We start from the raw sequence: 57,671 nt of genomic DNA, 5'->3' as shown, positions 1-57,671 counted from the left end.
GTATCTGGCTTATCGAGCGCTGCAATTGGAGCGAATGTGCGGGCTGCCTTCCACTGTTTTTTTGCAAAGAGGGAATGAACAGGAACGCACGTGGAAATCAGATATTTTGCCTGCTCAAGAGATTGCATTATGGTTCGAACACGATCTATTCGACATCACCATGCTGCTCCGCTTAGTAGATCGCCTGACACAAGAGAATGCGCATGCCAAGCTATATTGGATCGACATCACCTCCATTGCTGAACATGATCGCTATCTCGGATTTGGGGTGCTTACGGGAGAGCAGTTGGCCCCTTATCGAGATGCCGCCATACGGTTATCCGCTGAGCGCATCGAATGGATGCGTTCTGCTTGGATTGCGTATACAAGTCCAAACCCACTGAAAATTGCACAATGGGTTCAGGAATCAAGCAGTATCCCTGCTCCATTTTGCGCTATTACGGAAGCGCTTCAATTCCACCTCTCCCGTTACCCCTCAACACAGGATGGAATCGGGATTGTCGAGCGATCCACGCTAGGCGCTGTTCAAGATGGGGCTGTTACATTTCAGAAGTGCTTCGAGATTATTCGCAATCAACTGCCGCAATACGGACTTGGGGATATGCAGTTCTGGGGATACCTGCGCCGAATGACCCGCGGAGAAGCTCCGTTGCTTGAGCTATCTCCCTCTTCATCCTCCTTGCCGGAACCTCTCAAGTCTCCATTAGCCGATGCTGGTCACCTCCTCTTAACCAAAAGCGGCCAGCAGGTACTGGATGGCACTCTCAACTGGGCTCAGTCTGGTGGATATGGACGCTGGCTTGGCGGCGCATTTATTACCCGATCGACAGCTGGAATAAGAGCATAGAGTGAAGAAACCGAAGAAACTCAAATATATGCTAACTGCTGACTTTATCCCATAAATACAGCAAGCGCCATTCATTGCAGACGATCCCAAACCTGTCTGCAATGAATGGCGCTTTTCTTGTTTATTCTTCATTTATCCAATCGATACTTTAGAAAGATTACTTCGATCGAACCTCGAAGATGGCGAACTTCAAATAATGGCCTTCATCCACTCCCGCAATTTGCGGGTGATCCTTGCCGGCAGGACGCCATTCGACAAGGCGCAACACTTTGCCTGCATCCTGGGCTGCATCCAATATCGACTGCATGAACATGTCCGGACGCATATGATAGGAGCAGCTTGCTGTCACAAGATAGCCGCCTTCATTTACTAGCTTCATACCATGCAGATTGATGTCCTTATAGCCGCGATACGCGCCTTCGACAGCGCCTCGCGTCTTCGCGAAGGCCGGAGGATCCAACACGACGACATCCCACGTACGACCGCCTCCAGCAGTCATCGGCTTCGAAGTATCTACCTTCTTCGCACCGGATTCTCCGCTCGCCCGCTGCGTGCGCTCCTCCAAGCCGTGAACATGCTCGCGCAAGTAGGCAAAGGCATCCGCAACGACAAATTCGACACGATCTGTAAAACCGTTCAGTTCGACATTGCGCTTCGCACTCTCGATCGCATGCTCGGAAATATCGAGACAAGTGACCTTCTTGGCCCCATATTTACAAGCATTCAACGTGAAACTTCCTGTGTGAGAGAAGCATTCCAACACCGTTGCTCCATCCCACCACGGGAACGTAACCGGCTTGCCATTCGCATTAAGAGGCAGGTTCTGCACGGTTCCATCCTCTGCCTCTACTTCACCCATGCGGATGCCGCTGCGAGCTCCCCAGCCTGTCATAAGCGGCGCAATGGAAGCGCGGTTCTCACGCTGGTCGAAGAAGTAGCCTGTCTTCTGTCCTTCTATGATATCAACCTCAATGATAAGCCCATTCTCCTCCACTTGGACATGGCGCGGACAATCTCCGTACAGCACACCTGTCTTCAGTTCAAGTCCCTCACGCTCGCGAATTGGCACATCGCTGCGCTCGTAGATGCCTTGGGGCTGCATGACATCGACTAGGGCTGCCACCAACGCTTCCCGATGGACATCCATCCCCAGCGTTACAATCTGCACGACGAGAACATCGCCAAAGCGATCCACGATAAGTCCTGGCAGAAAGTCTGCTTCGCCGTATACGAGGCGATAAGCCTTGGCTCCAGGCAAGAAGCGCTGACGATGGGCAACACAACGTTCGATTCGCTCTTTGAAGAAGGCTTCATCCATTGCTTCAATTGGCTCATAGGATACGATACGCACCGTAATTTGCGAGGCAGGATTATAATAGCCTGTTGCAATGTATTTCCCCTGAGCGTTCTGGACATCGACAAGCATCCCCGGCTGAGGATTTCCTTCGACTGTTTCAATCTCTGATTGATATACCCAAGGATGGGAGCGTTCAATTCTCTTTTTCCGCGAACGGATTAATTTCACATAAGGCCTATTCAATTACAGTTCTCCTCTCAGCTCCAATGGCATGTCATGGTTGTCCACTCGCAAGCATAGAATGGAATAGCTTATTGCGGCGAATTATGGATGACAAAGGAGCCCTTCATGTTTAAAGAAATTTGGTTCCCGCTCCTTAGCGGATTGGCACTGTTTCTATTCGGAATGAAAACGATGGAGCTTGCCCTGCATGCTTGGGCTGGCCCCTACCTGCAGCGGTTTCTACACCGTTCTACCCGCACCCCTATACATGGAATGCTGTTCAGCACAGGCATGACAGCCGTACTGCAGAGCAGCACGGCCATAACGGTCATTACGATAGGTCTGGTCAATGCCGGTATTATGAACTTCTCCCGAACGCTCGGCATCATTCTAGGCACCAATATCGGCACTTGTCTGACAACCGAGTTGATTAGTCTAAATATAAGCCAATTCGCCAAGCCCCTCCTCTTCCTGTCCTTAGCCGGATGGTTCATTGGGGCATTGGCCGACGAATATCAGCCTAAGCTGCTGCATCGCATCGCCTCTTGGTGGCCGCCGCTCCAATTCGGCTCCCTTGCCGCGGCAGGCTTCGCCTTCATTATGCTCGGCATTGAATGGATGAAGCAGATTAGTGAGCCGCTGCAGCAGCGCGGACTATTCACTTGGTTCTTGGAACGATCAAGCGACAGTCTGCTCTGGGCGCTGGCAGCGGGCGTCGTCATAACAGCACTCGTGCACAGCAGTGCAGCTATTATTGCAATGGCCATGGGATTATCAGCTACCGGGGCATTACCCGTTGAAGTTGGCATAGCGATCGCAATTGGATCTAATGTTGGCACCTGCTTCACAGCCGTAATTGCTTCACTTGGCGGGACAAGAAGCGGACAGTTCGTCGCCTGGACCCATGTCGTGCTGAACATTGGCGGCGCTGTCCTATTCTATCCTTTTATCAGCCAGATCGGACAGCTTAGCGCCGTATTTGGCTCCGACGCCGCCGGTCAAATTGCACACGCCCAGACCATTTTTAATATTGCAAGTTCCCTCCTGGCCCTGCCTTTGTGTTACCTGCCGGTTTGGAACCGGATCCGTTAACAATTGCAATACCGAAACTCGTTCCGATGCGCGTTGCTCCCGCTTGAATCATTGCGAGCGCTGCGGCGGTATCCCGAATGCCGCCGGAAGCCTTAACGCCCATATGCACAGGTACATGTGCCCGTAACAGACGAATATCTTCCAGCGTTGCCCCGCCCTTGCCGAAGCCGGTCGACGTTTTGACAAAGTGGGCACCAGCCGCTTCCGATGCTTTGCATGCCGCAATCTTGTGCTCTGTATGGAGAATGCCTGTCTCCAAGGTGACCTTGACGATCGCGCGCCCCTCAACCATCCGGACAACCTGGGCGATATCCTGTTCAACAGCCTTCAGATCTCCGCTTAACAGGCTTCCAATCTGCAGCACCATATCGATCTCAGCAGCCCCGTCCTCTACCGCCCGAGCCGCTTCAAATGCCTTGGCTTGACTGGCACTAGCTCCCAATGGAAACCCGCATACCGCCGTCACATTCACGCCGGTTCCATTCAGTAGATCGCGACAAGCGGATACCCAAGCTCCGTTCACGCACACACTGTAGAAGTGATATCGGCTCGCCTCCGCACACAGCTTCTCAATATCGCGCGCTGTCGCTTCCGGCTTAAGCAGGGTGTGATCGATATATGGTGCCAATTGAAGCTGATCCGTCATGCAAACTCTCTCCTTCCTGCAATGTGCAGAGAATTAAAGATTTACGGATATGGACAATTCCTCAAATGCCTTTTGCAGGATGTGGTCGTTGTTATCATATCCGAACTCACGCTGCTTCTCCCACGCTTCTTGCGGACTGTACCACTCTACGCTGCGAATTTCCTCAATTTGCGCATGAAGCTTGCCTTCCTCTGCCTCAACGAGGAAATAATGCACCTCTTTATCAATTGTACCCGCTTGTGGTTGTACATATTGATAATAAATGGTATCGAGTTTGGTATCGATTCGTCCATGAATCCCCGTCTCTTCCCATATTTCACGCAACGCCGTCTGTTCAATCGTCTCTCCGGCCTCCATCTTGCCCTTGGCCAGCGAAATCTTGCCATACCGATCTTGGATCAGTTGGATCTCAATTCCTTCTCCTTTTTTGCGGTAAACGACTCCTCCTGCGGATACTTCCTTCATCGTGCGCACCTCCATTTATGTTCGTTACTCCTATGTATATATCCTAACCGAAAAGAAAGAGGATTTCATCCATTCAGCCATTGCTGAGCGGAGAATCCTCCTCGATTCTTTATTCAGTAGTTTCGGTTGTTTCGTTCTCTAGCTTATTGCATTTTTCTCTATTTCCAATAGCCTATCCTGGTTAGACAAGGCGATTAGGAAGCAACATTTGGCTCCTGGCCAATAACGCGTGTAAGAATACCTTGATTCTCATTCACGCCCGCTTCTGTAATTTTCACACGGCATAATTGGCCAATCAAGGACTCATCTCCTTCGAAGATTACTTGAAGGTAATTGTCCGAGTAGCCCATCAGCATGCCAGCACCTTCATCGCCCTTCGTGTTCCGTTCTGGAATCACATCGACAACTTCTCCAACGAACTTCTGTGCATATTCCAGCTGCATTTGTTCAGACAGATCAATCAGCTCATGAACGCGAGCATGCTTCACTTCTTCATCCACTTGATCCTCCATGCGCGCAGCCGGAGTACCTGTACGCTTCGAATACGGGAATACATGCATTTCAGAGAAGCCCACTTGCTTCATAAATTCATAGCCTTGACGGAAATGCTCATCCGTCTCACCTGGGAAGCCTACAATGACGTCTGTCGTAATCGCCACATTCGGCATTGCCTCGCGAATACGAGCAATCTTCTCCGCGAATTCCTGTGTCGTATATTTGCGGCGCATACGCTTCAATACTTCGTCATTGCCCGCTTGAAGCGGAATATGCAGATGACGACACATTTTCGAGGACTTGTTCAGTACTTCGATCATGCGATCATCAATTTGGCTGGCTTCAATGGAACTGATACGAATACGCTCAAGCCCCTCTACCTTGTCCAAATCCCACAGCAGATCGGTCAAGTCATAGTTCTCCATATCGTCGCCGTATCCACCGGTATGAATCCCTGTGAGTACGATCTCCTTGTAGCCTGCCGCTACGAGCTGGCGAGCCTGATTCAACACACTCTCCGCTTCACGGCTGCGGGATAGACCACGCGACCAAGGAATAATACAGAATGTACAGAAGTTGTTGCACCCTTCTTGAATCTTCAAGAACGCACGCGTCCGCTCTGCGAAATCAGGCACGTCCAACTCCTCGAACGCACGTGTCTTCATAATGTTGCGTACCGCATTAATAGGCTGACGCTGTTCATGCAGCTCACGAATGTAATCCATCAACTTCTCACGATCCTGTGTGCCGATAACGAGATCAACGCCTGGAATGTCAAGAATCTCCGCAGGCGATGTCTGCGCATAGCATCCTGTTACCGCAATAATTGCGTCAGGATTGCGGCGCACAGCGCGACGAATGATTTGACGGCTCTTCTTGTCGCCTGTATTGGTTACGGTACACGTATTAATCAGGTATACATCTGCCGTCTGCTCGAAGTCGACCTGCTCATAGCCTTCATTTTTGAACAATTGCCAGATCGCTTCTGTATCGTAAAAATTGACTTTGCAGCCCAATGTGTAAAATGCTACTGATGGCATCGTTCACATTCCCCCCATTTCTCCGAATTGATACATGATGCAGGCACATGCAGCCATTCCTGCCGTTTCTGCTCGCAATATGCGGCGGCCTAAGCTGACACATCGTGCTCCAGCTTCCACAGCGGAATGAATTTCCTGCGCAGCAAATCCACCCTCAGGCCCGATGACAACCATCATTCGAGCTTGCTTCGCCATACTTCCCTGCATGTCGCCCTGTGTAGGTGCGAACGCTTCTAATACGTCGCGCAGCATCGTCCCTCGCTCATCCTCATAGCAGATAAGAACAAGGTCATAGGATGCGAACTGGGCCGTCAAGGCCTTCCAGTTCATTGATGTTGCGATCGTCGGGATAACATTCCGATGAGACTGCTCAGCTGCTTCCTTCGCAATCTTGCCCCAACGCTCCAAGCGCTTCGCTTCCTTCTTGCTGTCGTATTGAACAACTGTCCGTTCTGAGATGAACGGCATGAAATGCACGGCACCAATCTCCGTGCATTTCTGAATGATAAGTTCCATTTTATCGCCTTTCGGCAAGCTTTGCGCAATGGTTACTTGTACGGCCGGTTCTCGGTCGAAGTCCCGCATCTCGACAATTCGAGCTTCTACCCCATCCGCACCACACTGCTCAATCACGACGACCGCCTCACGCTTCTCCCCATCGCTAACCAATATCTCAGCTCCAGGCTTGAGGCGCATTACGTTCATAATATGGTGGGCATCATTGCCCGTAATTTGTATGCTTTGATCTCCGAACTGCGCGGAGGGCACAAAATATTTCTGCATCGTAATCAACATTCCTCATCATACACGTTTTAAGCGGCATTCGCCAGCATTGTCAACATTTTTCACTCGTATTCTGGATACTCCTTAGACAGCGTGGACAGCTTGCTGTGCGGGCATTCTTAACTGCCTACGATGAACATAGCTGCTCGGGACATCTCCCTCATGATCGGCTGGATCAAGCTGAACAAAGGCCCTAGTGTCTTATCCCGCAACACAGGGATGAACACGATAATCAAGAAGATAAAGATCGACCATTGTTCAATCTGCTGCAGCCGGGAACGTACATGAGCCGGCGCCAAATCTTCCACTATGCGATAGCCGTCAAGCGGCGGCAGTGGAATTAAGTTGAACAAGAACAGCAGGACATTGTTCGAGATCAAGAAGGACAAGAAATAAAATAATGCCAAGTGGATCCGATTCCCAGATCCCACATCGACAAACCCCAATTTAAATCCAAGATGAAGTACCAATGTACCAATGAACGCTAATAGCAAGTTGCTGAGCGGTCCGACTGCGGATACAACAATCCCCATTGCACGCGGCTTTTTGAAGTTGTCCCGATTGACTGGAACAGGCCTTGCCCATCCGAAGCCAGCGATGACGAACAACAGCATACCAAGGAAATCAATATGCTTCGTCGGGTTCAAACTGACGCGGCCAAGCATCTTCGCTGTCGGATCACCAAATTTCCATGCGGAGTAAGCATGTGCAAATTCGTGAACAGTGAACGAAATCAACAGTGACAGTACGAGAAAGGGCAGCAACTCCAGCTTGACTACCAGCAGGCTATTTAGAAAATCCATAAATTGTCCCCTCTCCTCTATTCAAACGGCTTGCGCGCAACGAATGCAATCCAGTCTTCTTCCCGGTGCTTCGCTTCAACAATGAAGCCTTTCGCGAGCAAATCCTGCTCCACGACGTCTTCTTTATTTTTGTAAATGCCTGATGCGATGTAAACTCCACCTGGCTGCAATGCTTCGTAGACATCCGAGACGAACAGCAGAATGATCTCCGCCAAAATATTGGCTACTACGATCTGAACCGGAAGCTGCACGCCAAGCTCCTGCTCCTCATCGGTACCGCTCGTTTTGATAATACTAAGCAGGTCGCCTTCTCGCACTGTTATTTCATCGGCAAGACCGTTCAAGCTGGTATTTTCCTTCGCGCTTAATACCGCAACCGGATCCAGATCAATCGCAAGCACATGCTTGGCGCCAAGCTTGCAGGCTCCAATTGCCAATATGCCTGAGCCTGTCCCAACATCAATGACATCTTCTCCGCCTTGTACGACACTTTCCAAGGTACGCAAGCAGAGCGAGGTCGTCGGATGTGTTCCCGTACCGAATGCCATCCCTGGATCCAGCTCAATAATCTGCTCACCTTCTTGCGCCGTGTAGGACTCCCATGTCGGCTTAATGGTCAATCGCTCTGTAACACGCGCTGGCTTGAAATACTGCTTCCACGCATTTGCCCAGTCATCCTCATGAACCGTCTTCCACGAAATTAGAGCTTCACCCGGATCGATCTGATAGCTTCTGAGTTCCTCAATCCGCTCACGAATGATTGCTTCGACTTCCTTCAAATCCGTGCCATCTGCAAAATATCCTTGTACGACTGCTTGTCCCTCAGGGATATCGTTCAGCGGAGACTGATACAATTCCCCATACGTAGTATCGCGCTGCTTGTTAAGCGTCCCCGATTCTTCAATCGTCACGCCCCCAGCGCCAGCCTCATGCAAAAAGTTCGATATCATTTCAATTGCTTCTTCGGTTGTATGTATCGTTAATTCATGCCAATGCACGATCGTACATCCTCCTATACATCTTAAAATAGCTACACATTCTATTTATTGTACACAAAAACAAAACTCCATACAACGAGCGTTCACTAAGGAGCGCTATCGCTGTGGAGTTTTGCCTCTTTATGTTGATTCATTCAACGCATTATTCAGTTGTCGGCGCTCACTTGGAGGCTTCGCCTAAATGGTCGCGGATGAGCGCATAGGCCCGATCCAGCACGTCCTCTTCAACATCCGCGCTGACCATGTAATAGTCGTCGCCTGCCGTAATACGTATGTCTTGCCCTCTTAATGCCTCCAGCTTGCGCTCACATACATCTGCAGCCGAAGCATGCTCAAAAGTAGCTGTTATGCGTGTCACGACTGTTCCGCACGCTCATCGGCCTGATTCGCACGCTCCAATGCCTTCAAGTCATCGCGATCCGCCTCTTCATACGAAAATTCCACATCCTCAAACTTGCCGTCCGCTGGGACAACCTGTTGATTAACGTCCGCATCTGCCTGCTCGCTGTAAGCGCTTGAGGGGCGGTTATGCGTATCATGGAAATTGTTCATCGGTGCGCCTCCTTCGGGTTCGTCATCAATATATCTCCTCCATAACTTGAGTCAGTTCCCATCAGATTATACATATGGCCTAAATACAGTTGTACATAGTTCTCTAAGAAACAATAAAAAGGATCACAACATACGCATTGAAAATCTCAATACGTTCGTTGTGATCCTTCTCTATGCTCCGACCGAAATTATGAACATATACATGAATGATAAATGGTATAGACAAATCGGCCAATCGCAGTTGTATGAAATTATTGTTAATCTCCGCGGAAAGCACGCTTCATCCGATCAAAGAACGATTCTTCATTCCCGCCGTAGTTCGGATGTTCGCCACTCTTCTCCGCGAATTGGCGAAGCAGCTCCTTCTGCTCGTCAGACAACTTCGTCGGTGTCACGATAACAACCTTCACATGCTGATCGCCTTGACCGGAACCGCGCAGGCGAGGAACCCCTTTGTTACGCAGGCGGAAGAACGTGCCCGTCTGTGTACCAGCCGGTATTTTCAGCTTCACCTTCTCCGTCAGCGTCGGAATTTCAATTTCGTCGCCAAGCGCTGCTTGCGCGAACGTAAGCGGAATCTCGCAATAGATATCGTCCCCGTCACGCTCGAAGAACTCGTGGCGTTTCACACGGATTACGATATACAGATCCCCACTCGGCCCGCCGCGAAGTCCACTTTCCCCTTCTCCGCTCATGCGCAGCTGTGCGCCATCATCGACACCCGCAGGAATGCGGACATGAATTTTGCGCTGCTTCTTCACAGTACCTGCACCGTGACAAGTTCCACACTTCTCACGAATAATTTTGCCTCGGCCTTGACATGTCGAACATGCACGACGGTTGACCATGCGGCCAAACGGCGTATTCTGCACGACTTCTTGCTGTCCTGTTCCGTGGCAAGTCGTACATGCATCTGGCTTCGTTCCCGGCTTCGCTCCAGAACCATAGCATGTGTCGCATTGCTCGGTACGCGGGATGGTAATGTCCATCTCTTTGCCAAATACAGCTTCCTTGAATTCGATCGTCATCGTGTACTGCAAATCTCCGCCACGCTGAGGCGCGTTCGGATCCTTGCTGCGGCCACCGCCGCCGAAGAACATATCGAAGATATCGCCAAATCCGCCGAAGTCGCCTCCGCCACCACCCATACCTTGGTTCGGATCGACATGACCGTATTGGTCATACATTGCCCGTTTTTGATTGTCACTTAGCACATCGTACGCTTCTTTGACTTCCTTGAACTTGTCTTCTGCGTCCGCGGCCTTGTTGACATCCGGGTGATATTGGCGTGCGAGCTTGCGATACGCCTTCTTAATCTCGTCGTCGCCAGAACCTTTGGCAACGCCAAGCACTTCATAATAATCTCGTTTCGCCACTATTCCACCCCCATACGCTTTCGTAGCATACCTCTATAGAAGACTATACGAATTCACTGCAAAAGGAAAGTCAAAGCCGAGTGCTCCCGGCTTTGACCTCACCATCGAAAAGCTTATTTCTTGTCTTCGTCTACGACTTCATAATCAGCATCAACGACGTTGTCTTTCTTCGCTGCGCCTTGCTCTGGCTCTTGGCCTTGTGCTGCTTGCTGAGCTTGAGCAGCTTGCTCATACAGCTTCACAGACAACTGCTGTACGATTTGCGTCAACTCTTCTGTTGCTGCTTTGATCTCGTCAACGTTGTTGCTTTCGAGTGCTTTTTTCACTTTTTCTTTTGCTTCGTTTGCTTTATCTACTTCAGCCTGGTCGACCTTGTCGCCCAAGTCTTTAATTGTTTTCTCCGTTGTGTATACCAATTGGTCAGCGCTGTTCTTCACTTCGACCATTTCTTTGCGCTTGTTGTCTTCTTCCGCATGCATTTCTGCTTCCTTCATCATGCGGTCGATTTCCTCATCGTTCAAGCCGCTGGAGGAAGTAATTGTGATGTTTTGAGTCTTACCAGTACCTTTGTCTTGTGCAGATACTTTTACGATACCATTCGCATCGATATCGAAGCTAACTTCGATTTGTGGCACGCCGCGTGGAGCTGGTGGGATATCCGCCAGCATAAAGCGGCCAAGTGTCTTGTTGTCAGCAGCCATGGAGCGCTCACCTTGAAGCACATGGATTTCTACGCTCGTTTGGTTGTCTGCATAAGTCGAGAACACTTGCGACTTGCTTGTAGGAATCGTAGTGTTGCGCTCGATCATCTTCGTGAATACACCGCCTGCTGTTTCGATACCGAGGGACAATGGTGTTACGTCGAGCAATACAACGTCCTTCACGTCGCCAGTCAATACGCCAGCTTGAACGGCTGCACCAAGTGCAACCACTTCATCCGGGTTAACGCCTTTGTGAGGCTCTTTGCCTGTAAGCTTCTTGATTGCTTCTTGTACCGCTGGGATACGAGTAGAACCGCCGACAAGAACGATCTTGTCGATGTCAGCAGGAGTCATGCCTGCATCTTGCATCGCTTGGCGAGTTGGGCCAAGTGTACGCTCAACCAAGTTCTCAGACAATTCTTCGAACTTCGCACGAGTCAAGTTTACTTCCAAGTGCTGAGGCACTCCATCAACAACCGTGATGAATGGCAAGCTGATTGTTGTTGTCATTACGCCAGACAATTCTTTTTTCGCTTTTTCAGCAGCATCTTTCAAGCGTTGCACAGCTGCTTTGTCTTTAGCCAAGTCAATGCCATGCTCTTTCTTGAATTCTGCAGCCAAGTAATCGATGATAACTTGGTCGAAGTCGTCGCCGCCCAATTGGTTGTCGCCGCTTGTCGCTTTAACTTCGAAGAAGCCGTCGCCGAGCTCAAGGATCGATACGTCGAATGTACCGCCGCCCAAGTCGTATACGAGGATCGTTTGATCGTTTTCTTTGTCTGCGCCGTAAGCAAGTGCTGCCGCTGTAGGCTCGTTGACGATACGAAGAACTTCAAGACCTGCGATTTTACCAGCGTCCTTCGTTGCTTGACGTTGGGAATCGTTGAAGTATGCAGGAACTGTGATTACGGCTTGAGTAACCGGTTGACCCAAATAAGCTTCTGCATCGGATTTCAATTTTTGCAAAATGATTGCGGAAAGCTCTTGCGGTGTGAAGTCTTTGCCATCAATTGATGTTTTATGGTTTGTTCCCATATGACGCTTAATGGAGATCACGGTACGATCAGGATTTGTGATCGCTTGACGCTTCGCTGTTTCACCAACAACGCGCTCTCCATCCTTCTTGAAACCTAATACGGAAGGGGTTGTGCGCGCACCTTCTGGGTTCGGGATAACGACAGCTTCGCCGCCTTCCATAACCGCAACGCAAGAGTTTGTTGTACCTAAGTCAATACCAATTACTTTACTCATGAATATATCCTCCTCTAACTAACTTCGATTCTCATTTATCATGAATTTCTTAATGTGATGTGCTCATACATTGGCCGTGTAATCCGGCTTGTACGTTCACGTTATCCGCTAACTTTGACCATTGCCGGACGCAATACTTTGTCCTTCAGCAAGTAGCCCTTCTGCAGTTCTTCAACTACAGTGCCTTCTTCAAATTCATCTGTTTCGACTGTCATTACCGCTTGATGGAATTCTGGATTGAAAGGCTGGCCGACAGCTTCCATCGGCTTCACACCTTCCTGCTCCAGCACTTGGCCCAACTGGCGGAAGATCATGTCTACCCCTTTGATGAATGATTCAGCTTCGCTCGCCGCTTGCTCAGTTGCAAGTGCGCGCTCGAAGTTGTCGAGCACAGGAAGCAGCTCGGTAACGAGCTTCGCAGAAGCATACTTCGCGAGATCTTCCTTCTCCTTCAGTGTGCGGCGGCGGAAGTTATCGAAGTCTGCCTGCGCACGCAAGAAGCGCTGCTGGTATTCCTCTGCTTCTGCTTTTGCTTTGGCAGGCTCAGCATCCTCCACTGCACCTTCGCTCGAAGAAGTATTCCCTTCGCTGGACTCCGCTGTCGCGTTATCAGCAGCAGGAATGTCTTCTGTATGATTATGGGCAGCTTGTGCCGCCTCTTCATTCATCGTTTCAGTTGCGATGTTCTCTTCTTTTTCTGGGTTCAACCCCTTCACCTCCCCTTCGTAGTTCAATACTTTTATCTATAGTTGCATATACATTGTTACCTAGTTTTAGCTCAGGCGAGCGTTCTCCAATCAGGATTGTGCTCTCATCTTAATTACCGTATGGATGCGAAGCACCGCTGCGGCTACTTCTCCTGCAGCACGCAAAGCATGCAGCTTCACGGCTGCCGGGTCATAAATGCCCGCCTGTGCATAATCGAGCAATGCTCCTGAATCGCAGTCAATGCCGATTGCATCATTGTTCGAGGCAAGCTGCGCCGCGCGCGCCTCCTCCAGCTTCTCAAGCGGATTGAATCCGGCATTGAGCACGATCTGTGCCATTGGCTTGCGCAGTGCCTGTGCGACGGCAGCGATGCCGAATGCCTCCATGCCGCGCACACTCTCGCGGTAGCGCTCCAGCCGATAGGCGAGCGCTACCTCTGTCGTGCCTCCGCCAGGAAGCACGCCGCCTTGAATGGCGGCCTGCAGCGCGGAGGCGGCATCTTGGGCGATGCGTGCTCGCTCGCCCACCACCTCGCGCGTGCTTGCGCCGACGATGAGCGTCACCTGCGGGCGCTGCGGCGCCGAAGCTGGATCCGGGACGGAGCCGGCTTCGGCGTTCCGGGCTGTGTGGCCCGGCGGTGCCGGGGCATACAGCCGTACGCGCTCCAGGCGCTCATCGTAGCGAGCGCAGGCGGTGCGCCCGAGCAGCGGCTCCAGCTCGCTGCGCTGCTTCGCAAGCGCTGTGCGCTTCAGCGGCTTGGCACCGCTTAGCCGGCAGACGCGCATAATATCCTCGCGGCTAACGCGCTGCACGACCATCATATCGTGATCCAGACAATATTGTTCCGCATCGGGATGAATACCGCGCTCCAGTACGATAAATCCTACACCAAGCTCGTTAAGTTGTTCGAGCATATGCATGAAACGAGCCTGTTCCGCCATATACTGCTGGAAGCCAGCTTCCGTCGTCAGCAGCTGCTCATCAAGCGCCACTGGCTCCAAGCTGTCCTGCAATACGAGTACCCGGCAGTTCAATCGCTCTGGCAGCCAATCCCGCTGCAGCGGCTTCTGCTTGAGCATTACACCGTGGAACCATTCATTCTCTGCCTTCTCATGCGCGACAATACTGTCTGCATACCGATAATTCGTTTGTCCTAGCTGTTCCCAGCCTACCGCCTGTCCGGCTTCAAGCACGAGCTGCACAATATCCTTTTGCTCTCGTCCTGCTATATGTACAGCGCGATGGAGCCGATCATCACTCCATCCGCTAAGCGGCACCGCGCGATGGCGAAGTTCCTCGCATGCGGCCGCAACCCCATGCATAAGTCCTGTAACCACCTTAGCGGCTGGAACACCGCGTGTGACTTGGGCTACTCCCTCTTGTACCAATGCACCTGCAAGGACGGTAGCCGTAGTCGTGCCATCGCCAACTTCATGCTGCTGTGCACGCGCCACTTGAATGAGCAGCTTGGCAGCCGGGTGGGATACGTCCATCTTCTCTAGAATCGTAACCCCGTCATTCGTAATAATGACCTCGCCGTCCCCCCCAACGAGCATGACATCAAGACCCTTGGGACCTAGCGTTCCTTCTACTGCTGCGCACAAGGCACGAACAGCCCCTGCATTATTGAGAAGCGTCGCATAACGCTCATCGGTCTCCTGCACATGTCCGCTTGCTTGAGTCATGACGACGCCTCCTTTACCTTGATTCGTTATTTATTCCAGCGCTGCGGCAGCAACGCAAATTGACTCGTTAAATGATTCATCAAATTGATGACCTTCGCATACTCCATGCGAGTTGGCCCCAATACGCCTATCGTTCCCAGCGTCTGGCCATCTATCGTATATGTCGCCGTAATCAAGCTGCAATTGGCAATCGCCTCATGTGGATTTTCCTGCCCGATACGGACTTGGATACCGGTGGGCGCACTGCCTACGACCTTGATAAGCGTCGGTGTTTCCTCAAGCAGCTCCCAGATCGTCTTAATCTTATCAACGTCCTTGAACTCAGGCTGCGCCAACATATTAGTTGTTCCGCTCAAGAATACTTCACGATGGTTGTCATCCCCGATGAGCACACTCTCAACCAGTGTCATCAGTTCTTGCACATGAGAGACGTATCTGCCCATCTCATTGCCGACCTCCGTATATAATTGAGAACGAAGCTTATATAATGGAACACCGACGAGCTTCGCGTTGAGCAAGTTCACAACCTGCTCAAGCTCCGACACCGAGATCCCCGGAGGGATCGGTACTGTCTTATTCTCAACATGCCCCGTATTGGTAACAACAATAGCTACTGCAGTATCCTCGTTCAACGGAAGCAGCTGAAAATGGCGGAAGGAAGCTTCAAATACTTCTGGGCCGAGCGCAATCGACGTATAGTTCGTCATCTGCGACAATATCGAAGCCGTATGCTGCACGATTTCTTCCATTGCCGTTATTTTTTCCGCGAACGCGGATTTCAATCGGCCAACCTCTTCACTCGACAACTTATCCAACTGGACTAAGTTATCAACATAGTAGCGATATCCCTTTTGGGAAGGAATGCGACCTGCAGACGTATGCGGCTGCTCCAAAAAGCCGAGCTCTTCCAGATCGGCCATCTCATTGCGAATGGTCGCCGGACTAAATCCGACATCGCCGCGCTTGGAGATGCTGCGGGAACCCACCGGTTCCGCAAAACGGATATAATCATCAATGATGGCATTCAAAATCATACGTTGTCGTTCCGTCAACATGCGCATTCCCTCCTCGTGAATGTTCTAGCTGTAGTCGTTAGCACTCATCAACGTCGAGTGCTAACCGTTAATACAAAAATACCAAACGGACGAGACCATTGTCAAGTCAGTTCGGTACTTTGGGCGTGCCTATTTTGTATGTAGAACCGTAATCAGCAATATTATTGGTCGAGCACATATTATGATTGTTGCCAAGCCACTATATCTTAAGGACTTTATCTTCAATTATATAGTGGCTTGAATTGCCTGAATAGTAGACTAGGGAAAGAGTTTAGTGTCCTTACAATATTTAATAAAGTAAAAAACACTGCTTATCCTCTCTAAGTAGGTAAAAGTATTTTATTGTGTATTCTTAAAAATCATTTGTATCATTGATTAATCCAGATGCGAAGAAGAGGAAGTTCTATAATCGAACCTATTTACCACCCAAAACAAGAGAGGAAGAATTATCTCACTCCGTTTCTTATCTTTGCTTCTAATGTCATCCTACAATTTACTCTAACCTTCATAACATGGTAAAATATAGGTAATAAATTGATTGGAAGGGGGGAGGAGATTGGAAGTTACGGCCATCAAAAAAATCGGGGAACTTTTACAAGAAACCAGACGTGCATCAAATATAAAATTAACTCACAACCTTCATTATAAATCAGTTGTCTCCTATGTATTAGGGCTTTCTCAGGCGTACATCCATTTTTACATTACGAACGATTACAAGCAAAGTTAAACGGTCTCAGTCCGATGGAACTCAGGATCAAGACCGCTTAATTGGTTCTTATTTTTTGTACTGTCTACTTGACGGGGTCAGTCCTTTTGTACCTGATTTAGGGTCTCTAATATAACCACTTCCGGATCTTCACCAAATCAATCCAGCACCTTCATCACTGCGATCTCATCACAGCAATGGAGCTTGCTGCAATGAATGCAATCCGTCCATACCTTCTCTGGGAAGATCTCTTTTTCTACAATATCAAAGCCATTTTTCTGAAAGAACTTCGATTCATAGGTTAAGGCCATAACTTTGGGGATAGCTCGCGCCTTTGCTTCTATTAGCAGTTCATCCACTAGCATTGTTCCGATGCCTCTCCCTTTAAAATCAGGCGATATGCCCAATGAGCGAATTTCAACCAAGTCAGCTCCAAGCTGGCAGAGCGAGCCGCAGCCAATTAGCTCCCCTTCCCATTCGGCAACGACAAAATGCTCAATCTGCTTCGCCAGCACCTCTCTGGAACGAGGAAGCATAATACCTTGCTGTGCATAAAATTGAATAAGCTCTGCCAATGATTCAATATCGTTCTCATCTGCCTTGCGAATCGTTGCTACCATAAGTATAGTCCCTCCAACCCAATCTCTATCTATGGATGTACATCTCTGATCGACTCCAAAATATGTACGTATTAATATACAACCAACTGCATATATTATCAAGACTATTTTTACCTGCTTCTTCCTTATGTGTAACCGCCATATTAGCGACTTCAAGCAACATCATGTCCATTACTCTTTATGTAAAATACGTAAACGAAGAGAGGCCTGAGCAGATTCTGATGATACCTCTACAGACATAGCGACTATTACAGGCAGGCACCATATCGGAATTATTCCTTCTCTTTTTACAACAAATAAAAAAACGAGCAAGAGAAACAAATCCATGTTCTCAAGCTCGTTTTATCAATCATTGTATCTATTACTGTACCTGCTACAATACATATACGGTTACGATGCCGTTGCCCGTTTAGAGACTACCATTTCTATCGTATCGTGCAACTGTTATTCCTTCGCATTGAGTGTACCCACAAACTCTCCGAACACATTATTGCCAAACAGCAGTCCTTGCTCCGTCAGACGGTATCCGTCATCTGTAGCTTCGATTAATCCCTGTTTCAACAGTCGGCGAATCGGATCAGAGAATACTTTATCCAGCAGCGCCCCATTGAACTGCGACGCGAAGCGTGTGCTGCTCACACCCTCCAGCAAGCGAAGACCCACCATCATGAAGTCCTCCATCGCTTCACTCTCTTCAATGGTGAACGAATCGAGTCTCGGCAAGCTCTGCTTGCAGGCCTCCACATAGGGATTAACGCCTTTAATGTTCAGATGGCGTCCCCGATTCACATAACCGTGCGCACCTGCACCAATGCCGTAGTAATCCTCATTGCGCCAGTAGACGGTGTTATGACGGCTCTCATAGCCAGGCTTCGCAAAATTACTGATCTCATATTGCTCATATCCAGCTGCCTTCATCCGATCCATAATGAGCATATACATATCCAGCTCATCCTCTTCGCTAGGCAGCGGAAGCTCATTGCGATGGTACATGGCATGGAACAAAGTGTTCTCCTCTACCTTCAGGCTGTATATCGACAAATGAGGCAAATTCAGCTCCAATGCCTTCGTCACACTATGATCGAGCATTTCGACCGTCTGATTCGGCAAGCCGAACATCAAGTCGATGGACATATTGCTGAAGCCCGCCTTATGTGCATTCTCAATACTGCGATACACATCATCCGTATTATGAATGCGGCCAATGCCATGAAGAAGATCGTTATTAAACGACTGGACTCCGAAGCTGATCCGGTTCACTCCTCCGTCTCGCATCGCCCGCAGCTTGTCTAAATCCGTCGTACCCGGGTTGGATTCCATACTGAACTCAATCGAGGGACTCCAGTTCGGAAATGCCTTACGAACGGACTCCAAGAAGTAAGACATTTGATCTGGCGTCAAGACCGTTGGGGTACCGCCGCCTACAAATATCGTGTCAATGACGCCTGGAGGATACTGCTCCACTGTATGTGCCATCTCCTGCTCCATCGCCCGCAAATAATCCATAACAGGCTGTCCTTTCAGTACGTAGGAGTTAAAATCACAGTAATGGCATTTGTTCGTACAAAATGGAATATGAATATATACCGCGCGTGGAGCACGTGTCGGTATTGATGCTTGCTCTGGTGAAGGTTGATTCGCCGGCATGGCGAGACCCTCCTTTCATGGCTGTATGACACCAGCCTATCTATAATTATGATCTTTCTAAAAAAGAGGAGGCGTTCCGCCCCCTCCTCCGAATTAGTTATCGTCGATTTTCAATACGGCCATGAACGCTTCCTGCGGCACCTCAACGCTGCCGACCTGCTTCATGCGCTTCTTCCCTTCCTTCTGCTTCTCAAGAAGCTTCCGCTTACGGGAAATATCGCCGCCGTAACATTTCGCGAGTACATTTTTACGCATTGCCTTAACCGTTTCACGCGCAATAATCTTCGTTCCGATAGACGCCTGCACTGGTACCTCGAACATTTGACGCGGAATCAGTCCACGCAGTTTCTCACAAATGAGTTTACCACGATGGTAGGCACGATCCTTGTGCACGATAACAGACAGCGCATCGACTTGCTCGTTGTTAAGCATGATGTCCATCTTCACAAGATTAGACCTGCGGTAACCGGACAATTCATAGTCGAAGGATGCATATCCTTTTGTGCTTGATTTCAATTGATCGAAGAAGTCATATACGATCTCCGACAATGGAATTTGATACGTAATTGTTACGCGTGTCGTATCCAGATACTGCATATCCACAAAATCACCGCGTTTGCCTTGGCACAGTTCCATAATCGCTCCGACGAAATCGTTAGGAACGATAATAGATGCTTTGACATAAGGCTCTTCTACAAAATCGATCTTTCCCTGCTCTGGATAATTCGACGGGTTATCGATGTCTAGAGAAGTGCCATTCGTCAACGTAACGCGATAGATAACGCTTGGTGCTGTCGTAATGAGCGGAATATTGAATTCACGCTCAATTCTCTCCTGGATAATCTCCATATGCAGAAGACCAAGGAAGCCACAGCGGAAACCAAAGCCCAGCGCTGAGGAAGTTTCCGGTTCGAATGTAAGAGACGCATCGTTCAATTGCAGCTTCTCCAACGCATCCCGCAGATCGTTATAATCCGATGTTTCGATCGGATACAAGCCGCAGAATACCATTGGATTGATCCGACGGTAACCTGGAAGCGGCTCCAGAGTCGGCTTCTTCGCATCCGTGATCGTATCACCGACACGAGTATCCCCTACATTTTTAATACCAGCTACAACAAAGCCAACATCGCCAACATTAAGTTCATCGACAATTGACATGCGCGGCTTGAACGCACCAACCTCGATAACTTCAAATGTCTTATCCGTTGCCATCATTTTAATTTTGCTGCCCGCGCGAATTGCACCGTCGATAACGCGAACGTACACGATTACGCCTTTATACGGGTCATAATGGGAGTCGAAGATAAGCGCCTTAAGCGGCTCTTCTGGATCCCCTGTTGGAGCAGGGACCTTCTGCACCACTTGCTCCAGAATTTCCTTAATTCCGATACCTGCTTTGGCAGAAGCATGAACCGCCTCAGAGCAATCCAGACCGATAACTTCTTCGATCTCCTGCTTCACACGGTCAGGCTCTGCACTTGGAAGGTCAATCTTATTAATAACCGGGATGATCTCCAAATCATTATCTAGCGCCAAATATACGTTCGCCAGCGTCTGAGCCTCAATCCCTTGCGCAGCGTCTACAACGAGCAAGGCGCCTTCACAAGCAGCCAAGCTGCGGGATACTTCGTACGTGAAGTCGACGTGTCCCGGTGTATCAATCAGGTTCAGGATATACTCTTCACCGTCATCTGCTGTGTAGTTCAAGCGCACAGCCTGCAATTTAATGGTTATCCCACGCTCACGCTCCAGATCCATCTGATCGAGTACTTGAGCTTGCATTTCACGGGACGTTAACGCCCCGGTATATTCTAATATCCGGTCGGCGAGTGTTGATTTACCATGGTCAATATGTGCTATGATGCAAAAATTCCGAATTTTCTTTTGTCGTGACAGCAATTCCGTCATTCGATTTCAATACCCCCACCACTATGCCAAGATTCAATTTATTTATTATACCGGAATGACCCTCTAACAGCAATGGGGGCATGCAATCCTCTCATCCTGGTAACCTTTAAGGCACACACATGTCGCTTAGAATAGTCCATTGAACAAGCCAACAACCGCTTGAATACCAGCTTGCGATGCACGCTGCAGCATACCCGCCGTCTTGTCCGCCAATTGATTCACAGTAGCATCTTTTACCGGAGGAAGAGGCGCTACATTCGTATTGTTGATATCATTTTCATGATTATTCGTCGTATTACGCTCGGTATCTGCTGATGTATTACGATACTCTTCTATAGGAGCGGACTCGTTAACTGTCAAACGCGAGTTATCTTGAGCGGCAGCATCTTCGTTCATTCGGCGATTATCCGTCGGCAGATTGTCTCGATTCGAATTAGCCCTGGAATATCGTTCAGTCGACTCTGGGGCGCTTGTCATGCGGGATGGATTGATCGGGCCATATATACGCTCAATCCCTGAAGTAGTGATTTCCATGCCGATAAATACACCAAGCGTTAGCAATACCACGATGCCGATCAGTTGTTTCATAAACCGTGTCATGCAAGCGCCCTCCTTGGGTTATCCCTTCGTCCCTACAGATTTCGACTGCGTTTTACCCATCACTGTTTTGCCGACATCTTTCCCGTTCGTTGGATTTGGAATTGGCTTATTGACTGGTTTGGCATCCTTTTTCTTCTGGACAATGTCTGCGATATAATCAGCTAATATGTCAGCAGTACGGTATAATTCCTCCATTGTGTTATCCACACCGCCAACTTCAATAACGACACTATTTGGTGAAAGCGATTGATTATACTCTCCATTGCCTTGTAATGCAGTCTTGCCGAATATTCCCCGGGAAATCCCTGGGTAGTTCTTCTCGAGACGTTCATGGATCTCATTTGCAAACTGCTCATTCTTCTTCCAATTTGGATTTAAGTGTCCGATTATAAAATAAACCCTTGCATAATCCTTCCCTTTAACTGTTACAGTGGATTCCTTGCGTCTATTCGAATCCCGATGAATGTCGAAGAAAAATTGCAGTTCCTGATTCGCGCTCATTGCCTGCTTCACCGTCTGCTTCGAATACTTATAGGACATGTTCCAGTTGTAGCCCTCTACACTGGAAGAATAGTCTTTGTTGGAATGGGAAGCTCCAATTCCTCTCTTCTCCAGTTGCTCCTGCAGACGCTTGCCTACAAGCGTAATATTCTTCTTGGGATCATTCGGATTGCTGCTTTCTTTTTTTAACAAAGGATTGAAGGATTCACGGTTATGAGAATGATAGATGAACACAACCTTGCGTAATTTCGAGTCTCCTTCTGTTTGCGTGGGAGAATCCCCTTTATCTGTTCCTGGTTTTGTTGGTTGATCTGTGGACTTAGGTGGTTCTTCTGTCCCATTATCGTTCTCGTCTATAACTTCACCATGCGTCACATCTTGTGGAGGCTCTCCGCCATGCTCACCCTGTGCATTCCCACCTTTGTCTAAGGACGTTGGATAATCCTGCGGTTCGATGCCTGTCTGATTGCCAATACTTAGACGAAGTGGAATTGCGGCATCTCTATTAATCCCTGGCACTTCACCAGCTAGCAGCGTTTTCGGGTCAAGCGGATTCACATTCGTTGCAAGTCTTACAAGGAATTGAGCCACTTGATTGCGTGTGAGTGTGGCCTCCCCTTCCCCTTGTGGAAGACTCGGCATCTCCAAAGCCATCATGTCTACGAAGAATCGCGTCGAGAGCTGTGCTGCAACACCCTTCATGGAAGACAAGGGAGAGGAATTCAGCTTATTCTCCGCCATTCCTCCTAGACCTAATACGATAAAAAACATAGCCGTTCCGATAGACAACAATGCAAACGTCCGCCCCATGACAAGCGCCTGCAGCCATTTCCGCTTCCACTTTCCTACATTAAATGTCCGAAACATGTGCTGTCCTCCTTCATCCGTATCCCCTCTCAGCTCAGCTAAGGATGATTCATCTAAGAGAGTACGTTTACTAGAATCTATGAGGACAATCTATGAAATAGAACAATTAATAAATGTAAAATAAGGAACATAAGCATTATAACAATAGACTCTATGAGTCTACCGAAGCTGGGAAGGTGAAAATGATAGATGTTCCCTCGCCAAGTATGCTTCTGGCTATCACCGTACCCCCATGCAATTCTGCCAATTGTTTAGCAATCGCCATCCCCAATCCCGACCCGCGTACAGATTCATCCGTAGAAGTCCCTCGATAATAACGATTGAAAAGGTTTGATAAAGTCTGCTCGTCCATCCCATTCCCATCATCAAAAAACATTACCTCTAGTTCTTGCTCCTTACGGGCTACCTGTACATGCAGCTTCGTCTCCGGCGGATTATGTAAGAAGACGTTTGCACATACATTATCGATCATTCTCCGGAAATAACGCGGATCTAGCGAGAATAGAACCTCTTCTTCTGGCATCGAACAGACGATACGTTCGGTCGCATTTTCAGGCAGCGGCTGCAAATGTCTCAATTCTTCTCGGAGCCAATCCCGCAAATCCACGATTTCCAACTGCAAGGGGAGACTCCCGCTTTGAAGTCGATAGGTTAAATTCAGCTCTTGAATAAGCTCATCCATTACCTCTGCCTTCTGTTTCATCATATTTGCAAATTCGGCGATTTCTTGCTCTGACCATCTATATTGAGGGGCATTTAAGAGATGCGCATATCCTATAATGGATGCAAGCGGTGTTTTCATATCATGCGAGATGCCCGCGAGCCATTCTTCCCTCAGTCTTTCATTCCCCTTCCGCGCTTCATCCGCTTCCTGCAAACGCTGGGCCATGCGTTCTAGCGCATGAATCACATCCCCGTAAATCCGATAGTTCCGTTTCCATTTGCCATTGGACTTCTGCGAACGAGGGATTCCACGCGCGTTTACTGGCTCCTTATAATTCCCGATCTGGATCTGCCCCGTCCAATTCATAATATGCTGGAGCGGTCTAGCAAGCCGGGCACTCTGCCACCATGCCATTCCAATAAAAACAAGGATCATTAGGACAATGACAGCTGATACGGCTATCCAGATTAACTGGATGTTGCTGCTTACTGCAAATCCTGCCACATGGATTGATGACTCTGTTGAAATGTGAGGGCGGTACAGCAGCCATGTTTCCTTCGTCTGAGGTTCATAGCGGTAGGATAGACTCCAGCCGTATCGTTCAGGATACGCACTACGAAGGCCGATATCATATGCGGCATACTGTGTAATCCACTCTCCCGGCTTGCGCCATGATTGCAGTTCTTTACCGTCCCTATTAATATGTTGAACCCAAGCTCTCTCATCACGCAGCATCTTATCAGCTTCCCCGAATGCATCTTCCGTTCCCTTCGCTCTGGCAGCCAGCCATCGTTCAAGCAATATGTCTTTGGAGGAATCAACACCAAATAATACGGTGATCATATGGTTATTAATACTTGTTACATAGACACCTAGATGATAAGGGAAAGGAACATTCTTCTCCGAGTAAGCAGTAATCTCTCCAGTCGAATAATGATTCGGAACATCCGGCGGTACATGATATGACTTGATCACGTCCCCCTTCTCATTTACAATTTGCAGCCAGCCCCCGCTTGTATGGACGCGTTTTAGCAATTCATCATCCCATGTAACTCTACCTTCATCATCAATTGAAATTGATTCTGAGATGAACCCCCACCCATTACGCATAAAATTGCGATTAAGTTCAAGCTCATTCATCCGATCGACCATCCAGCCGAAGGTAATCAACACGAAGAACAGCAAAATTACCCCAATCAATATCCATTGACCACCATAATGCCACGCCAAACGCTTCCCCGTCTTCATCTGTTGTCTCCCTGTGCGTATATTGGCTCTGATTGATCATCCTCTTCCTTCTCAGGCGGGACAAGCTTGTATCCTAGTCCTCGAACCGTGACCAGCAGACGTGGATTGCTCGGTTGATCCTCAATTCGCTCCCGTATTCGGTGAATGTGAACCATGACCGTGTTATCATCGCTGAGCGAATTATACCCCCACACTCGCTCATACAATTCCGATTTCGAGAAAATCCGATTCGGGTGTTCGCAAAAGAACAACAGCAATTGGAATACCATTGCCGGACACTCCGTAACTTTCCCCCGAACACGAAGCTCTCCTGCAGCCGCATCAAGCTGGAAATCACCATAGCGATATATCCGCTCGACCTCCGGGAAAGCAGTTACAGTTGAAGGTTCTGACTTCCCCTTATTCGTCATATAACGCTTCAACAATGCTTTGGCTCGCGCAGCCAATTCCAATGGATTGAACGGCTTCGTAACGTAATCATCTCCACCCAGTGCAAAGCCAGTTAGCTTATCAAGATCCGTCGTTCTCGCTGTCACAAAAATAATTGGGGCATCACATTTCTGGCGAATAAAAGGAGCGATATCAAAACCGCTCTTCCCCGGCAGCATCACATCCAATATGATTAAATCCATTTGTGAATTATCGATACAACGGATTGCCTCTTCTCCCGTCGAGACACAAGTTATGTATTCCATGCCTTCCTTTTGCAGCACTGCTTGAACCATCTTGCTCAGCGCGAGTTCATCCTCAACGATGAGAATGCGTGCCTCTTGCAAATTCATATCCTCCATCTCCCATTCACTGTGAGATTTATATTTTTATCCTACTTTTGTGCCCATTGTATCACACTGTTCTACCCCCTTTATCACCGCTTTCTTAACGCAACCTTAACTCTTTCGGCAGAATGCCTTCAAAATTAAGAAACTAATGAGCTCCTGTTTTCTTTCTGTTCAGCTTTGTATTTTACAATGGCTTCAGTGGGTTGACCTAAACCATTCATGATGAAGCATGAAGGTTAAGTAGAAAGGGTTGAGAAAATGACGAATTCAAAAAGCTGGTTCGCTGCGCTTTCCGTATGCCTCGCAATTAGCATGACTCCCTCATTAGCATCTGCTGCAGAACAAAAAACGAAAGCTGCTACAGGAAGCACAACAGTAGGCAACGGAGCCATTGCAGAATTCAAATTTGCAAATGTACAGCAGCTTACAGCAGAGTCCATTTCCACATGGATACAACAGCGTGACGGAGCAAAATTGTATAGCTACTTTTCAGCAGAAATGAAACAAATTGCATCTGAAGAAGGATTCAGTACGCTTCTCCGTAATTTTTGGAACAAAGATGAGATTCCCTTACAAATAATCGAATACAGCCTAAATGGAGCGAGACATTTAGCTTTAACCGATGAAGCAGGGTTGAAGGGAATCAATATATGGATTATTGATGATCAAATCACTGGTATTAAACTGCTTCCATTGCAGAAGCAGGAATCCGACAATCACCCAACTTTGCAAGTGTATGGTCTTCCATTTACGGATCAATGGTTCGTGGGACACGGAGGAAGGAACGTACTCGTCAACTACCATTATGCTTACCCGAACCAGCGCTACGCCTATGACTTCATCATCGTCCGTGACGGATTGAGTTATCAGAACGACCCAACTAAAAATGAGAGTTATTTCGCATTTGGCCAGCAAGTACTTGCTCCGGGTGATGGCAAAGTAGTTCGAGTCGTAAACAACATCGAAGATAATTCACCTGGAGGCGTATCCAATGTACAGCAACTAGAAGGCAATGTAGTCGTTATCGATCATGGCAATGGAGAATTCAGTAGTCTTGCTCATTTCAAAAAGGACAGTATTGTGGTCAAAGTGGGAGACTCGATCAAGAAAGGACAATTGTTAGGGCAATGCGGTAACTCTGGAAATTCAAGCGAGCCGCATATTCACTATCAAGTGTCGGATTCACCTGACATGATGAAGGGACGATCTATTCGCATTTCCTTCGAAAACGAAATCGACCCGATAAGGGGCCAATTCATTCAAGGACAAAGCCAATCCATCAAGTAACATTCGAACGCTAGTTCAGCTAGCTGTTTATATACCGTTTAGACATTACCATTACAATCACATCCAGATAACCCACATTTAATAACAACATTCCAAGCTTTTATCGAAAGGATGGCAGAATATGAAACCTACTCCAAGAAAAATCGCATTGCTATCTGCATGCATGGCACTGAGCATGCTTGTACCGTTAACCGCCGCTGCTGAACAAAAAGATGGGAATAAAGCCCCCATCTCGACTTCTGTAGCAGGCCAGATCGTGTCTGTACAGGAAAAAGCCAATGTCCAAATTACACAGCAGCAGGTTGAACAGTGGATCCAAGAACGAAACGGCTCGCAATTGTACCGCTATTTGTCCAAGGAACTAAAAGAAGCAATACCGGAAGGCTATCTGCCGAAGCTGCTTCAAGCACTATGGAAAGAGGGCGAGCGTCCCACCCTTGCCGCCCACAAGAGCTTCAGTGGTATTGAATCCTATGTATGGACAGATGCAACTGGGCTGCGAGGAATTCAAACAGGGATAGCGGGCAATCAGATCGTAACTTTACAAATGTACCCGCTTCACAAATGGGAGTCTGATCTTCATCCAACCAAACAAGCCTATAAGCCACCGTTTGTGGGACAATGGTTTGTGTTCTGGGGCGGCAATAATGAGTTCTTGAACTATCATTACGAATCATTAGTACAGCGGTATGCCTATGATCTGATCATGGAGCGTGATGGATTCAGCTACAAAGGTGATCCGACGAAAAATGAAAGTTACTATGCATTTGGCCAACCAGTCGTAGCCCCGCGAGACGGAACCGTCGTTCGAGTGGAGAACAATATTGCAGACAATTATCCCGTTGGCGTTCCAAATGAGAAGGATATGGCAGGGAATTACGTGGTCATTGATCATGGCAACGGGGAATACAGCATGCTTGCTCATTTCAAGAAAGGAAGCGTTGTTGTCAAAAAGGGGGACGTTGTCAAGCAAGGCCAACTGCTAGGAGAGTGTGGGAATTCAGGAAATTCAAGCGAACCCCACATTCATTTCCAAGTATCTGATACACCGCAGTTCGAAGAGGGCATGTCGATCCGCATTCGTTTTGAAGGCGGGATTGAGCCCGTGTTCGGCCAAACGATTACAGGCCAAAGTGCTGTCGCAACGAAGTAAGCAGCTATGAATGCTCACTTACTTACTTTATGATGCAGCTTCTATGAAATGAGATATCGATTCTTCATAGAAAGATAACGACGAATAGATTCGTCAGAGAACAAGCGAAAAGATCGAGTGCAGGCACATTAAGGAGGCCCGAACTCGATCTTTTTCGTTATTGTCGTGGCGTTACTCCATTGCATGACCGCGTCATACTTGTGGATGACTTAATGCGTATACGCATTCACATTCTCTGTATCGACTGCATCATGCAGTGCGGCATTCAACCCACTCGCAATAATATTCGCCATATCCTCCATGAACTCGTCCACTTCCTTCGGCGTAACAACCAAATCATGGCCGAGCGGCTCAAGCACTTCCTTGACGAGCATTAACCGTTCCTGTTCGCTAATGTCATCCAGCATGCCAAGAATTTCTCTCGTCTGATTCGTTTCCTGCTTGAAATGCTCTTTCATATAATCAATCGCATTATTCACAATCGTGGATGCATAGCAGACCGTTGGCACTCCTATTGCAATACAAGGTATTCCTAAAATGTCTTTCGTCAATCCACGCCGCTTATTACCTACACCAGAACCTGGGTGGATGCCGATATCTGCAATTTGGATGGTCGTATTCACTCGCTCGAGCGCCTTGGACGCCAATGCATCTATCGCAATGATGACATCCGGCTTCGTCCGTTCTACAATCCCCTGTACAATTTCGCTTGATTCAATCCCAGTTACTCCAAGCACTCCAGGTGCAACTGCACTTACCTCTCGGTACCCCGGACTCACTTGATCCGGCATAATTTCGAAGTAATGCCGAGTAACAAGTACATTCTCAACGACAAGTGGACCAAGCGCATCCGGCGTGACATTCCAGTTCCCCAGACCAACAATAAGAGCCTTGGAGTCTTTATTCACTCCAACTTCAGCCAAGAACCCTTCGAACAGCTGTGCAAACTTGGTTGTAACGCGATCTTGGAGCTGGCTGTCCTTGCGCCGCAAACCTGGTACTTCAATCGTAATATATCGCCCTGGAAGCCGGCCAATTGCTCGTGATCCTTCTTCGGTCTGAACATGAATCTTCGTTACTTTAATCCCGCGAACATCCTCTACTTCTTCGGACACCCCAGGTATTGGAATTGCACGATCCGGCTGAGCGATTTCTCTCGATTCTAATGCTAAGTCGGTTCGAACGGAATAAGATTTCAAATCTGCTGTCATGGTAAACGCCTCCCTCTACGCACATCATTTTCTAACGTATATTTTGTGCACAGATGCAATTCTTATGCGAATCAGGATGTAAGCGAAAGCCAACCGTGTCAGAGCTTTGAACGTTCCTTATCCATCGTTCGTGTATTCCGATACCAACATGGTAAATGTATTGCTTTTTAAGTTGTGGCGTGATAGAATACTTTAAGTTGTGAATCTATTTTTCTTATGAACGAGGGAATTGGATTCTGTTGTCGCACTACGATGCAACGGAGGTGAAATCAATGCCAAACATTAAATCCGCTGTTAAACGCGTTAAAACAAACGACAAGCGCCGTCTGTTGAACGCTTCCCAAAAATCAGCACTTCGCACAGCTGTTAAAGCTGCTGACACTGCTTTGGCGAACAACGAAGCAGAAACAGCTAAATCTGCTGTCGCTTTGGCTTCCAAGAAATTGGACAAAGCAGTGACAAAAGGCTTGGTACACAAAAACGCGGCTGCCCGCAAAAAGTCTCGCTTGGCGACGAAATTGAACGCTCTGCTTGCACAAGCGTAAGCTGGAGCCTTTTCATACTTAGCTAGAAGCGAAGAAACCAGAAGATGAACGCCTCGGCGTTCATCTTCTGGTTTCTTTTTGTATTCTTGCTATTCCTTTAGACATCCGCATAATGAAGAGCTCCAAGCCTAGTACCTTCTCTACTCGGCCTGACTTCATTTCATAGTCGAGTTCTGCCGCCTCCGCTATCCATTGCGTCAGCTTATTTCCATCATAGTCACGCGCTTGCTCATAAGCCATTTTGACGGCGTATGGATGCAGCCCAAGTTGGGAAGCTGCCTGCTGCTGACTGAAGCTGCGGCTCGTCAATTCCTTCACCTGTACCATAATCCGCAATTGCCGTACGATAAGCGCCATAATCTTAATAGGCTCTTCTTTCTGCTTCAACAATTCGTGCAGAGTATCGAGCGCCTGATCCGCTCGCCGTTTGATAATATCTTCAACAAGCTGAAATACATTCTGTTCTGTGTTCTTGGCAATCAAGGAATGGATGGTCTCTACCACAACCGTTCCGCCTCTCCCTGTGAACAGACAGCACTTCTCAATTTCAGCCGACAATGTCTGCAAATTCGTCCCTGCACTGTTCAGAATTGCACGGATAGCCTCATCCTCGATCGAGCACTCATGCTTCTCCGCTTCCTTGCGAACCCACATCGTCAGCTCGTCTGCGCTAAGCGGCAGGAAAGGAAGCACTGCTCCAGCTGTCTTGGCTTTCTTAACCGTCTTCTTCCGTTCATCCAGCTTGTCCGCCTGCACGAGAAATACAACAATGCTCGTGTCCATTGGATTATCCATATACTCAAGCAATCGCTCCGTCTGATGCTCAATCTTGCCATCCTTCCCAGATGCGAATACTGTCGAATCCTTCACCAGAATACATTTGCGTGGAACTAGAAACGGCATCGTCTCCGCCTCTGCAACGACTGCCTCAACCGGGTGTTCCGAAGTATCCATCTTCATAATTGCTAATTCACGATTATCTTCACCGACTGCATGCTCTATTAAGAATTGTACGAACTCCTGAATCCGATATTTTTCAGTACCGTACAGAATATAGATAGAGCGCGGAAAGCCGCGCTTAATTTCCTTGACGGCTGCTTTAATATCTACCAAATTGCTAGCCTCCCCTTACGATATAACGAACCTCATCATAGCAGACTTTGACACAAAAACAAAGGGACTGGCACAACATCACTGTTGCGCGAGTCCCTTTGTCCCCTAACATCTATAATAAACATTTGCCACGAAGCTCTAGAAACTCCGCACAAATGGTCATTCGACGTACGGGAAAGCATTCTGTCTTCTTGATACCATACTATACGCAAAGACGTAACAATGTGTGCATGATAGCCCTGCATGTAAGCCCTTTTTATTTCGATTGTTGAATTGTTCCTTGAATGACTTCTTTCTCCGCTGGATTGCCTGCGTCCACAATCGGCTCGAGCGCATCATTCTTCAGTTCATACTGGAGCTTACTCGACTTCCCATCCTCTCTGGATGCGACAACTGTCAGCTTCGAGCTGTCTGCCGACCAAATCAGCTCAGATGGCTTCTCTGCTACAGCAATCGTCTGCAGCTTCGTTCGCTCCTGACCATTTAGCTTATAGAGCAGCAGCTGTCCATTGTCCCATGTCGCCATAAGGCTGCCGTTCGGTGCCGTCGCTTCGGCTACAGATGTAATAGAAGGGCCGACAAAGGAATTAATTTCCTTCTGTTCTGGCATCTTATCGCTTCCATCCTTCTGAGGCTCTTTCGGCGGCTCTTCTGCTAGAACCTGTTCTGTATCCTTCTGCTGTGGATCCTTCTTCGCATCTTGTTTCTGCCCATCTTGATTTGGCGGCTGTTTGTCTGCATCCGGTCTTGTTCGCGTCTGTCCACCTGCCACAGAACGATCTGCTGAAACTGTCTCCTGATCCTTCTTAGGATGAGAAGTGCTTTCTTTCTTCTCCACATCCTTCGGTGTCGGAATGCCGATCTTCTGTTGGGATGAGTCTTTCATTTCCTTCTGTCTATCTTGAGTAGACTTCTCCTTATCCGCTTCTCCCGTTTCCTCTGTTGTCGCATATGAAGAAGGTTCGGTTGAATTGTTCTGTGGATCGTTATTCGACGGTTTTTCCTTCATCGGAGAGCTAGATTCGGATTTCGTAACTTGAGAACTATCGGATTTGTCTGCAGTCTCGGTCTTCATGAGCTGCTCGTTCCTAAGCTCACTAAACTCGCCAGCCTGTTCCTCTGTAGGCGGCTTGAAGTTGACAATAAATAGACCAAGCACAAGCCCTGCTGCGATGACAGCGCTGGTCGCACGCCAGCGGATTCGTTCGAACCAACGTTGCTGAGTTGATTGAGGCGTCGCAGTTCCCTTGACGATACACGGCTTGATAGGCGATCCAGTCGCTGCATGGCCCGCTGACACAGCCTCTTGCGGATATGCTTCTGCATTTGGTTCGACCGCAGCTAGCTGCTCATCTCGATCAATGATATCCAGCGCTGGCATAATCGCATCAACTAGGCTGAATTTCGGCTCGACCTTAGGCAGCTGAACTAATTCCGTATGGAGTCGTTCCAATCGCCTAGCCATCTCACTGCAGGCGGGGCAATGGTTAATATGCTCAGTCAGAAGGTGCTGTTCCGAATCATTCAAGTCTCCATCCAATTTCCGCTGCATAAGTTCCATCACCTCTGAACAGTTCATCCTCGCACACCACCTTTCTCGTAATCTTGCAGCATAGTCTGCAGCTGTTGTCTGGCGCGGAATAGATATGATTTCACCGTATTGAGAGGCAAGTTCAAGCTATCAGCAATTTCGTTATACGAGAAATCTTGCAAGTAGCGAAGAACAACGACAGCACGGTGATGTTCCGGCAGTTGATCAATCGCTTCTCGTATATCCTGCGCTGCATGGGAGGATAGGACATCCCTCTCTACGCTTTCATTGCCAAGGAATGTGAGATTATGCTCCTCTATCGATACAGTCGGCTTCGTGCGGCGGAATTTGTCGATGCAAATATTCGTCACGATGCGCTGTACCCAAGTCTTGAACTGTGCTTTCTCCTCATACGATTGAATTTTAGTATATATCCGGATTAAGGCCTCTTGGGACGCGTCCAGTGCATCCTGCTCATTATTCAGTATGTAATAAGCAGTTCGATACACATATTGTTCGATTTCCCGCAAAAGAGTGATAAGCGCGTCTCTATCGCCAGACTGAGCGGATCGAATGAGTCCTGGCTCTACCACCTTGATCCCCCTCTCTTGCATATCCATTGACGTGAGAACGTCTGAAATGGTTGCAGATGATCGTTACCAATTTGTAGATTAATTTTAATACTTGATATTCCCTTCAATAATTCAAGATTAGCATAGCAAAAAACACCCTGAAAAGCATATCAAATTGTCACGAAACTTAAAAAATAGAAGAAAGAAACAGGAAAAGAGCACGTCGCATGACGTGCTGTCTGCTCCATTCTATAAATGTATCCTATCACGCTTCGCCCTCACCTTCAAACCACTAGGCGTCAGCTTGAATTGGATCTCCCCTTCCATATCTGTTCGTTTCACAGGAACCTTCGCATCATGCAGTGTATCCAGCACCTTCGGATGAGGGTGTCCATATCGATTATTGCGCCCTGCCGATATGACCCCTATCTGGGGCTTCCATTGCTCAAGCCATTCAGGTGTAGTAGAGGTTTTGCTTCCGTGGTGAGCCACCTTCAAGACGTCGATAGACTTCGATTGCTGCAATGCAACACGCTCGAGCATCTGCCTCTCTCCATCGGCTTCCAGATCTCCTGTAAGCATGAATACCGCCTGCTTCCTACTTGTTGGATGGATAAGTGTCAATTGGACGACAAGGGAGGCCTCGTTCTGATTGTCTTGAAAGTCGAGGGTAGAACCATCCGTCGAAGGATAAGGATACATCACCTCTAAGGAGCTCCACGAATCTAGCTTCCATCGCTGGCCTGCTTCCCATTTGCGAATAGGGATCCCTTGATCAATCGCAGTGCGGTATAGACTGTTCATCGAGGCGGAATACTTCCATGTCCCGTTCATAATGAACTGCTTCACCGGGATATGCTTCAGTACAGCTTGCAATCCCCCAGCATGGTCTTGATCGGCATGCGTTAACAGAACAGCATCCAATTCTCTGATGCCTCTCTGCTTCAACAACGGAACAACTACCTTCTCCCCTATCTCAAAGGGCACTCTGCGTTCCCGCCAGCGATCTTCTGGCTTGCGAAAATTCACAGTACCCCCGCCATCAATAAGCATCTGTTTGCCCGAAGCCGTTGAAATTAAGATGCTGTCACCCTGACCGACGTCGATAAAACTAACAACTGCATCATTCGAACGCCCCATGGAATATCCTTGCAGCACGATGAACCCGAGCAAGCAAGCGGCTGCAAGCGCAATTGCTCCTCTATATCGATATCCGCCTGCCGGGAGCTGGATAAAATCGAGCGGTTGTGTATCATCAGCATGGTTCAAATTATGCCCTCGATCTCTTTCTCTGCGGTTAATCTGCCTCGCATCCCACCAACGCCGAACAGAAGTCAGCGCCAAGGCGAATCCGAGATAGTAAAGAGCGATCCACCATAATGGAGGGGTCGGCCATATGATCGTAGCACCTTCCATTTGTGCCAGCCAATACACTAGTTGGAACGTAACCTCATTCAACCGTTCAACAAGCCAAACGATCGGTACTGCCGCAGGTTCATATAGTGAACCGACAATCAACGATACTGAGCCAATTGGAAGCACAACAACGCTGACGAGGGGGACAATAACAAAATTAGCCAAAAAGGACAACAGCGAAAATTGATTAAAGTAATAGACAGTAAGAGGCAGCGAAACAGCTTGTGCAACCAGTGTAACCGAGAGCGAACTGGCCAATGTCCGCGGCAAAGAAGCCATTAGCCTCATAGCGAGGGGAACAAATAAAATCAGCCCAGCCGTGACAATAAAAGACAATTGAAATCCGACCTGCAGTACATAACGAGGCTGCCATACCGCCATGAAAATGAAGGCAGCTGCCAGAAGATGCAGCCCATCCTTCAACCAGCCTCTCTTTGCCCCATAAAGGGCTAGGAAAGCCATCATACCTGCACGAATAACCGATGGCGACGCCCCCGTCAACAATACATACATCGGGATGAACCCCATCGTGATCGATATGCCCGTCTCCTTCGTCATGCGCAGCAATCGGAAGAGATACAATAGAGCTCCGATAAGTACACCTACGTGCAATCCAGATATGGCGAGTATATGGGTAAGTCCCAACTGCGAGAACTGTTGATAAATATCCGGATCCATATCCCCCCGTGTTCCCAGGATAAGCCCTTGCATATAGCCGCTATGGGGCTGCTTGTACATATGCTCCAATATCGCAGCCAGACGCTCCCTGCCTTGATCCACATATGCCAGCATTCGATTCCACATGATAGTAGGTGCATAGGAAGAGATCGTCTCAATTGCTGTATGCGAGGTCAGATGCTGTAAACCCGACACCTTCAACAACCAGTCGATTTGCAAAGTATGTAAATAGTCTCTGTAGCTGAATCCGCCAAAGTTCCCCGCATCGCCGGGAGCCTCAAGCTTACCTTGTATACGCACCAATTGCCCTCGGTTCCATTGATCCACCTGTTGCAGTTCCTGTTTACTAGATAACTTGATTTGAACTAGCAGCGTCTCCCTTACACTTTCCATGCGCTTCGTTTCTGGTGTTCTCCAGCCTGTAACTCCGAATTGGAACTGCATCCGATCTCCGTCCAGCTCTGGCGGGGTTAGGATCACCCCTTCCCATTCTCCGTTCACTTCCTGTACCTGATCTACATAAGAACTAACTCCCTCATACGACCAGACACTATCTCCACTGTTCACCGTCAACTGATAATAGAGTACAGCCATAAGCAGCAGCAGCGCATACAAGACTGCTTGCATACGTCTGCACCAGCCTCCTATGACACAAAGCGGCAATACCAGCACAATTCCGAGAGCTGCAATCCAAGCCTCTCCATTCGAGAGAACTGCGCTTAGATGGAAGCCTCCGGCCATCATACAGGCAGCCACAACCAACGGTCGACGTGCCAGCATACCATCCCCCCCTACCCATACACAAAAAACCTCCATACTCGCCAGCACTGCTCTTCGCATTTAAATGCGAAACGAACAGTGCTGCTTGAGCACAGAGGTTCTTCCTCATCCCTATTCAGAACGATACATTTATTCGCTAACTTCATCCATTACCGACTCTGCTGGCGGATGATAATGATCAAGTTGACGGAACACAATTCCTTTATGCTCCATCATCGCAGCCACTTTATCGCTATCCTTCAAATAAGGACGGTGATAAACGATCTCGACAACACCACTGTTGGCAAGCATATTGGCACATGTCCAACAAGGCTGATCCGTCACGTATACCGTAGATCCCTCTCTATCATTCCGATCCGTGAATAGCAGCAAATTCTGTTCTGCATGGATCGTGCGAATGCAGCGCTGCTTCTTAACCATCTGCGCTTCGCCGTCTACGACAACTTTCTCATATTGTTCTGCGATCATGCAGCCAGCCTCACTGCAGTCAGGAATCCCCATCGGAGCGCCATTATAAGCGGTGCCAAGCAGCTTCTTGCCCTGTACGAGCACAGCGCCCACATGCCGTCTTGGACAGCGCGAGCGAGTAGACACCATATAGGCAATATCCATAAAATACGTATCCCAGTCTTTGCGCATAGTCGTTGTCATAACTCCAATCCCCATTCTTCTGCCTTTGTCTATGTTGTGTATGTTACCCTTATTGTAAGCAGGCCTGCGCATTCATGCAACTAAAGACATCACAATGTTGCACATTTCACGCATATTATTCTACACGTACCTGATCACGGATCTTGGCCATCATCTTCTTGCCGATTCCCTTCACCTTCATGAGATCGTCAACGTGGCGGAAGGCACCCTTCTTCTCGCGATATTCAATGATTGCTTTCGCTTTACTCGGGCCAATACCTGGAAGTGTCACCAGTGCAGATTCATCAGCTTCATTAATGTTAAGAAGTTGGGACACAGCTCCCTTAGCTCCCTTGTTCCCAGCCGCACTGGAATGCTCCTTCTCCGTCTTAAGGATATCCGTTAAAGGAAGTAAACTAGCGGCCTCCGATTGTCCTCCCTTTCCCGTATCAGCACCATCATCCTTATGGGCTACTGTCGATACGGAAGACTGCTGCTTGTTCTGTGCATGTTGTTCCGCAGCGGGAGTCGACTTCGAAGACATCTTCGATTCCGTGATCTGGGCTTCCTTCCCTTCAGCAGTCATTATCGAATCAATCTCATCATTCAAATCCGTCCAAGTCCCTGCTTGCAGTGACCCTTGCGGCTTCACCCATATCCACATACAGATTGCAACACCGATTACTGCTAGACTCATTGCAATTAGCCATCGCATTGGCAATGCTCTGGTCTTCCTCATTCCTTCTCTCATGTCACCACACCCTTCGTCAGCGAATGACGGCATAATGGTCAACCATGTCATCATATGGATCAATAAGCTTGATAAACTTGTGTTCATCACAAATGAATACGAAGTGAACATAATCACGTCCTACGACAACAGCGGAATAGGCAGAAGCAAAGGGAGGGAACGTACTTGAAAGTCGGGTTTATAGGTACGGGAAGCATGGGGTCTACAATCATTGAAGCACTTATTCAATCAGGTGCATTGGAACCATCTCAGCTTATCGCGAGCAATCGCACGAGGAATAAGGTTCAACAGCTGGCTGCGCAATATCCTGGGCTGCAATTGTCCAGCAGCAATGTAGAAACTGTACAAGAAAGCGATATCGTCTTTTTATGTGTGAAGCCTTCAGAATTCAAAGCCGTTCTGAACGAAATCGCACAATATGTAAAGCCTTCTCTCATCGTTGTATCGATAACGAGTCCAGTGCTCATTAGCCATTTGGAGCGGCAGCTGTCCTGCAAGATAGCAAAAATTATACCAAGTGTTACGAATTATGTATGGAGTGGAGCATCCTTATGTATGTATGGAAGCAGGATTCAAACAGAAGACAGGCTGCTATTGGAACAGTTGATGATGTCCATAAGTCGTCCAGTTCAGGTATCCGAGCAGTATACGCGCATCACTTCGGATATCTCAAGCTGTGGGCCGGCATTTATCGCCTTTTTCGTGCAGAAATGGATAGAGGCTGCAGTTGAAGTTACAGGAATCGAAAGGAATGAGGCAGAGCGCCTGGCCAGCGAGATGCTGCTTGGTACTGGCAAGCTGCTAACGGAGGGAGGATTCAGCCTTGAGCACTTGAGACAGCGGGTAGCAGTCCCCGGCGGCATTACCGCCGAGGCGCTCCGTCTGTTGGATGGTGAGCTGGATGGGGTATTCCAGCAGCTCATTCAAGTCACCCATGCCAAATATGAGGAGGATTTACACAAGGTCGAATCCCAACTATTTGGCGAAGAACTTAACCGACCACAATGTTAACAAGTCTGCCTTTTACTGCGATGACTTTGCGAACCGTCTTGCCAGCGATGGCATCCTGAACGTTCGCGAGGGACATCGCTTTTTGCTGCATTGCTTCTTCGTCAGCATCTGCTGCTACATTTGCACGGCATACAATCTTGCCATTCACTTGAATAACAATTTCTGCTTCCGCATCAACTGTAAGCGACTCATCATAAGTCGGCCACGCAGCGTACGTAATCGACTCTTGGTAGCCAAGACGCTGCCACAATTCTTCCGCGATATGTGGCGCGAGCGGTGCCAGCAATTGAACGAAGTTCTCCATCGCTTGGCGTGGAAGAACCTCTGTCTTATACGCCTCATTAATGAAGATCATCAATTGACTGATTGCCGTATTGAAACGGAATCCTTCGATGTCTTCCGTCACCTTCTTGATGGTCTTGTGCCATGTACGAACGAAGGCCGGATCTGCTCCATCCGTTCCGTCAGCAATCTTGCTGTTCAGGGCTCCTGTCTCCTCGTTAATGAACAAGCGCCAGATGCGGCTCAAGAATCGGTAGCTTCCTTCTACACCATTCGTGTTCCATGGCTTCGTCGCTTCCAGTGGACCCATGAACATTTCATAGATGCGCAGCGTATCTCCGCCGAACTCGTTCACAATATCATCTGGATTGATGACATTGCCGCGGGACTTAGACATTTTCTCGCCATTTGTACCAAGGATCATCCCTTGGTTAACAAGCTTCTGGAATGGCTCCTTCGTATCTACGACACCAAGGTCGAACAATACCTTGTGCCAGAAGCGCGCATACAGCAAGTGAAGAACCGCATGCTCAACGCCGCCAATGTACAAATCAACTGGAAGCCATTTCTTTTGCTTCTCTTTGGAGCAGATTTCATCGTTATTGTGCGGATCGATGTAGCGCAGGTAGTACCAGCTGCTTCCCGCCCATTGCGGCATTGTATTCGTTTCACGGCGAGCCTTCATGCCTGTCTCCGGATCAACTGTGTTCACCCATTCGTCTACGTTCGCAAGCGGAGATTCTCCAGTACCCGATGGACGAATCTGATCGACATCCGGCAGTGTAAGCGGAAGTTCGGATTCCGGTACAGGCTTCATTGTTCCGTCTTCCAGATGAAGAATTGGAATCGGCTCTCCCCAGTAGCGTTGACGGCTGAACAACCAGTCGCGCAGGCGATACGTTACCTTGCCTTCGCCCTTGCCTTCTGCTTCAAGCCATTCAATCATGCGCGCCATTGCAGCCGCATTGTCCATTCCGTTCAGGAATTCTGAATTCACATGAGCTCCATCGCCGGAATATGCTTCTTCCTGTACATTGCCGCCTTCAATCACTTCGATGATCGGCAGGTCAAATTGCTTCGCGAATTCCCAGTCGCGCTGATCATGTCCAGGAACAGCCATAATTGCACCTGTACCGTATCCAGCAAGCACATAATCCGCAATCCAGATTGGAAGCTTCGCTCCATTCGCCGGGTTCACCGCATAGCTGCCTGTGAATACACCCGTCTTATCCTTCGCCAAATCCGTACGCTCCAGATCGCTCTTGCGTGCCGCCTGCTCTTGATATGCCTTCACAGCAGCTTGCTGTTCAGCTGTCGTGATGCGTTCGACAAGCTCATGCTCAGGAGCCATGACACAGTAAGTTGCACCGAACAGCGTATCTGGACGAGTTGTAAATACAACCAGTTCCTCTTCGTGACCGTCGATTACAAAGCGAACTTCAGCTCCCTTGGACTTCCCAATCCAATTGCGCTGCATGTCTTTCAAGCTCTCCGGCCAGTCAAGTTCATCCAGATCTTGCAACAAACGCTCTGCATACTCCGTAATCTTCAATACCCACTGACGCATTGGCTTACGAATAACTGGGTGGTTACCACGCTCCGAACGGCCATCGATGACTTCCTCATTCGCAAGTACAGTACCGAGGGCTGGACACCAGTTAACAGGAACTTCTGCAACGTAAGCGAGTCCTCTCTTGTACAACTGAATAAAGATCCACTGCGTCCACTTGTAATATTCCGGATCAGTTGTGCTGAACTCACGATCCCAATCATAAGAGAAGCCCAAGGACTTGATCTGACGACGGAAGTTGTCGATATTCTTCACCGTGAATTCACGCGGATGCTGTCCCGTATCGATCGCATATTGCTCAGCTGGAAGGCCGAATGCGTCCCATGCCATCGGATGAAGGACATTGTATCCTTGCATGCTCTTGTAACGAGACATGATATCTGTAGCCGTATATCCTTCCGGGTGTCCTACATGAAGTCCGGCGCCAGATGGATATGGGAACATATCCAGTGCATAGAAATTCGGCTTGTTCTCATCTTCTGTCGTTGCAAATGTCTTATGTTCATCCCAATAGGATTGCCATTTCGGCTCGATCTGCTGCGGCACGTAACCGTGCGGCTGCTTCGCTTCTTGACTCATGCTTACTCCTCCTACGATGCCCAGACGGCTGCTCGCGCATGTCCGTCATACTTGTGGCAATGAATAAATGTGATTAAAAAAGCCTCCCATCCTTAGCGATTATCGCTAGGGACGAGAGGCATTATTCCCGTGGTACCACCCTAGTTAGCGGACAGCATGCTTTGCTATCCACTCCCTTTACACCATTAACGCTGGCAATACGTCGCAGCTTACCGCTCCCGATTCTGCTGCGCGACTCTGAGGCGAGTTCGCTTCTGCACCATCACCGGCTTGCACCAACCGCCGGCTCTCTGAAGATGGGACCTAAGGTACTATTCCTCTTCGAAGTCTTTCCATTCTACCTATTCAGCTTGAATATGATTATGATGCATCCAAATAGATGCAAGTAGCTATATCATAATGAAAAATTTTCTTATTGTCAATGATCGCCATGCAACTCCAAATCTTTCTTGTTCATTCGCTTTGAATTGAGAAAGTAACACCGAATTCTACATCTCACGACGGATCAATGTGCATATCACATGCATCTTCAGAAACTATGCACATCTATCTTTATGGCTTCACTGCAACAAAAAAGATTCGGCGCGACTCTTCGTCCGGTGACTGCCATTCAAAGTCCGCAAATTGCTCGACATGATCGAAACCAGCTTCTTTCAGCATACGTTCTAACCAGTCTGGATCATAGGCGCGTTCAACATGCTCCTCGTCAATACGCTCGTACAAGCCTCCGGACTGCTGACGAACGAACAAGGTCAGCTGGTGCTCAATCTCCTGGCGTTCTTCATCATAATCCGAAAACCAAATATAAGAGATATCTTCATCATCATAGGCAAAAGGCTGGGTCTCCGCATAATGTTCGAATTGACGGACATGAAGCACATCGAACAAGAAAACGCCGCCAGATCTCAAGTTGTTATAGGTAGCTTGAAAAGCACGTTTCACGTCGTCCTCTTCTGTCACATAGTTCAAGCTGTCACAGAACGAAACGACGGCATCCGCTTCTCCAGGCATGGCCCAATCGCACATATCCTGATTCACCCAACGCACGTCGCCCTTCAGCGGTCCAGCCTCTATTCCCTTGCTGCTCGCAATTGACAGCATCGATTCTGAAATATCGATGCCGATTACATCATAACCGAGCTTCGCCAGTGGCAATGCCGTACTCCCGGTTCCACAGCCAAGGTCAACGATAGAACGAACCTCGCCGCTTCCAAATCGTTCCCAGGCCTGCCGAGCAAATGACACCCACTGGTCGTATGGCATGTCCTCCATTAAGCGGTCATAAACCTCCGCTACACGCCCATATGAAATCATCTATCTTCACTTCCCCTGCCGGAGGTTGTTCCCTCATTCCATCATTCCATCATTCCATCATTCGTAATGCATGTTGAACGAAGGACTTAGCGTGCATTGTCGGTGCCGTGCGAGCGAGCCTTATGTGCTTCACGCGCTTCGGCTTGTGCCGCCGACAGTGCCTTGTGAAGCTGTGCCGTATCCATTGCAGCAGCCGTTTCCGTCAATTCGGTCCAATTCCCATTTTGACGAATGAGACCTGCCTTCATCAAGCGGCCGATAGCACGCTTGAATGCTGACTTGCTAATGCCAAAGCGCTGCTTCACAATATCGGCAGGCGTCTCATCGGAATATGGCATTGTGCCGTTCGGACGCTCCTTCAAGAAGGTGAACAAGCGTTCAGCATCTTGATCCATGCCGACTTCTTTGCGTTCTGCCATCGTAACGTTAACGCGGCCATCCTCACGCACATGCGTAATACGAACACGGACAGACTCACCTAGACGAAGCAGGCGCGGACGAAGCGATTCATGTATGAATCCAATAACACCTTCTCCAACAGGCGCGCCGTCTACCACTACGAACGTTCCCATCTTGAGAGGACGGTACACGACCGCATCGCGCCATGTGTTGTTCCAAGACTCAGGAGCTGCGAACATATAAGGAACCAAATCATCTTCACGAGCTGGCAGTGCAATAAGTCGTCCGTAGCGATCTTGTTCCATACGGACATATACCTCATCGCCAACCTTCGGATGAAGTGGCTCAAACTCGGGAAGCTCTCCCTTCGGAAGCAGCAGCTGACGTCCAATCCCCATCTCCAGGAAGCAGCCATACTTCGGATGAATATCCGCAACCGTAAGCTTAGCAACCTCTCCTAGTGTCAACAGCGGACGCTTCATTGTCGCAGCAATGCGATCTTCCGTGTCATAATATAAAAACACTTCCACGTAATCACCAGGCTCTACTTTGCCCGTAAGCTCTGTATAATGCAGCAACACGTCCTGCTCTCCGTTCGTCAAGAAATATCCGTACGGAGATACTTCACGGTCGATTATTAATCGTTGAATCGTTCCTGCTTCCCAAATCATGCAAACTCCACAACTTTCGCATCGGACCACAGCTTCTCAATGTTGTAGTACTCGCGTTCTTCGCGGTGGAACACGTGCACGATTACGTCGCCCAAATCAATGAGAACCCAGCGTGCGGAATCAAATCCTTCTGTACCACGCACATGTCCGCCTACCTCATGCACACGCTTGCGAATTTCGTTCGTAATCGCTTGAACTTGTGTATCTGAGTTCCCGTGGCAGATTACGAAATAATCTGCAATGAGGGAAATGCCTTGCAGGTCAAGCGCAATAAGATCCATCGCTTTCTTATCTTCAGCCGCACTTACGGCGATTTCGAGCAAGTCCTTAATGTTGATTGCCATTCAATTACCTCCACATTGTGTTTAAAAACCATTCTTATTCTTGTATTTCCTAAGTCCATTTCACTGATTATGTTGCTGACTGTTCAAGTTCTGTATCCAGTTCGAGGATCAGCCCATTGCGAGCATGGATCGTCAGCGGGAATACCCGGCGTCGGCGCTCAATCAAGAATCGAATGGTCGAGTCAAATCCGGCAATTAACGCCGCATTTAGATTCTGCTCCGCCAGTTCACGTATATGATAAACTCCAGGGAAATCCCGCCCCGGCTCGATGTAATCTGCCAGACATACGACCTTATCCAGCAAGGTCATCTTCTCTCTGCCGGAAGTATGGTACTTGATTGCATCCAGTATTTCTACATCTTCAATTCCATATTCATGCTGCGCCACATGTGCGCCCACAGGCGCATGCCATAATTGCTTGTCATACTCCAGCAATTCGGATGGCATGTTATGTTCCCGAATCATCTGTTCCATTCGATCTGTCTGCCAGTACTTTGCTACATCGTGCAGTATGGCCGCGATATCCGCCTTATTCGGGTCTGCTCCATACTTCTTGGCCAGTTGAACGGCTGTTGTCATAACCCCTTGCGTATGCTGCCACCTTACAGCTGGCATCTGGGATTGTACAGCCTCAATCAGTTGTTCGCGCGTCCGATTCATATAGACCCCACCTTGCTATATACTGTTGAACCTCGTCCGGCACAATATACTTGATCGATCGCCCTTCGGCCAATCGCTGCCGAATATCGGTCGATGAGATATCCATCTGCGGCATCTCGCTCTCGATGAGCCGAGAAGACCACGCAGCAGGCAGCTTGGCAGCATCCCAGCTTGATCCAGGACGATGCAATCCAACAAATTGAATCTGCTCCATCAGCTCATCGATGTGATGCCACTGGGGCAAGTAAGCGACCATATCGCCGCCGATAATCCACGCCCACTTGACATCGGGATACTCCCGGCGCAGCCCATGGACAGTGTCTAGCGTGTAGGATACACCGCCATGCTTAATCTCCCAGTCGCACACTCGAAAATGCGGATTACTTTGCACCGCCAGCCTCGCCATTTCCAAGCGCTGCTCCGCAGAAGCAGCTGGTCGATGCGCTTTATGCGGCGGCACATGCGCTGGCATGAACCATACCTCATCTAAGGAAGCTGTCTCCCTAGCGCATTCCGCTGCCACTAGATGCCCGAGATGAATAGGGTCAAAAGTCCCGCCCATGATCCCTACGAACTTCATTCGGTAGCCCTCCAGTGATCGTTATGGCAGTTCAATCTGCTTGTTATCTGTCGATTCCTTGTACAGCACGATCGTTTTGCCAATGACTTGAACAAGTTCGGATCCGGAGCGTGAAGCAAGCTCCTCTGCGATTTCGCGCGGATCATCCAAACAATTGTTCAATACCGATACTTTCATCAATTCGCGTTTCTCGATTGCATCCTCAACGTGACGTACGAGTTGATCATTCATACCGCCTTTTCCCACTTGGAAAATAGGCTGCAGATGATGTGCAAGAGAGCGAAGATAGCGTTTTTGTTTACCCGTTAGCATATAAGTTTAACCTGCCTTATCTATTCATGAGTGATAGTATTGAGTCTTCTTTCCATGTCTGGAACGTGCGACTCCTTCGTGCCTAAATGTCTTCTGTATTAGAGTATCCACATCTTGAAATTAGGATTGCAGCGTCTCAAGTACGCGCTGCCGCATAAGCGCTGTCGGCGCCTTCAAGCCTGTCCACAATTCAAATGCGATCGCCCCTTGATGAACGAACATGCCGAGCCCATTATGAATCCGGCACCCCTTCGCCTTTGCTGCTTGCAGCAGGGCTGTTTCCAGTGGATTATAGATGATGTCACTTACAAGCATGTGAGCTTGCAGCCATTCCGCGGACACGGGTGACGCCTCTATATGGGGATGCATACCGACGGAAGTTGTCTGAATGACGATGTCAACATCGTGCGGCGCAATTGCAGGCGCATCGCCCAACATCACTGCTCTTACATTGCCGAATCCTGACAAATCGTCCGCAAGTGACTGCGCTCGCTCCACCGTACGATTTGCAATGATGAGCTCCTTGCAGCCCTCTGTAAGAAGAGCGTGCGCAATCCCCCGAGCCGCACCGCCAGCCCCTATAATTACAATGCGGGAGGATGGGATATCTGCTTGCATCTCTTCCTTCAAGGAACGAACATATCCAAGACCATCCGTGTTGTAACCATGCAGCTTGCCGTCACGTTGAACAATCGTATTGACCGCACCAATCACCTGAGCGCTGCCATCAATCTCATCCAAATAAGCCATCACCCGCTCCTTGTGCGGAATGGTGACGTTCACCCCTCCGAGACCAAGTGCGCGAATTCCTGCTACGGCATATTCAAGCTGTTCTGGCCTTACATGAAATGCAGTATATATCCCGTTCACGTCCATCGCCTGCAAGGCTGCATTGTGCATGAGCGGCGACTTGGAATGTGCAATCGGATCCCCGATTACCGCATACACCTTGGAACTGCTATTCATGTTCATTACAAGATTGTTCGAATATGATGCATCCTTATCCGGCATGAACCCCATCCCCCTGCTAATTGACTGTCTCTTCTCTTTCGAAAATTAAATTAAGGAGTGGCGTGCCAGCACCTTAACTCCCTTAGGCGCATGGATCTCAACCAGCGCGCCAGTTGTACCGTTGCACTTGATCCAGCCCAAGCCGGAAATGAACACGTCTGTCTCTCCTCCACGCCCAATGCGAAGCTGGTGCTTCGTCCATGCTGGAAGCTCGTCAATTCGTTCGCGAGTCGGTGGAGCGAGCAGCTCGCCGCGGTGATCACGATAGAGCTCGTCCGCACGTTCCAGCTTCGTCCGATGGATCGGAAGATCGTTCGACAAGTAGCAAGTGAAGGATTGACGCTCGCCTTCCACGAAATCAAATCGAGCGAACGCGCCAAAGAACAGCGTTTGCCCTTCATTTAATTGGTATACCAGTGGCTTCAATGATTTGTCCGGCAGCAGGGAAGATAAGTCCTCACGGCTCGCAAGCTCCGTCAAGCGGCTCTTGTACACAATCCCCGGTGTATCAATGATATGCTTCCCGTCGTCAAGGGGGATATGGATCATATCAAGTGTCGTCCCCGGGTAGCGAGAAGTGGTAAGCTCGCCATCCAAATCGCTATAGTCCCGAATCAAGCGATTAATTAATGTTGACTTGCCTACATTCGTTGCACCAACGACATAGACATCGCGATTGCCGCGCCACTCGGAAACCTGATCGATCAACCGGTCGAAGCCAAGATTGCGCTTCGCGCTCACGAGCGCAATGTCTACAATCCGAATGCCGTGTTCCTTCGCTTGGCGCTGTACCCAATTGATGATGCGATTCCAATTCGTTACCTTCGGCAGCAAATCGATTTTGTTCACGACGAGCAGTACTGGGTTAGTCCCCACAAATCGCTGCAAGCCGGAAATAATACTGCCGTCAAAGTCGAATAGATCGACAATGTGTATGACGAGCGCGTCTTCCTCGCCGATACGTCCCAATAGGCGAAGAAACTCGTCCTGATCGAATGCGACGGATATTGCTTCATTATAATTTTTTATCCGAAAGCAGCGCTGGCAAATTACAGGCGTCCGTTCCAACGCTTTTGCCGGCACGTACCCGGATGCTTCCGGACTCTCCGTTTGCAGAGCTGTACCGCAGCCGCTGCATTTCCGTGCCATTTGTTCTTCTGTCAATGTCGTTCCTCCTCGTGCCACATTCCTTTTTTACGAAAACGTTTCGTTACGATGCGTTCGACTCGCCGATTAATGCGTGTCATCCAACCCTCATCTTGGATTGCGATTGGATCAACTAATATCGTATACATCCCGATGCGGTTGCCTCCGAGCACATCGGTCAACATTTGATCTCCAACTACCACCGCTTGCTCAGGTGTCAGCCCCATCAGCTTCAATGCTTGATGAAAGGCCCGTTGCGAAGGCTTCCGTGCTGAATTCACAAACGGAATATTGAGCGGCGTCGCAAACCGGGATACTCGCGGATGATCGTTATTCGACACAATCACCACTTGAAACCCCATTTGCTGGGCTTGTTCAAGCCAAGCCGTTAATTCGGGCGTTGCCAAAGGTTCCTTCGCGCCTACAAGCGTATTATCCAAATCCGTAATAATTCCCTTGTATCCTTTGTCCATCAGCTCCGCAAGGTTAATATCGTACACCGTACGAACCCGAAGACGGGGAATAAGCCTTTCCAACAAAGCGGTCACCTCGTTTTCATACGAAAAACTATACCATATTCTTTGTTTTTCGTGCAAAAAAAAGCCGTTCCTATGCGGAACGACTTTCATTTGCCACATTTACGGATACATCTTCCTCGCATTGGATTCGCAAAAACAACTACTTATTGGAAAATGGTCACATGCTATATAACCTGTTATCCGATGTGTTTGTACGCCCGAATTGCTTCTTTCAGTTGCTTCACATCTGATTCCATTACAGGATGCCCGCCATACTTCGCCTGCTCGAACTTATTGACGATCACTGCCGCTGGAGCGCTTCTGCCCTCTCGCTGATCCGACCATCTCTTGGCAGCTTCGCGTACAGTCTCATGCGCTCCCTTGCGCATGCCCTTCCATCTGCAATAGCTTAGCCACAAGTCTGTATGCAAAATGATCTGTTCCTTGTAGGTTAAATTACGCTTCAGCAGCCAGAAGAACCGCAGGGAGAAGCCGATCGTTCTCCATTTCCACAATAATAGAAGAAAACATACGGCCGCCATCACGATAACAATCCACTTCGCCCCCTGAACGAGCCAAGCTGGAAGTGATGCGTCTTGCCGCTCCTGCTTCGGTTCTGGCTTCTTCTCCTCTTGCTTCTCTTCCGGCTTCTGTTCTTCCTTCTTCTCTGGCTCCGGCTTCTTCTCTTCCTGTTGCAGACGCGGATAGGTGAAGCCAGGCGTCGGCTCAAACGCAACCCAGCCATAGTCACCCATGTATACTTCGACCCAGGAATGAGCCTCTGCATTCGTCACCTGATACGTGCCAGCTCCACTGTCCTGCGATTGCTCGGCCAGCTCATGAGTGGGAGCGTCCCCGTTCTGACGCGTTCCTGGTGCGTATCCCTTCACCCAGCGTGTTGGGATGCCAGCAGAACGAAGAAGAATGGCCATCGATGTTGAGAAGTGATCGCAATACCCTTCCTTGATTTCGAACAAAAAGGCATCGACGAAATCCTCGCTCTTGCGCAAGGATAAATTCGGCGCATTCGTATATCGATACTGCGTACGCAAATAATTTTCTACCTTTTTTACCTTGTCGTAATAGTTAGTTTCGTCATGTGTTAATTCCTGCGCCAAATCCTTGACTCGCTGCGGAAGCGTATTTGGAATTTGCAAATATCTCTGGAATCGATCCGCATCTGTAGATATTGTCTGTGATGACTTGCGCAAATCTTCCTCGGTAAAAATCGGGACTCGCGAAGTTAGAGTGTAGCTAGTCGGGTATTTATCTGTCTTCGGATCTTCATACCTGACTTCCCCTTCCTGCTCGTTCCAACGCAGAACCGCCTCAAGAGAATTACTAATTGACTCTACCGACTCGATCATTCCTAAACCGAATAACACGGGATACAAGTCCTTATTTTGCATCGTAATTGTTTGTTGAATCATTCTTGCAGGAATGTTTCGAGCAGGCTGATCCGCTGCTGTGAGCTGTTGTCGAAGACTAAAAATGGGATTTCGTCTTGGTGTTTTATCCCAGCCCTGTCCAGTGTACCAGTCCTTTGATTCCCCTCTCCAGTAGCCGCGCATTTCCGTTGTTACGGACATAACAGGCATATAGTCCATGTTAAAGCCATTGCCCAGCTCTGCATCCGAATGGCTGTATCCGGACGTGCTCGTACGAGCTCCGCTCCCGCTACCCGTCACTTTTGATACGAGATCCGACATCGGGTTATTCCCATCGCCATAGCGATTGCTCCAAGCGGTATACGGGTCCGTCAAGATTGGCTTGACTTCTGGTACACTAACCCCTACAGAAATAATGAGAGAAATCACGAACACAGCGAGCAGCCCCATTTGCAGCGGGTAACGTACGGATCCGCGCCATATGTTCGGATAGTCCGTGTTCATTTGTTTATAGTGAATACAAATGAGCCAAATCAATGACGCGCCAACAATCCACGCCACCTGCATCCACAATATTTCGTCGGTAAATGAATCCAGTATGCCGAAGATCATAATTTGGACGAGCAGCCATAAGAGAACACGCGCCTTGCCTTGCACGAGCACTACAAGAGATTCGCAGCATAACCACAGTCCTAGCAGAAACCAGATGTAAGGGTGAAATTGAAGGAGCTTGTCCCACCGTTCACCACCATCTATCCATATATCAAATTGTACGAGATTCCGATACACGATATAGCATAAAGCTGGGAGGGCAATGATCAGTCTGCCTATGAATTGGCATGGGAAGAGCATAACTGCACCCCATAATCCAATCATGAACATGCGCGACATGGCTAACGTCTCGTCGTACCAATACGGTTCCAGCATGACAAGCCATTGCCAGACCATCACAATCATACAGGTCCAGATCATCCGCTCTGTCCAATAGGAGGATAACCACACTTGTATTCGATCATCTGCAGCCTTCTGTACGGTTGAGGTACGTGAAGGAGCGGAGTACGGCTGTTCCGTCTTCATGCGGCCCCACCTCCTAGAAGCTTCGGCAGATCTTGTACTTGAGACAAGGAAATGTAGTGCAAGCGCTGAGAGGCCAGCAAGCGTATAAGAGAGTGACTCCTCTCGTTATGCGGGGCTGACACCTCTTCCTTCACATGAATAAAGCTCCCGGAACACCCCAGCTTCGATAATGTCCGCGTATATATCAACACATCTGAAGAGGCATGTCCGCTAATGAAAGCAAGTGAGGCTCCGTGAAGCATCGATGCATGCCCAGTAAGTGCTGCAAGCAATTGTTCTTGCTCTTCTGATGATTCCAGCTGCACAGTAGACATCCATTGTCGAAATACAGCAATTTCTGGTTTGGCCTGATCAGCCGTCCACCAATTCAATCGCTCCCCGATAGCCGCCACATAGGTTGGGCGTTGACACTGAGCACCGTATTGTACAAGAGATGCCATCGTAGATACAGCAACTTCAAATTTTTCATCCGCCACTGTTTTATTTCCCTCATAGGAAAGTGAACGGCAATCCAACACAACAATGATAGGCGATTGGGACTCTGGATCGAACTGTCTTGTCTTCAAAATCCCCGTCTTCGCAGTTGCATTCCAGTGAATGCGAGATAATTTATCTCCGTACACATACTCACGCACACCGTTCTGTTGTGAAGATTCTCTGTGATGACGGACAGAAGATGCTGCATGCACACCATGACCTACCTGTCGCTCCGCATGTGTCCACCTCGGAATAGGAATGACAGTTGGCATCACATAGAAGGCGGATGGCGCATTCAAGCTTCCACTCTGCTCGAACAACCCGAACAGATCCTTGGAGCTGCATAACGCTGGAGCAAATTCATAATATCCTCTTGCCAAAGACGGAGTCCGGTAAGTGACTGCAGCCGAACGGCCAGCGCCTAAGGCAACTGCAGACTCCATCGTATTACAACGGTTGCCGAAACGGCAGAGCTCATCACGGACAACGAGGTAAGGAATGGGCAGCCAACCTGGTACAGTGACTCGGATGTTAACGTATAATTGCGAATTGGCGGGAAAGAAGACCCCTGATCCGTCGCCAAGCACTCTTGTTCCCCGTACGTTGCGAATGCCGCCAATTAACACTACACCCCAATATACGAGCAGCACAGTCGCCATAGCTAGCAGCATGACTGACGTCTTGCCGCCTTGAAATAAGAAATAGAACAAACACGAGACGTACATGCTGGCAACCGATATAATCGTTCGCTTGCGAGCCCCTTTGCGCTGCCACATACGTTGCGAATGGCTCATATGCTACGTCCCCAATCGGATTGGTACACGTACACGTTCCGTAATACCGCTTACAATATGCTGGGCTGAAATGCCCTCCATTTTTGCCTCCATGCGCAATACAATCCGGTGCGTCAATACAAAAGGAAGCAGTTCCTTCACATCATCAGGCGTAACGAAATTCCGCTCATGCATCCATGCTCTCGCCTTCGCAGCCTGCATCAAGGCAACGGAAGCGCGCGGGCTTGCTCCGAGCAGGACATGTGCTTGTTCACGTGTAGCCCGCACGATCTCAATCATATAGGCCGCGACTGCATCATCCACATATACATTGCGAACTTCCTCCTGCATCAGCTTGATGGAAGCAATATCCGTGACGGTCTCCGCTCTCTCCGATGGCAGACCTTCCGCATGGCGAATCAGCATCGTACGCTCTGTCTGCTCATCCGGATACCCCAGCTTAAGCTTGAACATGAAACGATCCAGCTGTGCTTCCGGAAGTACATAAGTACCTTCGAATTCAATCGGATTTTGTGTAGCAAACATAACGAAAGGTGAAGGAAGAGAGAAGGTCTCCCCATCTACCGTAATATGATGTTCCTCCATTGCTTCCAGCAATGCAGATTGTGTCTTTGTAGTAGCACGGTTAATTTCGTCTACCAGCAGGACATTCGCCATGATTGGGCCTGGACGATAGACAAATTGCTGATCCTTAGGATGGAAGATGAATACACCTGTAATATCTGTTGGAAGCAAATCTGGATTGCACTGCACTCGCCGAAATAAACCATCCATCGTACGAGCTAACGATTTGACGAGCTGGGTCTTGCCAGTCCCGGGAACATCTTCAATAAGAACGTGTCCTCCGGCCAGCATCGCTGTCAGCAGAAGTTCAATTTCTTGGGATTTACCTAAAATACATCGTTCCAATGTCGATTGCATCTTTCGCATTAGGGCATGCAATGATTGGTAGGATGACATGGCAACGACCTCCTATTGGGTTCATTCATTATTTTGTAGAAGAATTAGTAACTTTCCACGTGATAACGTTTTAAAAATACATGCATTTTTTCATTTTACACCATTCAAGGGACAACGTACATGTCCATTCATGGTGAATCTTGTCAAATATCTTCGTTTTATCCGCTAAACAATGGATTGTGATCACCAACAAAAAAAGCTCTGACACCATCGAAATAGCGTCAGAACTTTGCATGTATCCTTATTCGATTGACGATATCTGAATTGAACTTCCACTCATCCCTTAGGCCGAATGACAAGAGCAGCTAAAAAGGAAAACACAATCGCAGCGGAAATGCCCGCACTTGTTGTCTTGAACATGCCGCTGACAGGTGCTACCCACCCGGAAGCTTTAATCTCGGTTAAGGCTCCGTGTACAAGGGAGTTGCCGAAGCTCGTAATCGGAACGGTAACCCCTGCTCCTGCAAATTTAATAAGCGGCTCATACCAGCCAAGCCCGTCGATAATCGCTCCTGCGACAACAAGGATCGTCATCGTGTGCGCCGGAGTCAGCTTGGCAACATCGAACATGAGCTGACCGATTACACAGATTAATCCGCCTATGACAAATGCCCACACATATATCATCCTGCTTCATCCCTTCATTTCAATCGTTACTGCGTGCGCGATGCAAGGAATCGTCTCCCCTTGCTGGAAGGATAGTGGCGAGAGCAGCGCTCCCGTAGCAGCTACAAGCACACGTCTCAGCTTCCGATCGCGCAAACGCTTCAGAATGTGGCCATATGTAACGACTGCCGAGCATCCGCAGCCACTGCCCCCTGCTTGTACGGCCTGCTTGTTCAAGTCATAGACCATAAGGCCACAATCATTGAAAGTTGTCCGCTCCATATGCAATCCGTTCTGTTGGAACAGATCATTAGCAATCGACAGACCGATGGATGCCAAGTCGCCCGTGACAATCAAGTCATAATCCTGAGGCTTGCGATCTAGATCGCTTAAGTGGGTCTGGATGGTATCGACTGCGGCTGGAGCCATTGCCGCCCCCATATTGAATGGATCCTTAATTCCGAGATCGACAATCTTGCCAATCGTAGCTGCAATCACACGAGGCATGGATGAGTATTGCTTCTCTGCCTTGGCAACTACAGCTGCTCCAGCACCTGTTACTGTATATTGCGCCGTAGGCGGCTTCTGGGAACCATATTCGGTCGGATAGCGGAACTGCTTCTCCGCTGTGCAGTTATGGCTGCAAGTAGCTGCCATAACCTTGTTCGCATTGCCCGAATCTACAAGCAGAGAGGCAATCGCAAGCGATTCCATCGATGTCGAACAAGCACCAAACACGCCAATATAAGGAACTCCCAGGGTACGCGCTGCGAAGGAATTGCTAATAATCTGATTAAGCAAATCCCCGCCGACAAAAAAGTTCAGATCGTCCTGCGTAATATGGGAATTTACAATTGCAAGCTGCGTCGCCTGCTCCAATAGTTTACGTTCGGCTTTCTCCCAGCTTTTCTCCTGCATATCAAGCGTATCATGTATATAATCAAAGTCAGCAGCGAGCGGCCCTTCTCCTTCATCAGGACCCACAACTGTTGCCGTACCAATGATCGCTGGCTCACTCTGGAATCGCCATGTATGACGTCCGATTTGCATCCAAATCCCCCTTCCTCATGCATGCGTTCATAATGCAGCAGCAAGTCAATGCTGGAGTCCAAAGATCAAATAAATCAACGCAACGAAGAACGCCGCTACGGTTCCGAACACGACGACCGACCCTGCCAATTTGAATATGTTCGCTCCTACCCCCAGCACTAAGCCCTCACTGCGATGCTCCAATGCCGCCGAACACATGGAATTGGCGAAGCCAGTAACCGGGACGGCCGTACCCGCGCCAGCCCACTGTGCGATTTTGTCGTATACGCCGAAGCATGTAAGAATGACGGACAGTAAAATTAAGGTGACGACTGTCGGGTTACCTGCCTCCTTCTCACTCATGCCCAAATACGTCATATATAGCTGCTGGATAACTTGTCCAATCAAACAAATCGTACCGCCAACGAGGAACGCACGAATGCAATTTTTGCCTACCGTCCGCGCGGGCTCTCGTCGACTGGCGATTTGCTTGTACTCTTGCTCAGAAAGCGTCCAATTTCCTGATTTCCATTTCGGTGTTCCGGATTTCGTTGATGACGCCATATCTCCACCTCCTGCAACATACTTGTGTAGCATTCATCATTTCACATGCATCATCATTCCTACACAGTATTTGTCTTTTGGAGATGGAATATGTCATGTATCTCATACTGCCTTCATGCACAGCCTACAACAGTCGCTGCAGGTGCAGCAGAAGCAAGCAAATAGCGAGCAGGACGAACAGAACAAGCACAATACAGCTAAATAACGGTACCATGACCCTGTTATCCAAATTCACTCTTCCTCTCTGCATTACTGGATACGGCCCTATGCGATACATTAGTGTATGCAGTTCCTGATATTCCGCTACAAGCTAAGGAAGAATAGCCTTCAGGATGTCCATATTCGGGGGATTCGTTTATTCGCTATACAAATAAACGCCCCAGTCCCCCTCAGCACAGAGGCTGAGTTTATGGGCCTGAAAGGCGCTTACTCGTATCAACCACTATTCTATTTCGTAAATCGAATCGTTCCGAAGCATTCTGGCATGTGGAAATTAACTGCACCTGTCGGAGCCCAAGCATCATAAGTGCGAGCACCAAGCTTATCTTGATCAATTCGGAACCAGTTAAGACGGAAATGAGAGCCCACTTCTGGTGTAGTACATTCCAAGTCCTCAAAGCGAATCGCCAATTCATATATCACTCTGCGTACTGGAACATTGACATACGACACAGAGGATAGCAGATGCTCGGCATTCCATTCCGGATGGAAGCCCTTCGGTTCCCCAGGATTGTTCGTAATGTAAGCATCGAATATCACATTATGCGGACTTACATTAAATTCATAATAAGCACGGCCATCCCCGTCAGGATCAATGAAGCACTCTACTACATCCGCCTCGTACAAAGGGTCATCCCGGTCAGTATATGGGCTGACGATGTAATCATCCTCGCATTCAAATTGCATATGGAACGTCGTATCTGTCCAGCAAGCCCTCACCTTCGTCTGTTGGCGTGGAGCTGCCCCCGTTACTACATCTACTAGCTCTACCGAATCCGTTAAGCTCCAATCTGGCGTACCGCTTGGCATATAGGTACATGGATAGTCCAGCGGTCTACGCAAATCATTCTCTGTATGTTGCATTCCTTGATGCTTAGCCGATGTCATTCGCTCTCTCTCCTTATGCTCTATCATTGTTGTCCTAGCACAAGTGTAATCGATTTCTATTGAAATAGGTATCACGTGTTAGCCAACAAGCAATAGAATATGTCGTATGTAAATAAGAGATTGCGACATCGTGCTCCATCCGCTCACACCAAAAAGAGCCGCAAGGCAATCCTCGCTGCTCTGTTCGGTTTTTCGATTTCTTCATGACCAGGCTCACCTTATTTGTACTGATCAATCTCGCTTCACTTTATAAAACTCATGATACAGCTTCATAAGCGCCCGCTTCTCTATCCGTGACACATACGAACGTGAGATTCCTAATTCCTTCGCAATCTCCCGCTGTGTGCGCTCATCGCCGCCTCCATCTAATCCGAACCGCCCCCGGATAACTTCCTGCTCCCGTTCATCCAAAATATCCAGATTGCGATAAATTTTGCTCTTCTCGATCTTAAGCTGCACCTTCTCGACGACCTCATCGCTTTCCGTTCCAAGTATGTCAATTAATGTAATTTCATTACCTTCCTTGTCAGTCCCAATTGGATCATGCAGCGATACATCCTTGCGTGTCTTCTTCAGCGAACGAAGATGCATCAGTATCTCATTTTCTATACAGCGAGCTGCGAAAGTAGCCAGCTTCGTCCCCTTATTCGGCTGAAAGCTCTCGATCGCTTTAATCAATCCAATCGTGCCGATCGAGATCAGATCCTCAAGATCCTCGCCGGTATTATCGAACTTCTTCACGATGTGGGCAACAAGCCTTAAGTTATGTTCAACCAACATATTTCTCGAATGTGCATTCCCTTCTGCCATCAAGCGCAAATGCTTCATTTCTTCTTCTTCCGCTAATGGCTGGGGGAACGCGTTATTTTTAACATAGGATACCAATAAGGAAATCTGCTTAATGAACATGGCGATCGTCGACAAAAACCCAAGCATTACTCCACCTCCTAAGACGTAAACACCCTTATGATTTATCCGATTGAGAACGTTACATTCTATGTGGGCAGCCGCCTATGCGTGCCTGTACGGGGGAAAAGAATATGGCGCAATTCAAAAGGTAAAGCCACGGATCACAGCGTGGAAATAATGCTGCGTCCATGGCTATATATTTGCGAAGTATCAGTTCTTTTTGCTGTAGTCGAATGTAAACTTCACGGGCGTCGACATTCCCTCTATCCAGAGATAGGCGTCGTTCGTTCCCTTTAGATTCCCGACAAGCTTGATCGAAAATTGGAATCTTCCAGTTTCCGAGCTTGTCGTCTGGCCTTCGTACCGGACTTTCCCTTTCGAATCGAGCACTTTCAAATTCACTTTGGACTGGCTTCCACTCATCACCAGACCATCGATCGTTAATTTCCCTGCATCCACATCTATCAGAGCTCTTGCGCCATCAATCGGTGTGACCGCATTGCTTCCCGCAAGATTATATACACCAAATTCATAGAAGGAATATCCGTATTCCGTATTTTTTTGAACGCCTTGGAATTTGACGTACCTAGCTGTGACTGGATCAAAATGAACGGTTTCTTTTCCGGCATGCGCAGTAATGATTCCGTCATTGTCCTTGATCACACTGGTCCAATTCTGATTATCATCGGAGACAAGGAGTTTGTAGGTTTTAGCCCGGGCATTCTCCCAGTCGATGCTAACCGTATCGAATTCCTTGGATTCGCCAAGATCGACTTGGAACCAGGTGTCATCCACATAAGCGCTCGACCATCTTGTCGAAGAGAATCCGTCTACCGCATTTTCCGGCGCCAATCTCGCAAGGGAGCCTTCTACGGAAGAAGCAGTTGCTGGTTTATTTTCCGCCAGATTACCAACGAGGCTATAAACCTCTTCTTTCAGCGCGGCGTAAGCCGTATTCGAAATAATATGGTCTACCGACAATTGATCTAGTTTCACATTGAAGCCTTTTAAGTATTTGTCAAACTGGCCCGCATCTGTTCCTTCAAAACGTTTCATCAGTTCTAGATAATTGTTCAGCGAACGAGGGGCTTCAGCTGTCGTAAACTGATTCTGTTCTGCGAATCGATCCACATGTG

At 48.6% G+C, this 57,671-nt stretch carries 53 protein-coding genes and 1 other annotated feature (2 of these 54 only partly in view); of the genes, 6 read left to right on the top strand and 47 right to left on the bottom strand.

Going from position 1 to position 57,671, the window contains the following annotated elements; all coding sequences use genetic code 11:
- Window positions 1–847, top strand: partial view of a DUF1835 domain-containing protein gene (locus ABN764_RS17725; protein WP_446672662.1) — the 3' portion only. It extends 131 nt beyond the left edge of the window; only the last 847 of its 978 coding nucleotides appear in the window; its start codon lies beyond the left edge, outside the window; the stop codon is at window positions 845–847.
- A 157-nt stretch (window positions 848–1,004) separates the two neighbouring features.
- On the opposite strand, the gene ABN764_RS17720 is transcribed toward ABN764_RS17725, so the two are convergent.
- Window positions 1,005–2,387: a class I SAM-dependent rRNA methyltransferase gene (locus ABN764_RS17720; protein WP_446672661.1), complete on the bottom strand. Its 1,383-nt coding sequence runs from the start codon at window positions 2,385–2,387 to the stop codon at window positions 1,005–1,007.
- Window positions 2,388–2,492: 105 nt separating this feature from the next.
- On the opposite strand from ABN764_RS17720, the gene ABN764_RS17715 reads away from it, so the two are divergent.
- Entirely contained in the window at window positions 2,493–3,458 is a 966-nt protein-coding gene (locus ABN764_RS17715) for a Na/Pi cotransporter family protein (RefSeq protein WP_090511373.1), read from the top strand.
- On the opposite strand, the gene deoC is transcribed toward ABN764_RS17715, so the two are convergent.
- The 20 genes from deoC to ABN764_RS17615 all read right to left on the bottom strand — a co-directional run bounded on the left by deoC (window position 3,391) and on the right by ABN764_RS17615 (window position 25,562).
- A complete protein-coding gene (gene deoC, locus ABN764_RS17710; protein ID WP_446672660.1) occupies window positions 3,391–4,104 on the bottom strand; it encodes a deoxyribose-phosphate aldolase in 714 nt (237 codons plus the stop codon). The two genes, ABN764_RS17715 and deoC, sit on opposite strands and share 68 nt — an antisense overlap.
- A 33-nt stretch (window positions 4,105–4,137) precedes the next feature.
- Window positions 4,138–4,578, bottom strand: a complete 441-nt coding sequence (locus ABN764_RS17705) for an NUDIX hydrolase (RefSeq protein ID WP_174810366.1) — start codon at window positions 4,576–4,578, stop codon at window positions 4,138–4,140.
- Between the two features lie 185 nt (window positions 4,579–4,763).
- Window positions 4,764–6,104 carry a tRNA (N(6)-L-threonylcarbamoyladenosine(37)-C(2))-methylthiotransferase MtaB gene (gene mtaB, locus ABN764_RS17700; RefSeq protein ID WP_021256818.1) on the bottom strand — a complete coding sequence of 447 codons (1,341 nt, stop codon included), beginning with the start codon at window positions 6,102–6,104 and terminating at the stop codon, window positions 4,764–4,766.
- 3 nt (window positions 6,105–6,107) lie between these two features.
- Window positions 6,108–6,887, bottom strand: coding sequence for a 16S rRNA (uracil(1498)-N(3))-methyltransferase (locus ABN764_RS17695; protein WP_446672659.1), 780 nt, complete (start codon window positions 6,885–6,887; stop codon window positions 6,108–6,110).
- 119 nt (window positions 6,888–7,006) lie between these two features.
- Window positions 7,007–7,690 carry a site-2 protease family protein gene (locus tag ABN764_RS17690; protein WP_021256820.1) on the bottom strand — a complete coding sequence of 228 codons (684 nt, stop codon included), beginning with the start codon at window positions 7,688–7,690 and terminating at the stop codon, window positions 7,007–7,009.
- Window positions 7,691–7,707: 17 nt separating this feature from the next.
- Window positions 7,708–8,688 (bottom strand): 50S ribosomal protein L11 methyltransferase, encoded by a 981-nt coding sequence (prmA, locus tag ABN764_RS17685; protein ID WP_446672658.1) that lies wholly within the window; start codon window positions 8,686–8,688, stop codon window positions 7,708–7,710.
- A gap of 160 nt (window positions 8,689–8,848) precedes the next feature.
- Window positions 8,849–9,046, bottom strand: a complete 198-nt coding sequence (locus ABN764_RS17680; protein ID WP_021256822.1) for a hypothetical protein — start codon at window positions 9,044–9,046, stop codon at window positions 8,849–8,851.
- The gene (locus ABN764_RS17675) at window positions 9,043–9,240 is read right to left on the bottom strand and encodes a YfhD family protein (protein ID WP_021256823.1); all 198 of its coding nucleotides are present in this window, start codon (window positions 9,238–9,240) and stop codon (window positions 9,043–9,045) included. Before ABN764_RS17675 ends, ABN764_RS17680 begins: the two co-directional genes overlap by 4 nt.
- A gap of 257 nt (window positions 9,241–9,497) precedes the next feature.
- Entirely contained in the window at window positions 9,498–10,619 is a 1,122-nt protein-coding gene (gene dnaJ / locus ABN764_RS17670; RefSeq protein WP_036592446.1) for a molecular chaperone DnaJ, read from the bottom strand.
- A 110-nt stretch (window positions 10,620–10,729) separates the two neighbouring features.
- The gene (dnaK, locus tag ABN764_RS17665) at window positions 10,730–12,568 is read right to left on the bottom strand and encodes a molecular chaperone DnaK (RefSeq protein WP_021256825.1); all 1,839 of its coding nucleotides are present in this window, start codon (window positions 12,566–12,568) and stop codon (window positions 10,730–10,732) included.
- A gap of 101 nt (window positions 12,569–12,669) precedes the next feature.
- The gene (gene grpE, locus ABN764_RS17660) at window positions 12,670–13,236 is read right to left on the bottom strand and encodes a nucleotide exchange factor GrpE (protein WP_446672730.1); all 567 of its coding nucleotides are present in this window, start codon (window positions 13,234–13,236) and stop codon (window positions 12,670–12,672) included.
- 129 nt (window positions 13,237–13,365) lie between these two features.
- The gene (locus ABN764_RS17655; RefSeq protein ID WP_251482533.1) at window positions 13,366–14,961 is read right to left on the bottom strand and encodes a TCP-1/cpn60 chaperonin family protein; all 1,596 of its coding nucleotides are present in this window, start codon (window positions 14,959–14,961) and stop codon (window positions 13,366–13,368) included.
- A gap of 26 nt (window positions 14,962–14,987) precedes the next feature.
- Window positions 14,988–16,016 (bottom strand): heat-inducible transcriptional repressor HrcA, encoded by a 1,029-nt coding sequence (hrcA, locus tag ABN764_RS17650; protein WP_021256828.1) that lies wholly within the window; start codon window positions 16,014–16,016, stop codon window positions 14,988–14,990.
- An 864-nt stretch (window positions 16,017–16,880) separates the two neighbouring features.
- Entirely contained in the window at window positions 16,881–17,342 is a 462-nt protein-coding gene (locus tag ABN764_RS17645; RefSeq protein ID WP_044356348.1) for an N-acetyltransferase, read from the bottom strand.
- 444 nt (window positions 17,343–17,786) lie between these two features.
- Window positions 17,787–18,989 carry a radical SAM family heme chaperone HemW gene (gene hemW / locus ABN764_RS17640; RefSeq protein WP_446672657.1) on the bottom strand — a complete coding sequence of 401 codons (1,203 nt, stop codon included), beginning with the start codon at window positions 18,987–18,989 and terminating at the stop codon, window positions 17,787–17,789.
- Window positions 18,990–19,082: 93 nt separating this feature from the next.
- On the bottom strand, window positions 19,083–20,900 hold the full coding sequence (lepA, locus tag ABN764_RS17635; RefSeq protein ID WP_021256832.1) for a translation elongation factor 4: 1,818 nt from the start codon (window positions 20,898–20,900) through the stop codon (window positions 19,083–19,085).
- 126 nt (window positions 20,901–21,026) lie between these two features.
- On the bottom strand, window positions 21,027–21,500 hold the full coding sequence (locus tag ABN764_RS17630; protein WP_174808593.1) for a DUF3679 domain-containing protein: 474 nt from the start codon (window positions 21,498–21,500) through the stop codon (window positions 21,027–21,029).
- Window positions 21,501–21,518: 18 nt separating this feature from the next.
- Window positions 21,519–22,868, bottom strand: coding sequence for a stage II sporulation protein P (locus tag ABN764_RS17625; protein ID WP_446672656.1), 1,350 nt, complete (start codon window positions 22,866–22,868; stop codon window positions 21,519–21,521).
- A 151-nt stretch (window positions 22,869–23,019) separates the two neighbouring features.
- The gene (locus tag ABN764_RS17620; RefSeq protein WP_446672655.1) at window positions 23,020–24,780 is read right to left on the bottom strand and encodes a sensor histidine kinase; all 1,761 of its coding nucleotides are present in this window, start codon (window positions 24,778–24,780) and stop codon (window positions 23,020–23,022) included.
- On the bottom strand, window positions 24,777–25,562 hold the full coding sequence (locus ABN764_RS17615; RefSeq protein WP_446672654.1) for a response regulator transcription factor: 786 nt from the start codon (window positions 25,560–25,562) through the stop codon (window positions 24,777–24,779). The genes ABN764_RS17620 and ABN764_RS17615 overlap by 4 nt, the downstream gene beginning before the upstream one ends.
- A gap of 255 nt (window positions 25,563–25,817) precedes the next feature.
- Here ABN764_RS17615 and ABN764_RS17610 point away from each other — a divergent pair, with 255 nt between their 5' ends.
- Together ABN764_RS17610 and ABN764_RS17605 are read left to right on the top strand one after the other, a co-directional pair.
- Window positions 25,818–26,846, top strand: a complete 1,029-nt coding sequence (locus ABN764_RS17610) for a M23 family metallopeptidase (protein ID WP_446672653.1) — start codon at window positions 25,818–25,820, stop codon at window positions 26,844–26,846.
- 121 nt (window positions 26,847–26,967) lie between these two features.
- Entirely contained in the window at window positions 26,968–27,999 is a 1,032-nt protein-coding gene (locus tag ABN764_RS17605; RefSeq protein WP_446672652.1) for a M23 family metallopeptidase, read from the top strand.
- Between the two features lie 209 nt (window positions 28,000–28,208).
- Here the strand turns inward: ABN764_RS17605 and gpr are convergent, their stop codons facing one another.
- Window positions 28,209–29,210 carry a GPR endopeptidase gene (gene gpr / locus ABN764_RS17600; RefSeq protein ID WP_446672651.1) on the bottom strand — a complete coding sequence of 334 codons (1,002 nt, stop codon included), beginning with the start codon at window positions 29,208–29,210 and terminating at the stop codon, window positions 28,209–28,211.
- A 272-nt stretch (window positions 29,211–29,482) separates the two neighbouring features.
- Here gpr and rpsT point away from each other — a divergent pair, with 272 nt between their 5' ends.
- The gene (rpsT, locus tag ABN764_RS17595) at window positions 29,483–29,755 is read left to right on the top strand and encodes a 30S ribosomal protein S20 (RefSeq protein WP_021256839.1); all 273 of its coding nucleotides are present in this window, start codon (window positions 29,483–29,485) and stop codon (window positions 29,753–29,755) included.
- 60 nt (window positions 29,756–29,815) lie between these two features.
- On the opposite strand, the gene holA is transcribed toward rpsT, so the two are convergent.
- The 6 genes from holA to ABN764_RS17565 all read right to left on the bottom strand — a co-directional run bounded on the left by holA (window position 29,816) and on the right by ABN764_RS17565 (window position 37,190).
- A complete protein-coding gene (holA, locus tag ABN764_RS17590; RefSeq protein ID WP_446672650.1) occupies window positions 29,816–30,868 on the bottom strand; it encodes a DNA polymerase III subunit delta in 1,053 nt (350 codons plus the stop codon).
- 256 nt (window positions 30,869–31,124) lie between these two features.
- Window positions 31,125–32,447: an anti-sigma factor family protein gene (locus ABN764_RS17585; protein WP_446672649.1), complete on the bottom strand. Its 1,323-nt coding sequence runs from the start codon at window positions 32,445–32,447 to the stop codon at window positions 31,125–31,127.
- Window positions 32,444–32,992: an RNA polymerase sigma factor gene (locus ABN764_RS17580; RefSeq protein WP_021256842.1), complete on the bottom strand. Its 549-nt coding sequence runs from the start codon at window positions 32,990–32,992 to the stop codon at window positions 32,444–32,446. Before ABN764_RS17580 ends, ABN764_RS17585 begins: the two co-directional genes overlap by 4 nt.
- Window positions 32,993–33,220: 228 nt before the next feature.
- Window positions 33,221–35,845, bottom strand: a complete 2,625-nt coding sequence (locus ABN764_RS17575; RefSeq protein WP_446672648.1) for a ComEC/Rec2 family competence protein — start codon at window positions 35,843–35,845, stop codon at window positions 33,221–33,223.
- 129 nt (window positions 35,846–35,974) lie between these two features.
- Window positions 35,975–36,496, bottom strand: a complete 522-nt coding sequence (locus ABN764_RS17570) for a deoxycytidylate deaminase (RefSeq protein WP_021256844.1) — start codon at window positions 36,494–36,496, stop codon at window positions 35,975–35,977.
- Window positions 36,497–36,611: 115 nt separating this feature from the next.
- Window positions 36,612–37,190: a ComEA family DNA-binding protein gene (locus ABN764_RS17565; RefSeq protein ID WP_446672729.1), complete on the bottom strand. Its 579-nt coding sequence runs from the start codon at window positions 37,188–37,190 to the stop codon at window positions 36,612–36,614.
- Between the two features lie 201 nt (window positions 37,191–37,391).
- On the opposite strand from ABN764_RS17565, the gene comER reads away from it, so the two are divergent.
- Entirely contained in the window at window positions 37,392–38,237 is an 846-nt protein-coding gene (comER, locus tag ABN764_RS17560; protein WP_268624543.1) for a late competence protein ComER, read from the top strand.
- Here comER and leuS read toward each other — a convergent pair.
- The 19 genes from leuS to ABN764_RS17465 form a co-directional block, all read right to left on the bottom strand.
- The gene (gene leuS, locus ABN764_RS17555) at window positions 38,218–40,668 is read right to left on the bottom strand and encodes a leucine--tRNA ligase (protein WP_446672647.1); all 2,451 of its coding nucleotides are present in this window, start codon (window positions 40,666–40,668) and stop codon (window positions 38,218–38,220) included. The genes comER and leuS overlap by 20 nt on opposite strands.
- Before the next feature lie 104 nt (window positions 40,669–40,772).
- Window positions 40,773–41,002, bottom strand: a binding site (T-box leader).
- Between the two features lie 218 nt (window positions 41,003–41,220).
- Window positions 41,221–41,982, bottom strand: a complete 762-nt coding sequence (locus ABN764_RS17550; RefSeq protein WP_021257759.1) for a class I SAM-dependent DNA methyltransferase — start codon at window positions 41,980–41,982, stop codon at window positions 41,221–41,223.
- A gap of 86 nt (window positions 41,983–42,068) precedes the next feature.
- Complete coding sequence (locus ABN764_RS17545) at window positions 42,069–43,052, bottom strand: CvfB family protein (RefSeq protein WP_174810699.1); 984 nt, start codon at window positions 43,050–43,052, stop codon at window positions 42,069–42,071.
- Complete coding sequence (rsfS, locus tag ABN764_RS17540) at window positions 43,049–43,396, bottom strand: ribosome silencing factor (protein WP_268624547.1); 348 nt, start codon at window positions 43,394–43,396, stop codon at window positions 43,049–43,051. The genes ABN764_RS17545 and rsfS overlap by 4 nt, the downstream gene beginning before the upstream one ends.
- Window positions 43,397–43,463: 67 nt before the next feature.
- Window positions 43,464–44,057, bottom strand: coding sequence for a bis(5'-nucleosyl)-tetraphosphatase (symmetrical) YqeK (gene yqeK / locus ABN764_RS17535; protein WP_446672646.1), 594 nt, complete (start codon window positions 44,055–44,057; stop codon window positions 43,464–43,466).
- The gene (nadD, locus tag ABN764_RS17530; protein WP_021256852.1) at window positions 44,029–44,637 is read right to left on the bottom strand and encodes a nicotinate-nucleotide adenylyltransferase; all 609 of its coding nucleotides are present in this window, start codon (window positions 44,635–44,637) and stop codon (window positions 44,029–44,031) included. The genes yqeK and nadD overlap by 29 nt, the downstream gene beginning before the upstream one ends.
- 21 nt (window positions 44,638–44,658) lie before the next feature.
- Entirely contained in the window at window positions 44,659–44,949 is a 291-nt protein-coding gene (yhbY, locus tag ABN764_RS17525; protein ID WP_446672645.1) for a ribosome assembly RNA-binding protein YhbY, read from the bottom strand.
- Window positions 44,950–45,069: 120 nt separating this feature from the next.
- Window positions 45,070–45,960, bottom strand: a complete 891-nt coding sequence (gene aroE, locus ABN764_RS17520; protein ID WP_268624549.1) for a shikimate dehydrogenase — start codon at window positions 45,958–45,960, stop codon at window positions 45,070–45,072.
- Between the two features lie 45 nt (window positions 45,961–46,005).
- Window positions 46,006–47,109 carry a ribosome biogenesis GTPase YqeH gene (yqeH, locus tag ABN764_RS17515; protein ID WP_036618494.1) on the bottom strand — a complete coding sequence of 368 codons (1,104 nt, stop codon included), beginning with the start codon at window positions 47,107–47,109 and terminating at the stop codon, window positions 46,006–46,008.
- 11 nt (window positions 47,110–47,120) lie between these two features.
- The gene (locus ABN764_RS17510; protein ID WP_028531308.1) at window positions 47,121–47,645 is read right to left on the bottom strand and encodes a YqeG family HAD IIIA-type phosphatase; all 525 of its coding nucleotides are present in this window, start codon (window positions 47,643–47,645) and stop codon (window positions 47,121–47,123) included.
- A 176-nt stretch (window positions 47,646–47,821) separates the two neighbouring features.
- Window positions 47,822–50,089: a transglutaminase TgpA family protein gene (locus ABN764_RS17505; RefSeq protein WP_446672644.1), complete on the bottom strand. Its 2,268-nt coding sequence runs from the start codon at window positions 50,087–50,089 to the stop codon at window positions 47,822–47,824.
- Complete coding sequence (locus ABN764_RS17500; protein WP_446672643.1) at window positions 50,086–51,360, bottom strand: DUF58 domain-containing protein; 1,275 nt, start codon at window positions 51,358–51,360, stop codon at window positions 50,086–50,088. The genes ABN764_RS17505 and ABN764_RS17500 overlap by 4 nt, the downstream gene beginning before the upstream one ends.
- 3 nt (window positions 51,361–51,363) lie before the next feature.
- Window positions 51,364–52,320, bottom strand: coding sequence for an AAA family ATPase (locus tag ABN764_RS17495; protein ID WP_446672642.1), 957 nt, complete (start codon window positions 52,318–52,320; stop codon window positions 51,364–51,366).
- Window positions 52,321–52,596: 276 nt separating this feature from the next.
- Window positions 52,597–52,947 (bottom strand): stage V sporulation protein AE, encoded by a 351-nt coding sequence (gene spoVAE, locus ABN764_RS17490; protein WP_021256860.1) that lies wholly within the window; start codon window positions 52,945–52,947, stop codon window positions 52,597–52,599.
- Window positions 52,948–52,953: 6 nt separating this feature from the next.
- Window positions 52,954–53,976 carry a stage V sporulation protein AD gene (gene spoVAD, locus ABN764_RS17485; protein ID WP_446672641.1) on the bottom strand — a complete coding sequence of 341 codons (1,023 nt, stop codon included), beginning with the start codon at window positions 53,974–53,976 and terminating at the stop codon, window positions 52,954–52,956.
- Window positions 53,977–54,021: 45 nt separating this feature from the next.
- Window positions 54,022–54,519, bottom strand: coding sequence for a stage V sporulation protein AC (gene spoVAC, locus ABN764_RS17480; RefSeq protein WP_021256862.1), 498 nt, complete (start codon window positions 54,517–54,519; stop codon window positions 54,022–54,024).
- A gap of 447 nt (window positions 54,520–54,966) precedes the next feature.
- Window positions 54,967–55,626, bottom strand: a complete 660-nt coding sequence (locus ABN764_RS17475; protein ID WP_072728933.1) for a carbohydrate-binding family 9-like protein — start codon at window positions 55,624–55,626, stop codon at window positions 54,967–54,969.
- A 231-nt stretch (window positions 55,627–55,857) separates the two neighbouring features.
- A complete protein-coding gene (gene sigK, locus ABN764_RS17470) occupies window positions 55,858–56,562 on the bottom strand; it encodes an RNA polymerase sporulation sigma factor SigK (RefSeq protein ID WP_044355087.1) in 705 nt (234 codons plus the stop codon).
- A 183-nt stretch (window positions 56,563–56,745) separates the two neighbouring features.
- On the bottom strand, window positions 56,746–57,671 hold the end of the coding sequence (locus ABN764_RS17465; protein ID WP_446672640.1) for a DUF4855 domain-containing protein. The gene runs 2,110 nt beyond the window's last position; 926 of the gene's 3,036 nt are visible here — the last part of the coding sequence; its start codon lies off the right edge, out of view; its stop codon occupies window positions 56,746–56,748.

This window comes from Paenibacillus wuxiensis (assembly GCF_040195695.1).
Classification (GTDB): Bacteria; Bacillota; Bacilli; order Paenibacillales; family Paenibacillaceae; genus Paenibacillus_B; species Paenibacillus_B suaedae.
This window is presented reverse-complemented; position numbering and strand designations above follow the sequence as displayed.

Excerpts from the sequence above, each read along its gene's own strand:
- ABN764_RS17715 (WP_090511373.1), top strand. The coding sequence starts at position 2,493 with ATGTTTAAAGAAATTTGGTTCCCGCTCCTTAGCGGATTGGCACTGTTT.
- deoC (WP_446672660.1), bottom strand. The coding sequence starts at position 4,104 with ATGACGGATCAGCTTCAATTGGCACCATATATCGATCACACCCTGCTT.
- mtaB (WP_021256818.1), bottom strand. The coding sequence starts at position 6,104 with ATGCCATCAGTAGCATTTTACACATTGGGCTGCAAAGTCAATTTTTAC.
- ABN764_RS17695 (WP_446672659.1), bottom strand. The coding sequence starts at position 6,887 with ATGCAGAAATATTTTGTGCCCTCCGCGCAGTTCGGAGATCAAAGCATA.
- ABN764_RS17690 (WP_021256820.1), bottom strand. The coding sequence starts at position 7,690 with ATGGATTTTCTAAATAGCCTGCTGGTAGTCAAGCTGGAGTTGCTGCCC.
- ABN764_RS17675 (WP_021256823.1), bottom strand. The coding sequence starts at position 9,240 with ATGAACAATTTCCATGATACGCATAACCGCCCCTCAAGCGCTTACAGC.
- dnaK (WP_021256825.1), bottom strand. The coding sequence starts at position 12,568 with ATGAGTAAAGTAATTGGTATTGACTTAGGTACAACAAACTCTTGCGTT.
- grpE (WP_446672730.1), bottom strand. The coding sequence starts at position 13,236 with ATGAATGAAGAGGCGGCACAAGCTGCCCATAATCATACAGAAGACATT.
- ABN764_RS17655 (WP_251482533.1), bottom strand. The coding sequence starts at position 14,961 with ATGACTCAAGCAAGCGGACATGTGCAGGAGACCGATGAGCGTTATGCG.
- hrcA (WP_021256828.1), bottom strand. The coding sequence starts at position 16,016 with ATGTTGACGGAACGACAACGTATGATTTTGAATGCCATCATTGATGAT.
- ABN764_RS17645 (WP_044356348.1), bottom strand. The coding sequence starts at position 17,342 with ATGGTAGCAACGATTCGCAAGGCAGATGAGAACGATATTGAATCATTG.
- hemW (WP_446672657.1), bottom strand. The coding sequence starts at position 18,989 with ATGCCGGCGAATCAACCTTCACCAGAGCAAGCATCAATACCGACACGT.
- lepA (WP_021256832.1), bottom strand. The coding sequence starts at position 20,900 with ATGACGGAATTGCTGTCACGACAAAAGAAAATTCGGAATTTTTGCATC.
- ABN764_RS17630 (WP_174808593.1), bottom strand. The coding sequence starts at position 21,500 with ATGACACGGTTTATGAAACAACTGATCGGCATCGTGGTATTGCTAACG.
- ABN764_RS17625 (WP_446672656.1), bottom strand. The coding sequence starts at position 22,868 with ATGTTTCGGACATTTAATGTAGGAAAGTGGAAGCGGAAATGGCTGCAG.
- ABN764_RS17620 (WP_446672655.1), bottom strand. The coding sequence starts at position 24,780 with ATGAAGACGGGGAAGCGTTTGGCGTGGCATTATGGTGGTCAATGGATA.
- ABN764_RS17615 (WP_446672654.1), bottom strand. The coding sequence starts at position 25,562 with ATGAATTTGCAAGAGGCACGCATTCTCATCGTTGAGGATGAACTCGCG.
- ABN764_RS17610 (WP_446672653.1), top strand. The coding sequence starts at position 25,818 with ATGACGAATTCAAAAAGCTGGTTCGCTGCGCTTTCCGTATGCCTCGCA.
- ABN764_RS17605 (WP_446672652.1), top strand. The coding sequence starts at position 26,968 with ATGAAACCTACTCCAAGAAAAATCGCATTGCTATCTGCATGCATGGCA.
- gpr (WP_446672651.1), bottom strand. The coding sequence starts at position 29,210 with ATGACAGCAGATTTGAAATCTTATTCCGTTCGAACCGACTTAGCATTA.
- rpsT (WP_021256839.1), top strand. The coding sequence starts at position 29,483 with ATGCCAAACATTAAATCCGCTGTTAAACGCGTTAAAACAAACGACAAG.
- ABN764_RS17585 (WP_446672649.1), bottom strand. The coding sequence starts at position 32,447 with ATGAACTGTTCAGAGGTGATGGAACTTATGCAGCGGAAATTGGATGGA.
- ABN764_RS17575 (WP_446672648.1), bottom strand. The coding sequence starts at position 35,845 with ATGCTGGCACGTCGACCGTTGGTTGTGGCTGCCTGTATGATGGCCGGA.
- ABN764_RS17570 (WP_021256844.1), bottom strand. The coding sequence starts at position 36,496 with ATGACAACGACTATGCGCAAAGACTGGGATACGTATTTTATGGATATT.
- ABN764_RS17565 (WP_446672729.1), bottom strand. The coding sequence starts at position 37,190 with ATGCGATGGCTAATTGCAATGAGTCTAGCAGTAATCGGTGTTGCAATC.
- leuS (WP_446672647.1), bottom strand. The coding sequence starts at position 40,668 with ATGAGTCAAGAAGCGAAGCAGCCGCACGGTTACGTGCCGCAGCAGATC.
- ABN764_RS17550 (WP_021257759.1), bottom strand. The coding sequence starts at position 41,982 with ATGATTTCATATGGGCGTGTAGCGGAGGTTTATGACCGCTTAATGGAG.
- ABN764_RS17545 (WP_174810699.1), bottom strand. The coding sequence starts at position 43,052 with ATGATTTGGGAAGCAGGAACGATTCAACGATTAATAATCGACCGTGAA.
- rsfS (WP_268624547.1), bottom strand. The coding sequence starts at position 43,396 with ATGGCAATCAACATTAAGGACTTGCTCGAAATCGCCGTAAGTGCGGCT.
- yqeK (WP_446672646.1), bottom strand. The coding sequence starts at position 44,057 with ATGAATCGGACGCGCGAACAACTGATTGAGGCTGTACAATCCCAGATG.
- nadD (WP_021256852.1), bottom strand. The coding sequence starts at position 44,637 with ATGAAGTTCGTAGGGATCATGGGCGGGACTTTTGACCCTATTCATCTC.
- yhbY (WP_446672645.1), bottom strand. The coding sequence starts at position 44,949 with ATGCTAACGGGTAAACAAAAACGCTATCTTCGCTCTCTTGCACATCAT.
- aroE (WP_268624549.1), bottom strand. The coding sequence starts at position 45,960 with ATGCCGGATAAGGATGCATCATATTCGAACAATCTTGTAATGAACATG.
- yqeH (WP_036618494.1), bottom strand. The coding sequence starts at position 47,109 with ATGGCACGGAAATGCAGCGGCTGCGGTACAGCTCTGCAAACGGAGAGT.
- ABN764_RS17505 (WP_446672644.1), bottom strand. The coding sequence starts at position 50,089 with ATGAAGACGGAACAGCCGTACTCCGCTCCTTCACGTACCTCAACCGTA.
- ABN764_RS17500 (WP_446672643.1), bottom strand. The coding sequence starts at position 51,360 with ATGAGCCATTCGCAACGTATGTGGCAGCGCAAAGGGGCTCGCAAGCGA.
- ABN764_RS17495 (WP_446672642.1), bottom strand. The coding sequence starts at position 52,320 with ATGTCATCCTACCAATCATTGCATGCCCTAATGCGAAAGATGCAATCG.
- spoVAE (WP_021256860.1), bottom strand. The coding sequence starts at position 52,947 with ATGATATATGTGTGGGCATTTGTCATAGGCGGATTAATCTGTGTAATC.
- spoVAD (WP_446672641.1), bottom strand. The coding sequence starts at position 53,976 with ATGCAAATCGGACGTCATACATGGCGATTCCAGAGTGAGCCAGCGATC.
- spoVAC (WP_021256862.1), bottom strand. The coding sequence starts at position 54,519 with ATGGCGTCATCAACGAAATCCGGAACACCGAAATGGAAATCAGGAAAT.
- ABN764_RS17475 (WP_072728933.1), bottom strand. The coding sequence starts at position 55,626 with ATGACATCGGCTAAGCATCAAGGAATGCAACATACAGAGAATGATTTG.
- sigK (WP_044355087.1), bottom strand. The coding sequence starts at position 56,562 with ATGCTTGGGTTTTTGTCGACGATCGCCATGTTCATTAAGCAGATTTCC.